Raw genomic sequence first — 57,671 nt, forward strand, 5'->3', positions numbered from 1 at the left:
GACGTGACCGCTCGCGACCAGCGAAGCGATCCGGTGAGTGATGGTGCGGGTCTTGCCGGTTCCGGCACCGGCCAGCACGCACACCGGTCCACGCGGAGCCAGTACGGCTTCGCGCTGCTGGTCGTCCAGCCCGGCAATCAATGGGTCGCTGGCTATCGACATGACGTCCATCTTGGCAGCGGTAGATGACAGACCGGGCGTGTCGCCACGCCGTGGGGCGTGCGACATGAACAACTGCCGAGCCGCCACACCGCCCGGGTCGTCGCCGCGCTAGGTTAGCGTGTCATGATCACCGCTGCGCTCACCATCTATACGACATCATGGTGTGGCTATTGCCTTCGACTCAAAACAGCGCTCACGGCCAACCGAATCGCTTACGACGAGGTCGACATCGAACACAACCGTGCGGCCGCGGAGTTCGTCGGCTCGGTCAATGGCGGCAACAGAACTGTTCCCACGGTGAAGTTCGCCGACGGGTCGACGCTGACTAACCCGAGCGCGGACGAGGTCAAAGCGAAGCTGGTAAAGATCGCGGGTTAACGACGTGGACTTTCATTCGCACGCTGCCCACGATTCGATGATCACGCGGGCGATCGAGATCGACCCGGGCAGTAGCAGTTTCGACTCCGACGCACTGGACCAATCGCCGGCGGCAAGCGCTGCGCGCACCTCATCGCGGGTGAACCACGCGGCTTCGGCGATTTCGCCGTCGCTGAACGAGAACTCCTCATCCGGGTCACCCAAGGCATGAAAGCCAACCATTAACGACCGCGGGAACGGCCACGGCTGGCTGCCCAGATAGCGCACATCGCGAACGGTCAGGCCGATTTCCTCGCGGATCTCCCGGGCGACGCAGACTTCGAACGACTCTCCGGCCTCGACAAAGCCAGCCAACAGCGAGAACATCCGTTCCGGCCACGCCGCCTGGCGAGCCAACACGGCACGATCAGCGCCGTCGTGAACCAGGCAGATCACCGCCGGGTCGATACGGGGGAACTCCTCATGACCGGTGATCGGGTTGACCCGTGACCAGCCGGCCCTGGCCGGTTTCGTCGGCGCGCCGTCTAGGGCGCTGAATCGTGCGTTGTCATGCCAGTTCAACAGCGCCGATGCCGACGACACCAGTTGGCTGCTGGTGTCGTCCATGATTCGGCCGAGCCCACGAAGGTCCACCGCCTCGGCTGGTATGTCGGGATCAGCGATCGGCTGCAGCGCTGCCCGCACCGCCCAGACGTGGCGGCCGCCCTCGACGCGACCCAGGAATACCGCCTCTGGCGGTGGCTTGTCGGCCAGCTCGATGGCCGCGCCAAGCAACACCCGGCCGTTGGCGACCAGCACGCGATTGCGGGAATCCACCCGCAGCAATGCCGCGCCTGGCCATCCCGCGGCGGCCGCCTCCATGTCGGTCCTCAGCCGGTCGGCCCGGTCGGCGCCGACGCGCGAAAGCAACGGAACGCTTCTCAGCTGAAAATCCACGCCGCTTACGTTCGTCACTGGCGCCCCACCTGGTGGCGACCCGCCGCGCCCGGCTCCGCCGCGCTTGCGATCGCCACCGGGCCCAACTGGTGGCGACCCGCCGCGCCCGGCTCCGCCACGCTTGCGATCGCCACTAGCGCCCCACCTGGCGAATATAGAGCAGCCGGTCGCTGGCCTCGATGGCGTCCACCTCGGGCGCCCCAATGCGCAGCAGCTGGCCGTCACGTACCACGCCGAGCACGATGTCGCGCAGGTGCCGCGGAGACCCGCCCACCTCGGCCTGCTCCACCTCACGTTCGGCAACGGCCAGGCCGGCTTCCGGGGTCAGCAGATCCTCGATCATCTCCACGACGCTGGGCGTCGTGGTAGCGATGCCGAGCAGCCGCCCGGCGGTCTCGGAGGAGACCACCACCGTGTCCGCACCCGACTGCCGCAACAAGTGCTGGTTTTCGGCCTCCCGGATGGACGCCACGATCTTGGCTTTGGGCGCAATCTCGCGCGCCGTCAACGTGACGAGCACAGCGGTGTCGTCGCGACTGGTGGCGACGATGATCGAGGACGCATGCTGAGTGCCGGCTAACCTCAGCACGTCGGACTTGGTGGCATCACCATGCACGGTGACCAGACCGGCTGCCGCGGCACGTTCGAGGACACCCGAATCGGTGTCGACGACCACAATTTCACCCGGAACTAACTCGTCACTGACCATCGCGGCCACCGCCGTTTTGCCCTTGGTGCCGTAGCCGATGACGACGGTATGGTTGCGCACTCTGCTCCTCCAACGCTGGATCTTGTACGCCTGACGGGATGTTTCCGTGAGGACTTCGAGAGTCGTGCCGACCAACAAGATCAAGAACGCAATCCGCAGCGGTGTGATGACGAAGATGTTGATCGCTCGCGCGAATTCGGAAATGGGCGTGATGTCGCCGTAGCCGGTCGTCGACAGCGTCACCGCAGCGTAGTAGAGGCAATCCAGAAACGTCAGCCGATCGCCCTGGGCGTCGAGGTAGCCGTCGCGGTCGACGTAGACGATCCCGGCGGTGACCAGCAACGCCACCACAGCGACGACCACCCGGCGTGAAATAACGCGAGCTGGACTGGCCCGCCTTTGGGGAATGCGCAGCACGCCGACAAGCGCGTAACCAGGCTGCGCGGTCAGCTTCTCGTCGAGCCCCCGCAACCGCCGCCAGCTACCGGCCACCGAAATCCGTCACCGGTTAGCCCCAATGCACGCCAAACGCACGACACAAATGGTAACCACGTCAGGTGTCCGACCGCCGACCGGCGCAGTCGGTCAGTAGCATGGCCAACTCGCCGGGAGCGGGTAACTCGTCGGGGACGACCGTGATGCCGCTGCGCACGTAATAGAAGGCGGTACGCACCGAGGATGTCGGACATCCCCGCAATGCGGCCCAGGCCAGTCGATAGACAGCGAGCTGGACAGCGGCCTGCCGCATGGCTGCCGGCCCGTGCGGCGGCTTGCCGGTCTTCCAGTCCACCACGGTGGCACCGCCGTCGGGGTCGACGAACACCGCGTCGATGCGGCCGCGCACCACGGTATCGCCGATCGGCATTTCGAACGGCACTTCGACCGCCGCCGGGGTGCGAGCCGCCCACGATGATGCGGCGAACGCCCTCTGCAACGCGGCCAACTCCTCAGGATCGCCCACCTCGCGGTCCGCTGCACCTGGCAGGTCACCCAGGTCAAACAGCAGTTCAGCACCGTAAAATTGCTGAACCCAGGCGTGAAATGCATCGCCCAACCACGCGTGCGGGTCCGGGCGTTTTGGCAGCCGACACATCAGCCGCTGCCGCGCACCGACCGGGTCGCCGACCAGCTCCACCAAACTGCTGACCGACAAATGGTTCGGCAGACCACGGGCAGGTGCTCCCCGCGCCGCGTGCGCACGTTCAGCCAACAGTGCATCGACGTCAGTGGACCAGGGGGCATCGCCCGGGCGCGGGGGATGATCGATGTCGGTGGTGCTTCCGGGCAAGTCGGCCGACATGGCCGCCGCCACCAGCGCCGCGCCCCGCTCCACATCGCCGCGACGTGCGGCCAACGGATCAGCGGGCCAAACCGCCTCGATAGCGTTGTCACACAATGGGTTTCGCTCATCGCCGGCGGGCGCCGACGCCCACTGCTCGACGACTCCGCAAGGATCACCGGCAGCGGCCGAACGGTCAATGATGTCCTTGAGTTCGCACAGGAATTCCGATGGCCCGCGCGGCTTTGTCCCGGTGGGCCCCCAATGGTGGCCGGACACCAGCAGAGTGTCCTCAGCCCGGGTAACGGCCACGTACAACAGTCGACGCTCCTCGTCGACGCGCCGCTGATCGAGCAGGCGACGATGTTCGGAGATCTTGTCCGACAACTGTTTTCGGTCAGCGACAGCTGACGTGTCCAGTACGGGGATGCCGTGCGCGCCGGCCGAGGCGCGATCCCCACGCAGCAGCGGCGGTAGTTCGGCGGGGTCGGTAAGCCAGCTGCTGCGCGACACCGTCGACGGAAACACTCCGCGCGACAGGTGTGCCACCGCCACCACCTGCCATTCCAAGCCCTTGGCGGCGTGCACGGTCAGCACCTGGACCCGGTCGCAGGCGACGGTCAACTCGGCAGGCGGCAAACCGTTCTCGACCACCTCGGCGACGTCCAAATAAGCCAGCAGGCCCGCAACCGACGCCTCGCTGGACCTAGCGCTGGCCCGTTCGGCGTACCCCGCGACCACGTCGGCGAACGCATCAAGGTGCTCGGGTCCGGCCCAGCCACCTGAGACCGGGGCCGAGGCCCGCACCTCGCAATCGACGCCAAGCACGCGGCGCACCTCGGCTACTAGGTCGGGCAGGGAATGACCGAGGCGACCGCGCAGCGCGCTCAGTTCACCGGCCAAGGCGCCGATGCGCCCATATCCCGCCACCGAATACCCCTCGGCGGAACCTGGATCGCTGATGGCGTCGGCCAGACACGGATTGTCGGCGTCCGCGCTGGCCGCCATCGCGATCGATTCGGGCGACGCCGTTGACGGTGATTCGCCACTCAGCGTCAGCGCACGCCGCCACAGCGCGGCGAGGTCCCGGGCGCCGAGCCGCCACCGTGGGCCAGTCAGCACCCGCATCGCGGCCGCCCCGGCCGTTGGGTCGGCAACCAGGCGCAGCATGGCCACCACCTCGGCGACCTCGGGGATGGACAGTAGGCCGGCCAGCCCGACAACTTCAGCCGGGATTCCGCGGGCCCGCAGGGTATCAGCGATAGCGGCGGCGTCGGCGTTGCGGCGTACCAGCACCGCCGCGGTGGGCGGCTTGACACCGTCCGCTTCTGCCCGCTGGTAACGCATCCGCAAGTGGTCGGCGATCCATTCGCGTTCGGCCTGCACGTCGGGAAGCAACGCGCAGCGGACGGCTCCAGGCGGGGCATCCGGACGCGGCCGCAACGCGCGCACCGCAACCGAGCGCCGCCGCGCCTCCGCCGATATGCCATTGGCCACGCGCAGCGCTTGCGGCGGGTTGCGCCAGCTGGTCAGCAGCTCCAGCACCGGCGCGGGGGTGCCGTCCGATAAGGGGAAGTCGGTGGTGAACCGGGGCAGGTTCGTCGCCGAAGCGCCGCGCCACCCGTAGATCGACTGAATCGGGTCACCGACAGCCGTCAGCGCCAACCCGTCATCAACGCCGCCGCCAAACAGCGACGACAACACAACGCGCTGCGCGTGCCCCGTGTCCTGGTATTCGTCCAGTAACACCACCCGGTAGCGCCTCCGCAGATCCTGGCCAACTTGGGGAGAGGTCGCCGCCAACCGTGCGGCCGAGGCCATCTGCATGGCGAAATCCATCACTTTGCCGGCGTGCATCCGCTCACCCAACGCGTCAAGCAACGGCACCAACTCCGCGCGCTGGGTCTGGGTGGCCAGCATCCGCAGCAGCCACTGGCTGGGGCCGCGGTCACGCTGATAGCGGCCCGCCGGCAGAGCGTGGACCAGCCGTTCCAGCTCGACGTGGGTGTCGCGAAGCGCGCGGGTGTCGACCAGATGCTCGCCAAGCTGGCCCCATAACCGCACCACGATCGAGGTGACCGCCGCCGGGCTCTTGTCGGTGCACAGCACGCCGTCGTACCCGCTGACCACATCGAATGCCAGCTGCCACAGCTCGGTCTCGCTCAGCAACCTGGTATCGGGTTCCAGCGGTAGCAGCAGGCCGTAGTCGCGTAGTAGCGAGCCGGCAAAGGCGTGGTAGGTGCTGACTACCGGAGCGCAGGCCGCCGGGTCGCCGCAGCCGAGGCCGATACCGGCCAACCTGGCCAGACGGGACCGAACGCGGCGCAACAGCTGGCCCGCGGCCTTGCGGGTGAACGTCAATCCCAGCACCTGGCCGGGTTCCGCGTAGCCGTTGGCAACCAGCCACACCACCCGGGCAGCCATCGTTTCGGTTTTTCCGGCGCCGGCTCCCGCGATGACGACCAGCGGGCCGGGAGGTGCGGCGATTACCGCGGCCTGCTCAGCGGTGGGCGGGAAAAGTCCTAGCGCGCAGGCTAGTTCAGCTGGACTGTAGCGTGCCGGTGCCGCGGTTTGGGTCATGGCGCCGACCCTCGGACGTGGGCCGGACAGCCCGGCCGCAGCGGGCAGTGGGTGCACCCGTCGTTGCGCCGAGCGATGAACTGGGGACCGGCTGTCGCCGCGGCCAGCTGCCGGACGAGGTTGCGCCATTCGTCGCGCGCGGCCGGTGTGAGTGGATCCTGTTTGCGTTCGGCGACGCCAGCGGCCCCGCTTTTGCCGACATAGACCAGCCGGGCACCGCCGGGCTCGTCCCCGGCGCGCACCAAGCCTTCGGCCACCGCCAGCTGATACATCGCCAGCTGGGCGTGCTGCTGGGCATCGTCCTTGCTGACCGGTGTCTTGCCGGTTTTGATGTCGACGATCACCAGGCGGCCGGCCGGGTCGCGTTCCAGCCGATCCGCCCGGCCACGCAACCGAATTTTTCTGGCTTGACCGCTACCGTCCTCGAGGGCCCCATCGATGTCGACCTCCACGCCAACTTCGGTCAGCTCGGATCGACTCTGAGCTCGCCACTGTACGAACGCCTGGATCATCGCGCGGTGCCGGGCAAGCTCGTTGGCCGAATACCACTGAGCGCCGAACGGCAGATGGCCCCACACCCGGTCCAGTTCAGCCAGCAGTTGGGATTCGCTCCTGCCCGGCTCGGCAAACAGTGCGTGCAACACCGATCCGACGGCAGACGGCAGCTCGCGGGTGTTTGTTCCGCCGTGCCGCTCGGCCAGCCAGCGCAGTGGGCAGTCGTTGAGTGCCTGCAAAGTCGACGGCGTCAACGTGACGAGATCGTCGCTATCGCACAACGGATCACTCGTGCTGACCGGGGCCAGGCCATGCCACTCGGACGGGTCGGCACCTGGCACACCGGCTTTGGCCAACCGGGCCAATTGCGTTGCCGCACAATCGCGATCGGCGTCATCTACCGCGCAGGCAGGCGCGCACACCACAGCGCGTAACCGGCCTACCACCGCCGCAGCCGACAACACGCGCGGCGCCGAGACCGGCTGCATCGCGACGGGTTCGCCATCGCCGTCGGCCCACTGGGCAATCTCGAAAAAGAACGCCGATGGCAGCACCGCCTCGTGCCCGCCCCCGCCCGCGTCGCTATCTACGGCGGTCACCAGCAACCGCCGCCGGGCCCGCCCCATCGCGGTCACCAGCAGCCGGCGCTCCTCGGCCAGCAACGGCGCGCGCATCGAGGCATCCTTCGTGACACCGTCGAGTTCGTCCAGCAGCCGCTGGGTGCCAAGCACACCGCCACGTGGAACCGTGTTGGGCCACAAGCCGTCCTGTAGGCCGGCGATAACTACCAGATCCCATTCGTGTCCCAGCGCGGCATGTGCGCTAAGGACCATGACCTGCTCTGTCGGGGCTGCCGGTTCGGGTCGCACAACCGGCAGCTGCAGCGCGGTGACGTGCTCGACGAGTCCGCGCAGGGACGCACCCGAGGTGCGGGACACGTAATGGTCGGTGATGTCGAACAAGGCGGTCACCGTTTCCAGGTCCCGGGTGGCCTGGACAGCCGCCGCACCACCATGCTCGCTGGCCGCCAGCCAGCGGCGTTGCAGACCCGACCGTTGCCAGGCAGCCCATAGCGTGTGGCGCGGATCCTGGCCACCCAGACTTCCTGAGCGGTGGCAGCGCGCGGCCGCGGTCAGCACGGCACGCACGCGCCGCAGTGCCCGCGACCCTGGCCCCGATGGCGGCGCGTCGCCGCCGAGCACTTCCACCAGCAGGTCGCCGAACTTCCTCGAAGTCTGGCCGGGACGTGCGCGTTGCAGAGTCCGGCGCAGCTGGCGAAGTGATACCGGGTCCACACCACCAATCGGCCCGGTGAGCAGGAGCAGCGCCTGGTCGCCGTCGAGCCCGTCAGCCGTCGCCTCGAGCACCGTGAGCAGCGCCCGTACCGCCGGCTCCGCGGACAACGGCCCGCCAACTGCAGGTGGGGCCACCGGCACCCCGGCGGCGGCCAGAGCGCGCGGCAACCGCACAGCGCGCGGCACCGACCTGACGATCACCGCCATCTGCGACCAAGGCACCCCATCGATCAGGTGCGCGCGTCGCAGCGCGTCGGCAATCATCGCTGCCTCAGCGTGCGCCGAACCGGCCAGGCGCACCGTCACCGATCCGACCTCGGTCCCGGTGCCCTCGATTCGCCGACCGACGCTTCGACCCGGTAGCCGTCGTGCGATGCCGGTGACGGCCCGCGCCACGGCGGGTGCACACCGATGAGAGACCGTCAACGTCACCGACGGAATGGGGGCACCACCTGCTGGCGGCGGATCGTCGGCCAGCAGGCCGGTGGGCTCGCCGCCGCGGAACCCGAACACCGCTTGGTTCGGATCACCGGCGATCAGGGCCAGCTCGGTGCCCGCCGCCAGCATCCGGACCAGGCGTGCCGCCTGCGGATCAAGTTGTTGGGCGTCGTCGACCAAAAGGGTCCGGACCCGGGCGCGTTCGGCGGCCAGTAACTCAGGATCGACCGCGAAGGCCTCCAAAGCTGCCCCCACCAGTTCGGCGGCACTCAGCGCCGGCGCCGTGGCCTGCGGCGCCGCCAGCCCCACCGCACCCCGCAACAACATCACCTGCTCGTACCGCTGGGCGAATTGACCGGCGGCGATCCATTCCGGACGGCCGCGGCGACGGCCCAGTTGCTGCAACTCCAGCGGGTCCAGGCCGCGTTCGGCGCAACGTGCCAACAGGTTTCGCAGCTCGGTGGCGAAGCCGGCGGTAGTCAGCGCGGGCCGCAGATGCGCAGGCCAGGTGGTGGTGGCGGCCGGTCCGTCTTCGGCGTCCCCGGCCAGCAGTTCCCGAATGATGGCGTCCTGCTCGGCGCTGGTAAGCAGCCGCGGCAAGGCGTCACCGGCGCGCTGTGCGGCCTTGCGCAAGACCGCATAGGCGTAGCTGTGCACGGTGCGTACCACCGGTTCGCGGATCGCCGCCCGGCAAGGGCCGTTGGTGCGCGACCGCAGCAGCGCCGTCGTCAGCGCACTGCGGGCCCGCATGCCCATTCGGCCGGAACCGGTCAGCAGCAGAACCGACTCCGGGTCGGTGCCGGCGCCGATGTGAGCGACCGCGGCCTCAACCAACAGTGTGCTCTTACCGGTGCCCGGGCCGCCCAGCACAAGCACCGGACCGCGCAAACCCGGCGCGAGGGCCGCACCCGCCTCGACACCCCAGATATGTGACATAGCCGCATGACATCACGAGGGTCTGACAAGCTCGGATACTGGACACTGCGTTACAGTCCGACAACGCCAATCTGAAGGGGTGGCTATCATGGCGGAGGTCGTAGGCGGCGGTCCACAGGACGAAGTGCCCGAGGCCGATGCGGTCGAGCAAGCGCGTGCCGTCGATTTCGACGACGAAGCTGGGTTGGACACCGCCTACCTGAGCGGCGGCGCCGGCGACCGAGACGCCAGCGAAGCCGACGTCGTCGACCAAGCCTTCGTCGTTCCGGTCGCCGACGACGAAGAAATCGACCGGTAGCAGGCGTCGCCGGGCTGGCATCATCGACGCGTGATCATCGACCTTCACGTACAGCGCTACGGCCCGTCAGGGCCCGCGCGGGTGCTGACCATCCACGGAGTGACCGAGCACGGGCGCATCTGGCACCGGTTAGCCCATCACTTGCCCGAAATCCCCATCGCCGCACCCGATCTGCTGGGCCACGGTAGGTCACCATGGGCCGCGCCGTGGACCATCGACGCCAACGTGTCCGCCCTGGCAGCACTCCTCGACAATCAGGGCGACGGTCCGGTAGTGGTGGTCGGACACTCCTTCGGCGGCGCTGTCGCTATGCACCTGGCCGCGGCTCGCCCAGACCAGGTCGCGGCGCTGGTGTTGCTCGACCCGGCGGTCTCTCTGGACGGGTCCCGGGTACGCGAGGTGGTCGACGCCATGCTGGCCTCTCCCGACTACCTGGACCCCGCCGAGGCCCGGGCCGAGAAGGCGACCGGTGCCTGGGCGGACGTGGACCCCCCAGTGCTCGACGCCGAACTCGACGAGCACCTCGTCGCATTGCCCAACGGTCGGTACGGTTGGCGTATCAGTCTGCCGGCGATGGTGTGCTACTGGAGCGAACTGGCCCGCGACATCGTGCTGCCGCCGGTGGGAACGGCAACCACGCTGGTTCGGGCGGTCCGTGCGTCACCGGCGTACGTCAGCGACCAGCTGCTCGCGGCCCTGGACAAACGGCTAGGAGCCGATTTTGAGCTACTAGACTTCGACTGCGGGCACATGGTGCCCCAAGCCAAGCCCACTGAGGTCGCGGCGGTGATCCGCAGTCGACTGGGACCGCGCTAGCCATGGCGCCGGTGACCGACGAACAGGTGGAGCTGGTGCGCTCACTGGTCGCGGCCATCCCACTCGGCCGGGTGTCCACCTACGGCGACATCGCAGCTCTCGCAGGGCTTTCCAGTCCGCGTATTGTCGGCTGGATTATGCGGACCGATTCCTCGGATCTGCCCTGGCACCGGGTGATCAGAGCCTCCGGGCGCCCAGCACAGCACCTGGCCACCCGGCAGTTGGAGTTGTTGCGCGCAGAGGGCGTTCTCAGTGTTGACGGCCGGGTGGCGCTGAGCGAGATCCGCTATGAGTTTCCGCCGGGCTGAGTAGGTTTAGAGCACTAGCCGCACTAGGGCCGCGGTGTGGGCCAGGCCGGGAAACGCTTCGGCGGTGGATCGTGGGTGCAGCGCGTACACTGCTAGGCGGAACATCAACGCGCGCAACAACATCTGGGGCCACTCCGGCAGCGCGTTCCACCGCTCGATGAGCCCGTCGTCGGCCGCACCCCAGGACAGCGCGTCGACGACGGCCACCCCGGCCGCCCAGGATGCGGGCCGCCAGTAGGGCGTGATGTCGGTGATCCCTGGAGGGGCGGTGCCCGCGAAAAGCACTGTACCGTAAAGATCTCCGTGCACCAGCTGGTTCGGGCTCTTGGTCGGCTTACGCAACCCGGCAAGCTGATTGATCAGATCGATCGATCGCTGGGGGTCCGCTGCCGGGGGGGCGGTCGGCACGCCCGGTGGGACCGACTGTAATGGCCGCTCCTCCCACCCAGCTCGGTCTGCGGCGACGAACACATCGATCTCGGCCCAGGGCGCCGCGGGTCCCTGGGTCAAGAATCGGGGGCGTTCCAGTTTTCCGGTGGCCTCATGCAGCCGCACCGCCGCCGAGACGACCTCATCATGCCTAGGCTCCGGCGCGCCGGCGACGAACGTGTCTGCCCGCCAACCAGACACCACGTACCGGCCGTCGGTCGATCGGACGGGCCGAGCCAGGCGTACGCCGTCGACGAACAACGTCTCGCGCACCCGGGCCGACCAGGCCGCGCGGGCGTTGTCGGCCACCATCGACAACACCACCTCGCCGCATCGCCAGCCACCTTCCCAACCGGCACCCAACAGGATGGGTTGCGCACCTGCCAAACCGAACGCCACCAACACGTGCTCGGGCGGCGGCTCGACATTCACACCGGTCAGCCTAGTAGAGCCCATCGGGGTGTATTGGGCCTGTATCGGTCCTAGTACATCACCATGTCGGGCTGCATCTGCTTGGCCCACGCGACGATCCCACCCTGCAGGTGTACCGCGTCGGAGAAACCGGCTTTCTTGACCGCAGCCAATGCCTCGGCCGAGCGCACGCCCGTCTTGCAGTACAGCACGGCGGTGCGGTCCTGGGGGAGCTTGGCCAGACCCTCACCCGAGTTGATCAACGATTTCGGAATCAGTTGGGCTCCGTCGATATGCACGATGTCCCACTCCACGGGATCGCGAACGTCGATCAGTGCCAGCTTACGGCCGGAGTCCAGCCAGTCGCGCAGCTCGCGCGGCGTGATGGTGGAACCTTTGGCCGCCTGGGCGGCATCGTCAGCAACCACGCCGCAGAACTGTTCGTAGTCGATGAGCTCGGTGATCTTCGGTGTCGATGGGTCCTTGCGGATGGTGATCGTGCGATAGCTCATCTCCAGCGCGTCGTACACCAGCAACCGGCCAAGCAGTGTTTCACCTATCCCGGTGATCAGCTTGATCGCCTCAGTGCCCATCACCGATGCGACCGAGGCACAGATAATGCCCAGCACCCCGCCTTCAGCACAGGACGGCACCATGCCCGGCGGCGGCGGCTCGGGATACAGGTCGCGGTAGTTGACACCCAACCCGTCGGGGGCGTCCTCCCAAAACACCGATGCCTGGCCCTCGAAGCGGTAAATCGACCCCCACACGTACGGCTTGCCAGCCAGCACCGCGGCGTCGTTGACCAGATACCGGGTGGCGAAGTTGTCGGTGCCATCCAAGATCAGGTCGTACTGCTTGAACAGGTCGACGGCGTTGCTCGGCGCAAGCCGCAGCTCGTGTAGTCGCACCCGGATCAGCGGGTTGATCGCGACAATCGAATCGCGCGCCGACTGAGCCTTGGAGCGCCCGACGTCAGCTACCCCATGGATGACCTGGCGCTGCAGGTTCGACTCGTCAACCACATCGAAGTCGACGATGCCGATGGTGCCGACGCCGGCGGCGGCCAGATACAATAACGTGGGCGCTCCGAGCCCGCCGGCGCCGATCACCAGTACTCGCGCGTTCTTGAGCCTCTTCTGCCCGTCAACACCCAGGTCAGGAATGATGAGATGGCGGCTGTAGCGAGCTACCTCTTCACGGCTGAGCGCGGATGCTGGCTCAACTAGTGGCGGCAAGGATGTCGACACCGAATATCTCCTCGGTTATATCCGAAACGTCTGCTGCGCGTCGTCCTGCAAATACCTCAACGCCCAGCTTGCCACCTTTGCTTCCCCGGGTTAGGGAATCGGGTAGGGCCAGGGATTGAATCGGCAGGTCTTTCCATCCGCCTTAACGAAGTCGGGGTCAAACTTGGCCGCGTCGTCATTGGAGGTGGAAAACGTCTGCTGCATCATTACCGGAGCCAGACCGCCTTGTTGGTCGCACGGCTCGTGGCGCAGGTAACCGATGGCATGACCGACCTCGTGGTTGATCACATATTGCCGATAGGAACCTACGTCACCTTCGAATGGAACGGCTCCGCGTACCCAGCGCGCCTCGTTGATGAACACCCGCGATTGGCGATCCATACCGCCGAACGACGGGTTGTAGCAGGACGTCTCGAGCCGGAATTCGTAGCCACACCCCCCGCGCACTGTCGTCGGCGACACCAGCGAAATCCGGAAGTCGGGTTTTCCGCTGTCGATCCGCACGAACGCGAATTGCGGATTGTGGGTCCAGCCCTTGGGATTGGTCAACGTCTGGTCGACCATCTGGGCGAATGCGTTGTCACCGCCGTACATTGTGGGATCAAGACCGTTCTCGATCTCGACGGTATACCTGAACACTTTGACGGTGCCTTGACCGACCTGGGGAGTAGTGCCCGGAACGACACGCCAGGTCTTGTCACCAGCCTCGGTGAACGGGCCGCCATCCGGCAGCGTCCCGGCCGGCAGATTGGCATCGAACACTGCAAGACCGCGAGGCGGTGCGTCGAGGATCGCGGTCCCCACCACACCAATGGCCGGCGAGTCCCGGACGGTCTGGGCCGCCGCGGGCCTTGGCGTGCTCGTCCCGGTCACCGTCTGGTACACCACCACCGTGGTCAGCACCATCAGAACCGGCAGGGCGTAGGCGCGCCAGCCGTACGTGGACACGAACCGCCCCAACCAGGTTTGTTTGCGCCATTGACGCTTCCGGTCGCGGCGGGCCCGGACCCGTCTGTCAGTCGCGGCGAGCGGGTCGCGCAGGGCCCGCAGCGGCTCACGCCACTCGTCACGCAGCACGGGTACTCGACTCGTGCTTCCGGCGGGCCACGGAGACGTCATTTCCTCAGGATGACACAGCTGGCCCGGGTCGCGACCCTGGCGCGCCCGAATGCAACACCCAACAAACTATCCCGCCGCTACCGATGCCGCAGGTAGTAATGTCATTCCGACAGACGCGCGGCGGTGGGGGTTGGCACAGTGGCCCTCGAATTAGTGTGATCAGATTGAGGACTGATGAGCGATCTCGCCAAGACAGCGCAGCGACGTGCCCTCAGATCGTCCGGCAGCGCTCGGCCAGACGAAGACGTTCCGGCCCCGAACCGGCGCGGCAACCGACTGCCTCGCGACGAGCGCCGCGGCCAATTGCTTGTCGTTGCCAGTGACGTCTTCGTCGATCGGGGTTACCACGCGGCCGGTATGGACGAGATCGCGGATCGGGCGGGAGTCAGTAAACCCGTTCTGTATCAACATTTTTCGAGCAAGTTAGAACTTTACCTGGCTGTGCTTCATCGGCACGTGGAAAACCTGGTGTCCGGCGTGCATCAGGCGCTGAGCACGACTACCGACAACCGGCAGCGGTTGCACGTGGCCGTCCAGGCGTTCTTCGACTTCATCGAGCACGACAGCCAGGGTTACCGGCTGATCTTCGAGAACGACTTCGTCACCGAGCCCGAGGTCGCCGCACAGGTGCGGGTGGCCACCGAATCGTGCATCGACGCAGTGTTCGCGCTGATCAGCGCCGATTCCGGACTGGACCCGCACCGCGCCCGGATGATCGCGGTGGGCTTGGTCGGAATGAGCGTCGACTGCGCCAGATACTGGCTGGACGCCGACAAGCCGATTTCCAAGTCCGACGCCGTCGAGGGCACCGTGCAGTTCGCCTGGGGCGGGTTGTCCCACGTCCCGCTTACCCGCTCGTAGCAACCTTTCCGGCGGACCCAGCTGCGGCGTCCACCCCGACGCCGAAGCCCACCCGGCGGGCGTCTGCGACACCGATCTCGACATAGGCGATCCTGGCGGTGTGAATTAGGAAGCGACGGCCCCGCTCGTCGGTCAGGGTCAGCAAACCAGAGTCGTCGCGCAGCGCGTTGCTGACGAGTTCTTCTACCTCACTGGGCGTCTGCGCACTGGAGAACACCAGCTCGCGCGGACTGTCCGTGATACCGATCTTGACCTCCACGGTGGCCCCTTCCATTGGCATTCCGTCACAGGCGTGTCACCAGCAGGCTAGTAGACGCCCCTGGCCCCCATAACGGTTAGGTCTAGGCCAGCCCGACACGCCGCCAGACACCCCATCCGCCGGCAGGGGCTCGATAACATCAGCACCATCGGTAACACAGTTAACGACCTCTACGAGTGCGTTCGGAACGTCCGGGAAGTCCAGGACTACCCGGACGACGAGAGCTCGAGCGGCTTCGGGGCTGGCCGGACCTGTTCGGAAGGCGAGTTTGCCTGGGCGGCTGACCGCCGATGGCGCCCGGTAGCTGCGATCCTCGGCAGTGTGGTGGCGCTTGGCGCGGTCGCGACCGCAGTCATTATCAACAGCGGAGATAGCACGTCGACCAAGGCCATTGTCGGGGCACCAGCCCCGCGCACGGTGATATCCACCTCGCCACGACCAACGGCCCCAACCAGCACGTCACCCCACCCTTCGCCCAGCACCTTGCGGCCGCAGCTCCCGCCGGAGACGGTCACCACGGTGGCACCGCCGGGCACCGGGCCTACTACCGTGCCGACGCGAACCCCCACCGCCGCGCCACCTCAGACTGCTGTGCCACCGCCGGCGCCGCTGAATCCGCGCACCGTCGTCTACCGCGTGACCGGCACCAAGCAGCTGTTCGACCTGGTGAACGTCGTCTACACCGATGCGCGGGGCTTCCCAGTGACCGACTTCAACGTGTCGCTGCCGTGGACGAAGATGGTCGTTCTGAACCCCGGCGTGCAAACCGAATCGGTCGTCGCGACCAGCCTTTACAGTCGTCTCAACTGCTCGATCGTCAATACCGGCGCTCAGACGGTGGTGGCGTCAACCAACAATGCGATCATCGCGACATGCACTCGCTAGATCTGGGATCTAGCTGAGACCCAGTTCCCGCATGCGTTGGTCGTGGGTCTGCTGCAACCGGTCGAAGAAGGCACCAAGCTGGCTCAGTCCACCACTACCGGACACCACCAGGTCGACCAGCTCGTCGTGGTCGGCCAACACCAGCTGGGCCTGCGTTATCGCCTCGCCGAGCAGACGACGCGACCACAGCGCCAGTCGGCTGCGCTGTTTGCCGCTGGCCGTCACCGCTGCGCGCACTTCGGCGACGACGAACTGAGAGTGCCCGGTCTCCGACAACGCCGCCCGCACCACGTCAGCAACCTCGTCAGGCAGCCCGTCGGCGATCTCCAGATACAAATCGGCGGCCAACGCATCGGCAACATAGGTCTTCACCAGGGCTTCCAGCCATGTGCTCGGCGTCGTCAGCCGGTGGTAGTTTTCTAACGCTGAGGTGTACTTCGACATCGCCGACACCACGTCGACGCCGCGACGTTCCAACGCATTGCGCAGCAGCTCGTAGTGCCCCATCTCGGCGGCGGCCATGGATGCCATCGAGATCCTTCCCCGCAGATCCGGGGCCATGCGCGCCTCATCGGTCAATCGGTAGAAGGCGGCAACTTCGCCGTAGGCCAGCAACGCGAACAATTCGTTGACGCCGGGATGATCCGCCGGCAGCCGTGGCCTGGGTGAATCGGCCACCTGATCGGCGGATGAGGGCGATGGCATGGCAACACTCTAGTAGGCAGGCTCAGCGGCAAATGGGAACCTGCTGGCCGACCAGCTATCATGCTCGTTAGGTGGCGGCATTGGTTCGACTGCCGCTACCGGCGAAATGTGCGTGCATGGAGTCTGCCCCGCCTGGACTGTGCTAGGGGCCGGCGACTCGGCGACGTAATCGGAGTCGGAACTCATGCGCGCGTGAACCGCGACAGAGAAACACCGACACACGACCGACACCGTCACCGAAAGGCCGCTTACCCTCGTATGACCGCAGTGAAACACACAACTGAATCAACATTTGCCAAACTTGGAGTCCGCGACGAAATAGTCCGCGCATTAGGGGAAGAGGGCATCAAACGGCCCTTTGCTATCCAGGAACTCACCCTGCCACTCGCGCTCGACGGCGAGGACGTGATCGGCCAGGCCCGCACCGGCATGGGCAAAACGTTCGCTTTTGGCGTGCCGCTGCTGCAGCGCATCACCTCCGGCGACGGCACGAGACCGCTCACTGGCGCTCCGCGGGCCCTGGTCGTAGTCCCCACCCGCGAGCTGTGTCTCCAGGTCACCGATGACCTGGCCACGGCGGGCAAGTACCTGACCGCCGGCCCCGACACAGACGACGCTGCCGCGGTACGGCGCCGGCTGTCGGTGGTGTCCATCTACGGGGGACGGCCCTACGAGCCGCAGATCGAGGCGCTACGCGCCGGCGCCGACGTCGTGGTCGGCACCCCGGGTCGGCTGCTCGACCTGTGCCAGCAGGGCCACCTGCAGCTGGGCGGGCTATCCGTGTTGGTGCTCGACGAGGCCGACGAGATGCTCGACCTGGGCTTCCTGCCCGATATCGAGCGAATCCTGCGGCAAATTCCCGCCGACCGACAGTCGATGTTGTTTTCGGCGACCATGCCGGACCCGATCATCACGCTGGCCCGAACGTTCATGGTCCGGCCCACGCATATCCGGGCTGAGGCACCACATTCCTCAGCGGTTCACGACGCGACCGAGCAGTTCGTCTACCGCGCCCATGCGTTGGACAAAGTGGAGTTAGTCAGCCGGGTGCTGCAGGCTCGTGACCGCGGCGCGACGATGATCTTCACCCGCACCAAGCGGACCGCCCAGAAGGTCGCCGACGAGTTGACCGAGCGCGGTTTCGCAGTCGGCGCCGTGCACGGTGATCTCGGACAGCTGGCACGCGAGAAGGCGCTCAAGGCGTTTCGCACTGGCGGCATCGACGTATTGGTGGCCACCGACGTGGCCGCCCGCGGCATCGACATCGACGACGTTACCCACGTGATCAACTATCAGTGCCCCGAAGACGAGAAGATGTACGTCCACCGCATCGGTCGCACCGGCCGTGCCGGCCGAACCGGGGTCGCGGTCACCCTGGTGGACTGGGACGAGCTGCCCCGTTGGAGCATGATCGACCAAGCACTGGGCCTGGGCTCCCCCGATCCGGCCGAGACATACTCCAACTCGCCGCATCTGTATGCCGAGCTGGCCATCCCGGCCACGGCCGGCGGTACCGTCGGCCCGGCGCGCAAATCGCAGGGCAGGCGACGTGACACCGACTGCGACGGCCAGAAAACGGCACAGCACGCCCGCAATACCCCCAGGCGTCGGCGCACCCGCGGCGGCAAACCCGTCACCGGACACCCCGGCACCAACCCAATCAGCAGCCCAATCGTGGGCGGCGACGCCACCTCGGAGCCGGGCTCCGGCACCGCATCAGATTCCGGGTCCGATGTTGTGTCCGGCTCCCGGTCCGGCAACGGCGAAGCTGCGCGACGCCGTCGTCGCCGCCGCCGACGCCCGACGCACGCCCAGGACGGCTTCGCCGCGCGGGCTAACTGACCCGCCCACCGCATGGTTAAACCGGAGCGCCGCACCAAGACCGATATCGCGGCCGCCGCGACGATCGCGGTCGTGGTGGCCGTGGCCGCGTCGTTGATCTGGTGGACCAGCGACGCCCGCGCCACCATCAGCCGGCCGGCGGCGGTTGCGGTGCCCACCCCGGCCCCGGCTCGCGAGGTCCCGACCTCGCTGAAGCAGCTGTGGACCGCCGCCAGCCCAGCCACCCGCGTTCCCGTGGTGGTGGGCGGAACAGTGGCTACTGGCGACGGACGCCAGGTGGACGGGCGCGACCCAGCCACCGGTGAGTCGCTCTGGAGTTACGCCCGAGACACCGATCTGTGTGGGGTGACCTGGGTCTACCACTACGCCGTCGCGGTCTATCGGTACGACCGGGGTTGCGGTCAGGTCAGCACCATCGATGGATCCACCGGTCGCCGGGGAGCCGCCCGCAGCGGCTACGCGGATCCGCGGGTGCGTCTTTTTTCCGACGGCACCACGGTGTTGTCGGCCGGGGACACGCGCCTGGAACTGTGGCGTTCAGACATGGTCCGGATGCTGGCCTACGGCGAGATCGATGCCCGGGTGAAACCGTCGAACCGCGGCCTGCAGTCCGGGTGCACGCTGGAGTCGGCGGCGGCCAGCTCGGCGGCCGTATCGGTGCTTGAAGCGTGTACGAACCAGGCTGACCTGCGGCTTGTGCTGTTACGCCCGGGCAAGGAGGACGACGAGCCCATCCAGCGCATTGTCCCGGAACCGGGGGTCCGGCCGGGTTCGGGCGCCCGGGTATTGGTGGTATCGCAGAACAACACCGCCGTGTACCTGCCTGCAAGATCAGGCGCGCAACCGAGAGTCGACGTGATCGACGAGACCGGCGCCACAGTTTCGAGCACGCTGCTGGCCAAGCCACCGTCAACTTCGGCCGTGGCGTCGCGGACCGGCAACCTGGTGACCTGGTGGACGGGCGACGCGTTGTTGGTCTTCGACGCGGGCAACCTGACCCAGCGCTACACCATTGCCGCTGGCGAGACGACTGCGCCGGTGGGGCCAGGGGTGATGATGGCAGGTCAACTCCTGGTGCCGGTCACCGGCGGGATCGGTGTCTATGACCCGGTCAGCGGTGCCAACAACCGTTATATCCCGGTGACCCGGCCGCCAAGCACGTCAGCAGTAATCCCGGCAGTTTCTGGATCCAGGGTCATTGAGCAACGTGGCGACACACTAGTCGCTCTGGGTTGATCGCCTATGTTGGCGCGAGCAGACGCAAAATCGCCCGAAACCGATGGCTTTCGGGCGATTTTGCGTCTGCTCGCGCTACAGGTCCACCGTGAAGGTGGGCAGCGGCCTACCTGTCTTCCAGTGTTTGAGCAGCGCCTGCGCCAGCTCGCGGTAGGCCACCGCGCCTTTGTTCTTGCGCCCAGCCATCACCGACGAGCCCGAGGCGCTGGCCTCAGCGAAGCGCACAGTACGGGGGATGGGCGGAGCCAGCACCTGTAGGTCGTAGCGGTCGGCGACATCGAGCAACACGTCACGGGTGTGGGTGGTTCGAGAGTCGTACAGCGTCGGCAGTGCACCCAACAACCGCAGATTCGGATTGGTGATCTGCTGGACATCGGCGACCGTCCGCAGAAACTGGCCGACACCCCGGTGCGCCAACATCTCGCACTGCAGCGGCACGATGGCCTCGTCGGCGGCCGTCAGCCCGTTGAGGGTGAGCACACCCAGCGACGGCGGACAGTCGATGATGACCACGTCGAACCGGTCGGAGAATTTGGCCAACGCGCGTTTGAGCGCGTACTCACGGCCTGCCCGCATCAGCAGCATTGCCTCGGCGCCCGCCAAGTCAATGTTGGCCGGCAGCAACGTCATTCCCTCCATGGTGGTGACCAGCACGGCGTTGGGCTCGACTTCACCGAGCAACACCTCGTGCACAGACACCGGTAGTTTGTCGGGATCTTGACCAAGGGAGAAGGTCAGACAACCTTGCGGATCCAGATCGACGAGCAGCACGCGCCGTCCCTTTTCCACCATCGCCGCACCGAGCGAGGCGACCGTAGTCGTCTTGGCCACCCCGCCCTTCTGGTTGGCCACCGCTAGCACCCGGGTATCAGTCATAGGCGCCGCTCTCCCCCGCAAGCGGCAGGGACCCCCACCTCATCGTGCTCTCCCTTCGTCGTCGCCCGCGCAGTCACAGTGTCATCCTGGCATGCTGCTCGCACAGTGGTTCGGGCGACAGGCCTAGGATGTCGTCGGGCACAATCTGTCGGTATGGGCGTGCGCAACCACCGATTGCTACTGCTTCGCCACGGCGAGACCGCTTGGTCGACGCTGGGCCGGCACACCGGCGGTACCGAGGTCGAGCTGACCGATACCGGGCGAACGCAGGCAGAGCTGGCTGGTCAGCTGCTGGGTGAACTCGAACTTGACGACCCGATTGTCATCTGTAGCCCGCGTCGACGGACGTTGGATACTGCCAAGTTGGCCGGCCTGACGGTGAATGAGGTAACTGGGCTGCTCGCCGAATGGGATTACGGTTCCTATGAGGGCCTTACGACGCCGCAGATCCGGGAATCCGAACCCGATTGGCTGGTGTGGACGCACGGCTGCCCAGCTGGAGAAAGCGTCGCACAGGTAAACGATCGCGCTGACAGCGCCGTCGCGCTGGCCCTGGAGCACATGTCCTCACGCGACGTGTTGTTTGTCAGCCATGGCCACTTCTCCCGCGCGGTGATCACGCGCTGGGTCCAGCTACCGCTCGCCGAAGGCAGCCGTTTCGCGATGCCCACCGCCTCGATCGGGATCTGCGGGTTCGAGCACGGCGTGCGTCAGCTCGCCGTGCTCGGGTTGACCGGTCATCCGCAGCCGATCGCAGCCGGGTGAGCGCACACGTGGCAACCTTGCACCCAGAACCACCGTTCGCACTGTGCGGACCAAGAGGCACCCTGATTGCCCGCGGGGTGCGGACACGATACTGCGACGTGCGGGCCGCGCAAGCGGCACTTCGCTCAGGTACAGCACCAATACTGTTGGGCGCGTTGCCTTTCGACGTGAGCAGACCCGCCGCATTGATGGTGCCGGATGGCGTGCTGCGGGCCCGGAAGCTGCCTGACTGGCCGACCGGCCCGCTGCCCAAGGTACGCGTCGCCGCCGCCCTTCCGCCACCTGCCGACTACCTGACCCGGATCGGCCGCGCACGGGATCTGCTGGCCTTCGACGGCCCGTTGCACAAAGTGGTGCTCGCGCGCGCCGTGCAACTGACCGCCGATGCTCCGCTGGACGCGCGGGTACTGTTGCGCAGGTTGGTCGTCGCCGACCCGACCGCTTACGGCTATCTCGTCGACCTCACCTCTGCGGGCAACGACGACACCGGGGCAGCCCTGGTCGGCGCCAGCCCAGAGCTTCTGGTCGCACGATCCGGCAATCGCGTCATGTGCAAGCCATTTGCCGGCTCAGCCCCACGCGCCGCCGACCCCAAACTCGACGCCGCCAACGCGGCCGCACTAGCCAGTTCGGCCAAGAACCGACACGAACACCAATTGGTCGTCGACACGATGCGGGTAGCCCTAGAGCCACTATGCGAGGACCTGACAATCCCAGCCCAGCCCCAGTTGAACCGCACCGCAGCCGTTTGGCATCTGTGCACCGCGATCACCGGCCGGCTGCGCAACATCTCGACGACGGCAATCGATCTGGCTTTGGCGCTACATCCCACCCCGGCGGTTGGTGGGGTCCCGACAAAAGCTGCCACCGAGCTCATCGCCGAACTCGAGGGCGACCGTGGCTTCTACGCCGGCGCGGTTGGTTGGTGCGACGGCCGGGGCGACGGCCATTGGGTGGTGTCTATCCGGTGCGCGCAACTTTCGGCTGATCGACGCGCAGCCCTTGCGCACGCTGGCGGTGGCATCGTCGCCGAATCAGACCCCGATGACGAACTTGAAGAAACCACAACGAAGTTCGCCACGATATTGACCGCACTGGGAGTTGAGCAGTGACCGATACCATCCGCCGCGCGACACCGGCGGATACCGCCGACATCGTGGCCATGATTCACGCGCTGGCGGAATTCGAGCATGCCGCCGATCAATGCACTGTCACCGAAACACAAATATATACAGCACTTTTCGGAGATTTCCCGACGATGCGAGGCCACGTCGCTGAGGTTAATGGCGGAGCTGCCGCGATGGCGCTGTGGTTTCTGAACTTTTCCACCTGGGACGGCGTCGCGGGCATCTATGTGGAGGACTTGTTCGTCTGGCCGAGGTTTCGCCGCCGCGGCTTGGCCCGTGGCCTGCTGTCGACGCTGGCCAGAGAATGCGTCGACAACCGCTACACGCGGTTGGCCTGGTCGGTGCTGAACTGGAATTCCGATGCAATCGCACTGTATGACCGCATCGGCGGGCAACCGCAGCACGAGTGGACTATCTATCGACTGTCAGGACCGCGGTTGGCTGCGCTGGCCGCACCACGCTGATCACGCCCGGCGGCCCAGCGGATCGAAGGCGGACTGAACAGCAATACCAGCACGCCAAGCGCGATGATTCCCACCGGGATCCCGATCGCCGGCTGATGCGAACCCACAATCAGATACCACGCCACCGGCAGCAGCAGCAGCTGGGCGAACACCGCCAGCCCGCGACCCCAAAGCTTGCCAACCGCCAGCCTGCATCCGGCGGCGAGCACTGCTCCGCCGACCAGTACGAACCAACCTGCGGTGCCCAGGCCATTGACGATGTGCTGGTCGGCGCCCGCGAGTCCGCGCACCAGCAACGCCGCGGCCACCACCAGGGCGGCCCCACCCTGCACGGCGACGATCAGTCCGGCGCCGCGCACGGCGGCCGGGGCTCGAACAGGCACAGCATCAGCGTAGTCACCCGGCCGTGACCGGCCCGCATCGTCACACGGCCCACCCAGATTGCCGTCCTCCTCAACGGGCCGACCCGGCCCGCATCGTCACACGGCCTAGGCCCATTGCCGTCCTCCTCAACGGGCCGACCCGGCCCGCATCGTCACACGGCCTAGGCCCATTGCCGTCCTCCTCAACGGGCCGACCCGGCCCGCATCGTCACACGGCCTAAGCTCGTGCGTCATGCGTGCCGTGCTGATCGTCAACCCCACTGCGACCGCCACCACACCAGCCGGCCGCGACCTGCTGGCGCACGCCCTCGAAAGCCGCCTTCAGCTCACGGTTGAGCACACCAACCACCGCGGTCACGGGACCGAACTCGGACAGGCGACGGTAGCCGACGGGGTGGACCTGGTCGTGGTGCATGGCGGCGATGGCACGGTAAGCGCCGTAGTCAACGGCATGCTGGGGCGCCCCGGCACGACGCCGGTCCGACCGGTGCCAGCCGTTGCGGTTGTGCCCGGCGGCTCGGCCAACGTACTAGCTCGCGCGCTAGGGATTTCCGCGGACCCGATCGCTGCCACCAACCAACTCATCCAGCTGCTCGACGACTACGGCCGCCACCAGCAGTGGCGCCGCATCGGGCTGATCGACTGCGGTGAGCGGTGGGCGGTGTTCAACGCCGGCATGGGCGTCGACGCCGAGGTCGTGGCCGCGGTAGAGGCCGAACGCGACAAAGGCGGCAAGGTTACGGCGTGGCGCTATATTCGCGCTGCGGTGCGCGCGGTGCTCGCCTGCACTCGTCGCGAACCGGCTCTTACGCTGCAACTTCCCAACCGCGATCCAATTACCGGAGTGCACTTTGTGTTCGTGTCCAACTCCAGTCCGTGGACTTACGCAAACAACCGGCCGGTATGGACCAATCCCGACTGCAGGTTCGAGTCGGGGCTGGGAATGTTCGCCACCACCAGCATGAAGGTGGTCCCGACCCTGAGGGTGGTTCGGCAGATGTTCGCAAAACAGCCCAAGTTCGAGTTCAACCACGTCATCAACAACGACGACGTCGCGTGTCTACGCGTCACCTCCATGGGGCCCCCGATCGCCAGCCAATTCGACGGGGACTACCTCGGCGTGCGCGAGACGATGACGTTCCGAGCTGTTCCCGACGCCCTCGCCGTAGTTGCCCCGCCCGCAAGAAAGCGGATCTGAACTGCAGAAACAAAGATGTGATGGGTGTGCGACACAAACGTTGGGCGAAACTGGCAGCGTAGTGTAGTACAACTGGGTAAGGGCTGTGGAACGAGATCGCCAGAGTGAGATAGCCCACGCGCTTACGTAACACTATTGACATCTGTTGAGCCTGTGAAACGATCAAAAGGTTGCATGTAGAGAAATGTAGGGGTACAGAAGCCTTTCTTGTGCACCCGTTACCAGCCAAGAAGAAACGCCTGTGCGTACCGCTGCGCACATAGTGAGGAGTAACGACTAATGGATTGGCGCCACAAGGCGGTCTGTCGTGACGAGGATCCGGAACTGTTCTTCCCGGTAGGAAACAGTGGTCCGGCACTTGCGCAGATCGCTGACGCGAAACTGGTCTGTAATCGGTGCCCGGTCACCACAGAGTGCCTCAGCTGGGCACTGAATACCGGCCAGGACTCGGGCGTCTGGGGAGGCATGAGCGAAGACGAGCGGCGCGCGCTGAAGCGTCGCAACGCCCGCACGAAAGCCCGTACCGGGGTCTGACGACTCAGTTCTGCACAGTGCGGCCCCGACATACGTCGGGGCCGCACTGTTGCGTAGCGCGCTACAGCATCAACCGTCCCCGGCGTCCGACCGGTACCCGTAGCACCACATCGGTGCCACGTTCGCGGGCGTCCCGCATACCTAACGAGCCGTCCAATTCCGCAGAGACCAAGGTCCGCACGATCTGCAGGCCCAGGCTGTCCGACTTCTCCAGGCTGAAACCTTGCGGCAGACCAAGCCCGTCGTCGTGCACGACGACATCGAGCCAACGCGCAGAGCGTTCCGCTCGAATCGTCACGGACCCTTCCGCCGCCGCCGGGTCGAACGCATGCTCGATCGCGTTCTGCACCAGCTCGGTGATCACCATGATCAGCGCCGTGGCGCGGTCGGAGTCGAGCACACCGAGGTCGCCAACCCGATTTATCCGGATCGGCCTGTCCACCGATGCCACATCGTTCATGATCGGCAGAATCCGGTCGATGACCTCGTCAAGGTTCACCTGCTCGTCCACCGACATCGACAACGCATCGTGGACCAAGGCAATCGACGACACTCGGCGCACCGACTCGATCAGCGCTTCCCGCCCCTCGGCGTTGGACGTCCGGCGAGCCTGCAGCCGCAACAGCGCGGCCACCGTCTGCAGGTTGTTCTTAACCCGATGATGGATTTCCCGGATCGTGGCGTCCTTGGATATCAGGGCTCGGTCGCGCCGCTTCACCTCGGTCACGTCGCGGATCAATATCGCGGCGCCGACATTGCGACCAGCTACCACCAGCGGCAGAGTCCGCAGCAGCACCGTGGCGCCGCCGGCGTCGACCTCCATCCGCATACCCTTTCCATCCCCGGCCAGCAAGTCCTGCACATGCTCGTCTACCTCGTGCGCCTCGAACGGGTCCGAGATCAGCGGGCGCGTCGCGTCAATGAGATTGACGCCCTCCAACTCGGTGGTCAAACCCATTCGGTGGTAAGCCGATAGGGCATTGGGGCTGGCGTAAGAGACCACACCGTCGACATCGAGACGGATGAAGCCGTCACCCGCGCGCGGGCTAGATCGCGACATCGCCACGTCCCCTGCGTCGGGAAAGGTGCCCTCCGCCAGCATCCGGAGAAGATCTGTGGCGCACAACCGATAGGCGGTCTCCAGGTGGCCGGATCTACGTCGCGCCGCCAGTTCGGGTTGATGCCGTGTCAGCACCGCCACCACCTGATCGCCAAAGCGCACCGGGGAGACTTCGACACTGTGGCCGTCGTGTTGACATGAATTCTGTTGGCCGACAGCGCCTTCCCGTCCCGGGACACCACCGGAGAAGGTCGCGGCGACCAGCGGCATGCTATTGGCGGCGACGACGGTGCCTACCGCGTCGGTATGCACCACCGTCGGCCCGGTGTTCGGCCGGCATTGCGCAACGCACACCAGGACACCGTCGTCGCGGCGAACCCACATCAGGTAATCGGCAAACGACAAGTCGGCAAGGAGCTGCCACTCCCCGACCACCGCATGCAGGTGGTCCACCGCGCTGCCCGGCAGCACCGTGTGTTCGGCGAGCAGATCACCGAGTGTGGACATGAGTGACTATCAACGACTAGCTGATCACCGCGATAAGGTCGCCGGCCTGAATGACATCGCCCACCGATACCGCCACCTTGCTGACCGTTCCGGCAGCTTCGGCCAGGACGGGGATCTCCATCTTCATCGACTCCAGCAGCACCACGACGTCGCCCTTGTCGATCTGATCGCCTTCGTTGACAACGACTTCGAGAACGCTGGCCACGATCTCGGCGCGAACATCCTCGGCCATCATCACCCCACTCTTTTCGGCCATGCCGTATGCTGACTGCTGGTCATCGGACTTCCATCAAACTCAGGTATATCGAACCATAAGAACCCTGGGGAGCGCGGCACGCGGGCTATTGGGGTCGCGCGCGACGCCGCATGAGAAACTGGGCAATGACCGGGCGGCCGCTGCCTGCCCGCACCTGAGCAATGACGGAGGTTCCGATGGCCAAGCGTGGCCGTAAGAAGCGTGACCGCAAGTACAGCAAGGCCAACCACGGCAAGCGGCCCAATTCCTAACGCACTGCGCTAGGGCCCTCCACGGATGATGGTGGTCCGGCGGATCTCTAGCCGAAGACGCTCCCGCAAGCCCTCGGGGGCCCTGTCGCCTCGGCACTTGGTCCCGATCAACGCCTTGATCCGTTCCTCGAGCCCGTAATGCCTCAGGCACCCCGGGCAGGCCTCGAGGTGTCGCCGCAGCCTCTCGCGGGTTTCCGGGGTGCATTCACCGTCAAGCAGGGTCCACACCTCGGCGATCACTTCCGCGCAACCCATGCCGCCGTGGGAATCGTCGTGGTCCGCGTGCGCATCGGTCGGACCGCAATTTTCGCTCACTGGTGCACCATCCTTGTGTCGGTGATCTCGGATGGATTGCCGATGTAGAGGCGCCGCTGGGTTAGCGCCCCGCGCGCTTGACAGCCGTGATGTCCATCATGAGTTTTGCGGAGTCCGGCGGTTGCCCCGGACGCGCCGACCGTCGACAGGGCCAAGCGCCGACGAGCGCCGAACAGTGAGCGATGCGGCAGCCGCGTCCGGGCCTCGCACGAGGGTGCCTCCCCACTGGGTTTAGCAGCGCCTAGGCTCACTGGTGCACCATCCTTGTGTCGGTGATCTTGGATGGATTGCCCGATGCACCCGAGGCGCCGCTGGGTTATCGCCCTGCTCGCTTGACAGCCGTGATGTCCATCATGAGTTTTGCGGAGTCCGGCGGTTGCCCCGGACGCGCCGACCGTCGACAGGACTGAGCGCCGACGAGCGCCGAACAGTGAGCGATGCGGCAGCCGCGTTCGGGCCTCGCACGAGGGTGCCTCCCCACTGGGTCTAGCAGCGAGGAGGCTGTTATGGAGTCTACTGCCGAAACCACATTGCGCGACGAGCCGCAGAACGGCGTCACGGGTGGAATTGATTGGGCGCGAGACGATCACGCGGTATCGATCGTCGATGCGCGTGGCCGCGAGGTTCGCCGCGCCACGATCGAGCACAACGCCGCCGGACTGCGCGAGCTGCTCGAGCTGCTGAACCGGGCCGGTGTGCGCGAGGTCGCCATCGAACGCCCGGACGGCCCGGTGGTGGACACCCTGCTCGAGGCCGGGCTCACGGTGGTGGTGATCAGCCCGAACCAGCTGAAGAATCTGCGCGGCCGTTACGGCTCGGCCGGCAACAAGGACGACCGCTTCGACGCGTTCGTGCTCGCCGACACGCTGCGCACCGACCGGTCCCGGCTGCGTCCACTGCTGCCCGACACCGCGGCCACGGCCACCCTGCGCCGGACCTGTCGCGCTCGCAAAGACCTGGTCGGGCACCGGGTGGCGTTGGCCAACCAGCTGCGCGCGCACCTGCGCATCGTCTTTCCGGGCGTGGTCGGGCTGTTCGCCGACATCGACTCGCCGATCAGCCTGGCGTTCCTGACCCGATTCGACTGCCAGGACCGCGCAGACTGGTTGTCGGTCAAGCGCCTGGCCGCCTGGCTGGCCGCCGCCGGCTACTGCGGGCGCGTCGACCCCGCGGTGCTTCACGGCCGGCTCACCGGCGCCCCGCGCGGTGTCACAGGTGAGGACGGCGCCGCCAACGCACACATCACCCGCGCCCTGCTCGCTGCGCTTACCAGCATCGCCACGCAGATCAAGGCCCTCGACGCGCAGATCGCCGAGCAGCTCGCCCTGCACGCCGACGCGCACATCTTCACCTCCCTGCCCCGCTCCGGCACCGTGCGCGCGGCCCGGCTGCTCGCCGAGATCGGTGACTGCCGAGCCCGTTTTCCCACGCCCGAATCGCTGGCCTGCTTGGCCGGCGTCGCCCCCTCCACCCGCCAGTCCGGCAAAGTCACCCACGTCGGGTTCCGTTGGGCCGCAGACAAACAACTCCGCGACGCCGTCTGCGACTTCGCCGGCGACAGCCGCCGAGCCAACCCCTGGGCCGCCGACCTTTACAACCGCGCCCGAGCCCGCGGCCACGACCACCCTCACGCCGTACGCATCCTCGCCCGCGCCTGGCTTTACGTCATCTGGCACTGCTGGCAAGACGGCGTCGCTTACGATCCCACCCAACACCGAGCCCTGCAGGCTCTCCGTAACCAAGTTCGCCAAACGGCGGCTTGACACAGGGCTACTCATGACGACACCCCCTCGTGCGCCTGCTCGCCTCGGGTAAACCCCCGCTCCCTGGCCACATCGGCCAAAAGACCGCGCAACTGACGTCGGCCGCGATGAAGCCGCGACATCACGGTGCCGATCGGAGTATCCATGATCTCGGCGATCTCCTTGTAGGGGAAACCTTCGACATCGGCGTAGTAGACCGCCATTCGGAACTCTTCCGGCAATGCCTGCAGCGCCTCTTTGATCTCGGTGTCCGGCAACGCTTCTAGCGCTTCGACTTCAGCCGAGCGCAGCCCGGTCGAGGAATGCTCGGCGTTGGACGCCAGTTGCCAATCGGTAATCTGCTCGGTCGGATACTCCGCCGGTTGCCGCTGTTTCTTGCGATAGCTGTTGATGTAGGTGTTGGTCAGTATCCGGTACAGCCAGGCCTTGAGGTTGGTGCCGTGCCGGAACGAACGAAATCCCGCATAGGCCTTCACCATCGTCTCCTGGAGCAAGTCCTCGGCGTCGGCCGGATTGCGCGTCATCCGCAGCGCACCGCCATACAGCTGGTCCAACAGGGGAATCGCGTCGCGCTCGAAACGCGCCGTCAACTCCTCGTCTGTCTCCTCAGACGGCCCAGGCTGCACACCCGCCGAACCGGTTACACCATCGATGTCGGCCATCTTGATTAACTCGGTCCCTTCGTTTGCGGTGTCACCGGAGCGCACCGGCGCAGACACCGGACGTGCGAGCATGCGAGCCAACCGCTTCTCACCCAACAGGCTTGTCGCCGTTGACACCAGACTCCCCTCGTCCCAATGTAAAGGCCGCGACCGACACTGTCTGCACCGGTCTGGCCAGCCACGCGGCTGCAGGAACCGAACCAATCAACCGTGTTTGCCAGCGGGTTATTTCCAGCCCCGCATCGCAGGCGGCCGGTCCCGCAGTCAGGTGGAATCGAGCAGGGCGTTAGGGTGACGCCATGTCCCTCAACGGCAAGACCATGTTCATCTCGGGCGCCAGTCGCGGTATCGGCCTTGCGATCGCCAAGCGCGCCGCGCGCGACGGCGCCAACATTGCCCTGATCGCCAAGACCGCCGAGCCGCATCCAAAGCTGCCAGGCACGGTGTTCACGGCCGCCAAGGAACTCGAGGAAGCCGGCGGCCAGGCACTGCCGATCGTCGGGGATATCCGCGACCCGGATGCGGTCGCGTCCGCGGTGGCCACCACCGTGGAGCAGTTCGGGGGCATCGATATCTGCGTCAACAATGCGTCGGCGATCAACCTAGGGTCCATCACCGAGGTGCCGATGAAGCGTTTCGACCTGATGAACGGCATCCAGGTGCGTGGCACCTACGCAGTATCCCAAGCGTGTATTCCCCATATGAAAGGCCGCGAGAACCCGCACATCCTGACGTTGTCCCCGCCGATCCTGCTGGAGAAGAAGTGGCTGCGGCCGACGGCCTACATGATGGCCAAGTACGGCATGACGCTGTGCGCGCTGGGAATCGCCGAGGAGATGCGCGCCGACGGCATCGCGTCGAACACGTTGTGGCCACGCACGATGGTGGCCACCGCGGCGGTACAGAACCTGCTGGGCGGCGACGAGGCGATGGCGCGGTCCCGCAAGCCCGAGGTATACGCCGACGCGGCCTACGCCATCGTCAACAAGCCCGCCACCGAATACACCGGCAAGACGCTGCTGTGCGAGGACGTGCTCGTCGAATCCGGCGTCACCGACTTGTCGGTCTACGACTGCGTGCCAGGTGCAACGCTCGGCGTCGACCTGTGGGTGGAAGACGCCAACCCGCCTGGGTACATCCCGGCCTAGTGTTCGGTCAGCCCAAGCGGCTGCGAACCGTGGTCGATGGGTCGGCCTTGAGCTGGGACCGGGTGTTGTGCGGTGCCGGCAAACGGCATTGGGCAGTCGCGGTGGCCCCGCCGGACCTGATCACCTTGACCAGCGCGATCATCGCTAACATCCGGGCCTAGCGCCGTACCGGAAATCGGCGAGGACTTCACCGATGGCGTAGCGCGCGCTGGCCGCCAGCGGCGGGTTGGTGTCTTGGTAGTACGGGAGCGCGATCAAGGCGATGGCCAGAGCTCTGCCGCGCCCGCGCATCCAGTCGTCGTCGGCGGCGCCGACCGCGGCGCGGAACTGAGCACGGGCGGGCGCCGACAGGAGGTTCCACGCGATGATCAAGTCGACGCTGGGGTCACCAACGCCCATCAGACCGAAGTCAATGACGCCCGTCAAGCGTCCTTGCGTAGTCAGGATGTTGAACCGCGACAGGTCACCGTGGAACCACATCGGCGGCCCCGCGTACGGAGGAACACGCAGGGCGGATTCCCACGCGGCAGTTGCCTCGTGGACGTCGATGATCCCGTCGAGGGCCGCCAGCGCTGCGCGTACCTCGGCATCCTGCTCCCCCAGCGGCGCACCCCGCTTTGCCGGCGGCCCGCCCATGGGGTCGATGGCCCGTAGGGCGGTGATGAAGTCAGCCAGGTCCTCGACGACCCGATTGGGCTCGACGAACTCGGCTGCCGACGGGTTCTCACCCGCAACCCAGAGGCACACTGACCACGGCCAACCGAACCCCTCAGCCGGGCTCCCCAGCCCCACCGGAACTGGGCTGGCAACGCCTAGATGCGCAGCGATCCGCGGCAGCCACTGTTGCTCGGTCTGAAGGCTCTCGATGGCCCAGCCAATGCGCGGGATGCGCACGGCCAGGTCCTCGCCTAGCCGGTACATTGCGTTATCCGTGCCCGCCGAGCGCACCGGTGCAATGGGCAGATCCGCCCACTGTGGGAATTGTGCGCGCAGCAGACGCCGCACCAGATCCTCGTCGATATCCACCTCATCGGCGTGCATCTTTGCCCTTAAGACACGTTCGTACCGGTCGAAGACGGTTCCGTCCTGCTCACAGATCCGCCGCACGAAGGCAAAGCCCGCCCGCAACGCCACCCTCGCCGATGCGGAGTTCTCCGGCTCCACCTTGATCACCGCTTCGGTCGCGCCGTGTTCGGCCGCATACTGGCACACCAGATCGACTGCGCGAGTGGCGAGTCCACGCCCTCGCCAGCTGGGGTAGAGCCCATAAGCAACGTTGACCTGCCCGCTAGCCAGCCCCTCGCCGTCGAAACGCAGATCGACCGTACCCACTATTGCTTCGGCAACCGTCCTGATGCCGAAAGAGCGCAGCGGCCCGCCGGTCACCCATTGCTCGCGGCAGTGCCGGATGTAGGCTTCGACGCATTCTCGGGTCGAAGGCCGACCGCTTAGCCAACGCACCAGCTGTTCGTCCTCCCCATCCAGATGAGCCTCGACATCGTCCAGGCACAGTGGCGATAGGGTGACGATCCCGTCTGATAGCCCGTCGGACAGCTTCGCCAAGCGCACCCCGCGATTGTCGGACTCACACTGGCTTCAGGCAAACCTGCCAAGAGCGCTCGGCGAGCGTAATGGCGCGGCAAGAAATCGGGCTTGGATTCGCCGCAGCGTCACACTCGTGGGCACAGACCCTCACAGCAGCTGGATCTGCTCGGGCTGCGACCTGGCCGGCTCCAACAGCTCGGGCCCGTTGTTGCGCACGTTGTTGACCAACGTGGACACTTGGCGCAGCGCGATGTCGCGCACATCCGGCGGGCGGGCCAGCAGCTCAGGATCCGGCGGGGCGTCTGGATTCAGCCAGTCGTCCCAGTCCTCTTCGGCCAGCAGCAGCGGCATCCGGTCATGGATCTCGGCCAGCTCGCCCACGGCATCGGTGGTGATCACCGTGCAGCTCAGCAGCGGTGGGGCGGACCTGTAAGACTTCCAAACCGACCACAGCCCGGCCGTGAACAACAGGGCGCCGTCGTGGCGGTGCAGGAAGAACGGCGTCTTGGCGTTCGGCCTCCCCGGGGTGGCGTCGGGGTCGACTCGCCATTCGTACCAGCCGTCCATCGGCACCAGGCAACGCTTACTTCTGACCGCACTCCGGAACGCCGGCGACGTGGCGACCTTATCGGCGCGGGCGTTGATCAGCGGTGGGCCTTTGGCATCGGGTGCGCCGCCGGGCCCGGCCTTGATCCACGACGGAATCAGTCCCCAGCGCATGAGCCGCACCCGGCGGGTGGGCTCGTCGTCGGGCTCGCTGTGGCGGGACACCACTGTCGCGATCGTGTCGGTGGGTGCCACGTTGTAGCTCGTCTTCCCGCCACCGCACCCGGTGGCCTCGTCTATGGCCGTGATTTTCTCGGCCAGCTGGGCCGGATCAGTGGTGACCGCAAACCGTCCGCACATGCTTCCCATGGTGCCTGGTACCCACGACACCCGCCGACACGGCAGGATGAAGCGGTGAAGACATGGCCAGCCCCAACGGCGCCGACGCCGGTGCGCGCTACCGTGACCGTTCCAGGCTCGAAGTCGCAGACCAACCGGGCGCTGGTGCTAGCGGCGCTGGCGGCCGCACAAGGCCGGGGCGCATCGACCATCTCCGGCGCGCTGCGCAGCCGCGACACCGAACTGATGCTGGACGCGCTGCAGACCCTGGGCCTGCGCGTCGACGGTGTGGGTTCGGAACTGACGGTCAGCGGCCGAATCGAACCGGGGCCCGGCGCTCGGGTGGACTGTGGCTTGGCGGGCACGGTGTTGCGGTTTGTTCCGCCGCTGGCGGCGCTGGGCTCCGTCCCGGTCACCTTCGACGGCGATCAGCAAGCCCGGGGACGGCCCATCGCACCGCTGCTGGATGCGCTGCGCGAGCTCGGCGTCGCCGTCGACGGCACCGGTCTGCCGTTTCGGGTTCGCGGCAACGGGTCGCTCGCCGGCGGCACCGTGGCCATCGACGCGTCGGCGTCCTCACAGTTCGTGTCCGGGCTGCTGCTGTCCGCGGCATCGTTCACCGATGGCCTGACCGTGCAACACACCGGTTCGTCGCTGCCGTCTGCGCCGCACATCGCGATGACGGCGGCGATGCTGCGGCAAGCGGGAGTCGACATCGACGACTCGACGCCGAACCGTTGGCAGGTGCGCCCCGGTCCGGTGGCGGCGCGGCACTGGGACATCGAACCGGACCTGACCAACGCGGTCGCTTTCCTGTCAGCGGCCGTGGTCAGCGGCGGCACCGTGCGCATCACCGGCTGGCCTAGGGTCAGCGTGCAACCCGCCGACCACATCTTGGCAATTTTGCGGCAGCTCAATGCCGTTGTCATTCATGCTGATTCATCCCTCGAGGTGCGCGGTCCGACGGGATACAACGGGTTTGACGTCGACTTGCGCGCCGTCGGCGAGCTGACGCCATCGGTCGCGGCGCTGGCGGCGCTGGCATCCCCGGGATCGGTGTCAAAACTAAGCGGCATCGCCCATCTGCGGGGCCACGAAACCGACCGGCTCGCCGCGCTGAGCACTGAGATCAACCGGTTGGGGGGCAACTGCCGGGAAACGCCCGACGGTCTGGTGATCACCGCGACGCCGTTGCGGCCCGGCATCTGGCGGGCATACGCGGACCATCGAATGGCGATGGCCGGCGCGATCGTCGGACTGCGGGTGGCCGGAGTCGCCGTCGACGACATCGCCGCCACCACCAAGACGCTGCCGGAGTTTCCCCGGCTGTGGGCCGAGATGGTCGGGCTCGGCGGCGATGCGGGCCGCCGTAGCGGCCAGCGGGCGAGGCGGGCAACCGGGCAGGGGTTCGGCGGTTGAGGCCCGGCGACTACGACGAGTCCGACGTCAAGGTGCGCTCCGGCAGGGGTTCGCGGCCGCGGACCAAGACCCGTCCCGAGCACGCCGACGCCGAGGCCGCCATGGTGGTCAGCGTCGACCGCGGCCGCTGGGGGTGTGTGCTGGGCGGCCGCCCCGATCGCCGAATCACGGCGATGCGCGCCCGCGAGCTCGGCCGCACCCCGATCGTGGTCGGCGACGACGTCGACGTGGTCGGTGACCTGTCCGGGCGGCCCGACACCCTGGCCCGCATCGTGCGGCGAGCACCGCGACGAACCGTGTTGCGACGCACCGCCGATGACACCGACCCCACCGAGCGGGTGGTGGTCGCCAACGCCGACCAACTGCTGATCGTGGTCGCGCTGGCAGACCCGCCGCCACGCACCGGCCTGGTCGACCGGGCGCTGATCGCCGCCTACGCCGGCGGGCTGACCCCGATTCTGTGCCTGACCAAGACCGACCTCGCCCCGGCGGAACCGTTCGGCAAGCAGTTCGCCGACCTGGAATTGACCGTAACCGCCGCAGGCGTCGACGATCCTCTGCTCGCGGTGGCGGACCTGCTGGCCGGCAAGATCACCGTCCTGCTCGGGCATTCCGGGGTCGGCAAGTCGACATTGGTGAATCGTCTTGTACCCGAAGCTGATCGGGCGGTTGGTGAGGTCACCGAGATCGGCCGGGGACGGCACACGTCGACTCGGTCGGTGGCGCTGCCGTTGGGAGATACGCTGTCCGGTTCCGGCTGGGTGATTGACACCCCAGGAATCCGCTCATTCGGGTTGGCTCATATCCAGCCCGACAACGTGCTATTGGCTTTCTCTGACCTCGCCGAGGCAACCCGCGAGTGTCCGCGCGGGTGCGGGCACATGGGACCGCCGGCCGATCCCGAATGCGCGTTGGATACCTTGTCCGGGCCCGCTGCCCGCCGCGCCGCGGCCGCCCGGCGACTACTGGCAGTGCTCAGCCAGACTTGACTAGCCGCATGCTCGTCGCGCGCCGAGCAATCTTAGGCTGCCAGATCGTCGGGTTCGGTGACCGACTTAGCCATACGCTTGCTGCGCCGCCGACCCCGCACGGCGGCAATCGCGGTCTTTAACCCCCGACGACGTCCGGTCACCGGATCGGCGCCCGCGAAACCCGGCCCCAGACCAGCGAACATCCGCTCACTGCGGGTCTCGGGTGCATCGTCAGCGTTGTCACGTAAGTACTTATCCGGCAACGACAGCTTGGCAAGGGTGCGCCAGGTCTTGCCGTACTGCACCAAGAACGAGCCCGTGGTGTATGGCAAGTCGTATTTGTCGCAGACCTCACGCACCCGCACCGAAATCTCGTGAAGCCGGTTGCTCGGCAGGTCCGGATAGAGGTGATGCTCGATTTGGTGGCACAGATTGCCGCTCATGAACCGCAGCGCCGGCCCAGCGTTGAAGTTTGCGCTGCCCAGCATCTGCCGTAGGTACCACTGGCCCTTCGGCTCACCGATCATGTCCGTCTTGGTGAATTTCTCTGCGCCATCCGGGAAATGGCCGCAGAAGATCACCGCGTTGGACCACACGTTGCGGATCACGTTGGCCACCACGTTGGCGGTCAAAGTGGACCGATACGTCGCCCCCGGGGACAACGAGGTCAGCGCCGGGAACGCGACATAGTCCTTGAACACCTGGCGGCCCGCTTTGGCGGAGAATTCACGCAACCGGGTTTTAGCGGCCTCGCGGTCGGCCCGACCCTTGAAGATCTTGCCGATCTCCAAGTGCTGCAGCGCAACTCCCCACTCGAAGCCGATCGCAAGGATGGTGTTCCACACCACGTTGAAGATGTTGTAGCGCTTCCAGCGCTGGTCACGGGTGACGCGCAGCATGCCGTAGCCGACGTCGTCATCCATACCGAGGATGTTGGTGTATTTGTGGTGCACGAAGTTGTGGGTGTAGCGCCAGTGCTTGGATGATCCGCTCATGTCCCACTCCCACGTCGAGGAGTGAATCTCCGGGTCGTTCATCCAGTCCCACTGGCCGTGCATGACGTTGTGGCCGATCTCCATGTTCTCGATGATCTTGGCCACGCCAAGGGTCAGCGCACCTATCCACCAGGCGAGGCGTCGTGAGCTGCCAGCCAGCAGTAGCCGACCGGACACCTCGAGCGCCCGCTGTGCGGCGATGGTGCGGCGGATATAGCGGGCATCGCGTTCGCCGCGCGATTCTTCAACGTCTCGGCGGATGGCATCTAGCTCGGCGGCCAGGTTTTCGATGTCGGCGTCCGTCAGATGCGCGAATACGTCGACGTCAGTGATCGCCATCGTCTTCTCCCTGCGTCATACGGCCGATGACCTACGCTATCGTAACTTACGGCTCCGTAGGTTACCTATGAGTAACACTAGATGTCCAGCACGCAATCACCCGAGGCGGCCGACACGCAGGTCTGGACCCGGGTTCCGGGTTCATGCTGCTGGCCCGTGCGCAGATCCCGGACATGGCCTGCCACCAGGTCGACCACACACGACTGGCAGATGCCCATCCGGCAGCCGAAGGGTAGCTGCACGCCGGCGCCCTCACCGGCGTCCATCAACGACGTGGCAGCATCGGCGGCTACGCTCTTGCCACTTCGGGCGAACGTGACGGTCCCGCCCGCTCCAGCGGGCGCCGTTTTGGACACTGCGAACCGCTCCAGGTGCAGTCGGTCGCTGACACCCGCCGATGACCAGACCTTGTCGGCCTGGTTGAGCACGCCCTCCGGCCCGCACGCCCAGGTCTGGCGTTCACGCCAGTCCGGCACCTGCTGACCGATCCGGGTCAGGTCCAGCCGGCCCTGGGCGCGCGTCTCGCGCACCGACAACCGATAACCGGGATGGTCGGCCGCCAGTGCAGCCAGCTCGGCACCGAACATCACGTCAGCTGCAGTGGGCGCCGAATGCAGGTGCGCTACGTCGGTGATTTGGTTGCGGCGCACCAGCGTTCGAAGCATCGACATTACCGGCGTAATCCCCGACCCGGCAGTCAAAAACAGAATCGACGGGGGCGCCGGATCCGGTAATACGAAATTGCCCTGGGGCGCGGCCAGCCGCACGATGGTCCCTGGCTTTACCCCGGCCACCAAGTGGGTGGACAGGAAGCCCTCGGGCATCGCCTTCACCGTGACGGTCACCATGCGCGCGGACCCGGATGCCGCCGGACTCGACGTCAGCGAATACGACCGCCAGCGCCAGCGACCGTCGACCAGCAGCCCGATCCCGATGTATTGGCCCGGCTGGTAGTCGAAACTGAAGCCCCAGCCCGGTTTGATGAACAGGGTCGCGGAGTCTTCCGTCTCCCGGCGGACCCCTAGGATGCGACCCCGCAATTCCCGCGCGGACCACAGCGGATTTGCCAGGTGAAGGTAGTCGTCGGGCAACAATGGCGTCGTGATGCGCGCGGCAAGCTTGCGCAGCGCATGCCAGCCCGGATGCCGGTCGGCTCCGGCGACGGTGGGGCGCCTGGTGTCGATGATGCTGGCGTTAAGCGCCGTGTGTTTCTTACTCATAGGAAGCTCCTGCTCGGCCTTAAGCTTCCGCCCAACAAAGCTACGGTACCGTAACCTACGGTTCCGTATCTAGGCCCGGACGCGCAGACTGCGTCACACCCACGGCATCGTCAGAGCAGGTCCAGCAGAAATGGCAGCTCTTGGTTGGCGTACCAGGCGAGATCGTGGTCCTGGGCGTCACCGACCACCAGCTCAGCGTCCTCGTCGCCCAGGTCAGCGGCATCGATGACCGCAATCGCCGCCATCACGGCCGGCTCAGCGCCGGCATTGTCGACATATGCGGCCACAACCTGATCGATCGTGATTGGCCCCGCCAGCTTGACGACCGCGTCATCAAGATCGGGACGGTACGTGGCATCGTCGACCTCGGCGGCCAGCACCGCGCGTCTGGGCGGCAGGGCGTCTGCGGTGGCGCCGATGTCCGCCGCTAGCAGACGCAACGACGCCAACGCCGCTTCGCGCAGCGCCACCTCGGCGAGCTCCTCGTCGTCACCCTCGGCGTACGACTCACGCAGCGTCGGCGTCACAGCAAAAGCAGTGCCGTTGACCGGCCACAACGCGCCATCGGCAACGAGTCGCTGCAACATGGCCAGGGTGGCCGGGATGTAGACCTGCGTCACCGGGCGATCAACGTGGCCACATAGTCGTCGACGCATGTCGACAACTCGCGGGGCGGACGCCTGTAGTTGCCGCTCACAAGCGGCCGTGTCGGCAGCTTGACCTTTGGCTTTTCCACATCGGTGTAGTCAATCGTGGACAGCAAGTGGGCCATCATGTTCAGCCGCGCGTGCTTTTTGATATCAGACTCCACCACGTACCAGGGGCTGACGGGGGTGTCGGTATGCACCATCATCTCGTCCTTTGCGCGCGAATAGTCCTCCCACCGATACACCGATTCCAGGTCCATTGGGCTGAGCTTCCATTGCCGGACCGGGTCATTCCGTCGAGCCTTGAATCGGCGCAACTGTTCGGCGTCGGAGACTGAAAACCAGTATTTGCGAAGCAGAATCCCGTCATCGATCAGCATCTGCTCGAAAATCGGGGTCTGCCGCAAAAACAACACATACTCCTGCGGCGTACAGAAACCCATGACCTTCTCCACGCCTGCGCGGTTGTACCAGGACCGATCGAAGAGCACTATCTCCCCTTTGGCGGGAAGATGGGCAATATAACGCTGGTAGTACCACTGACCCCGCTCGCGATCCGTCGGCGCGGGCAATGCCGCGATACGAGCCACTCGCGGGTTGAGGTACTCGGTGATCCGTTTGATGGCGCCACCCTTACCAGCTCCGTCACGGCCTTCGAAGATGACCACCAGACGCGCACCCGAATGCCGGGCCCACTCTTGCAGCTTCACGAATTCTGTTTGCAGCCGAAACAATTCGGCTTGGTAGACGGCATCGGAGATCTTGCGCCGGCCCGGCGCAGCTGATCTGTGTCCCTTCGCTCTCGACGACGCGCCGTCGTTGGTCGCGGTGCTCACATCAACGGATGGTATATCCACACATCACCATCGACCCCTAACAACTACCGCGAAGCCTCCAGAAGCTCGTCCAGTGCTTGGCTCAACAGCCCCGGCAGCAGATCGACATCGCTCATCGCGTCGCGGTCGGCATTGATGCCGAAATACAACATCCCGTTATACGACGTCACGCTGATGGCCAGCGCCTGGTTGTGCAGTAGCGGCGGCACGGAGTAGGTCTCCAGCAGCTTGGTACCCGCAATGTACATCTGCGACTGGGTTCCGGGGGCATTGGTGATCAACAGATTGAACAACCGTGCCGAAAAGCTAGTGGCGACCCGCACCCCCATGGCGTGCAAAGTGGCCGGTGCTAACCCCGACAACGTGACGATGGTCCTGGCATCGACCAGGCTGGCGGCGGTCGGGTTGGATTCGGTGGCGTGCGCGATCTGCGACAACCGCACTACGGCATTGCCCTCCCCCACCGGGAGGTCAACCAAGAACGGTGTCACCTGGCTGATCGCCTGACCAGGGCCGGTTGAGTCGAGTTGGTCGTCGGCATAGACCGACAGCGGCGCCATCGCCCGAACGGTCGCGGTCGGTGCCACAGCTTCACCGCGTGACATCAGCCAGTTGCCCAAGGCACCGGCAATCACCGTCAGCACCACGTCGTGGACGTCACAGTCGTAGCGAGCCCGCACCGTGCGATAGTCATCAAGACTTGCACGGGCAACCGTAAATCGCCGATTACGCGACACGGTGGCATTGAGCGGGCTACTGGGCGCGGTGCCCCGTGCCACCGTGCGGGCGATATCGAGAACCTTGCGGCCCGTCTCGACGAGTTGGCCGGAATTCGTTACCAACCCGGCGACCGCGGATCCGACGGCCTGTAGCTGTGCGCCCGGCCGCACCAGCCAGTCCCCGACCGCGCGCAGCAGCAAGCGCGTGGTGCCGGGGTCCCGTTCCGGGACCCAGATGTCTTCCGGAAACGCCGGTGGACGACGCGTCCGGTCGGCGATCACGTGGCCTATCGCCAGCGCGGTCACCCCGTTGATCAGGGCTTGGTGCGACTTGGTGTAGAGGGCAATGCGATTCTTTTCCAGACCCTCGACAAGATACATCTCCCACAATGGCCGCGACTTGTCCAGCGGCCGAGCGGCCAGCCGTGCGATCAGCTCGTGCAGTTGCTCGTCACTACCCGGCGACGGCAGGGCCGACCGCCGGACGTGGTAGGTGATGTCGAAGTCGCGATCGTCGATCCACACCGGCCTGGCCAGGCCCAATTTCACTTCCTGGACTTTCTGACGATAGCGCGGTATCTGCGGCAGCCGCTGTTCGACGGTTTCCAGCAGTGTCTCGTAGCTCAATCCGGCACGCGGACGGCGCAGGATCAACAGCAACCCGACATACATTGGGGTGGCTGTGTTCTCCAGCTGATAGAAGGAGGCGTCCGATGCAGACAACCGGGTGACCACTACGGCCCTGTCCTCCTTGTCAATTCGTCGCGACGAGTCACGTCGTCGCCCACGCTAACGGTTAGCCCGACCACTTCACGGCGCGGGTACACGCAAGCCCGCATTGTGCGATGATGGCCAGCAACCAAACCGCTGCGCAACACTCGTCTGCCACTCTCCAGCAGGCTCCTCGTTCGATCGATGATGCTGGAGGGTGCCCCTTGACCATCAGTCCTATCGCGAACTCACCCGGCGACACCTTCGCCGTCACACCCGTGGTCGAGTACGAGCCACCGCCGCGAAACATCCCGCCGTGCGGGCAATCATCGCACGCAGCCCGGCGGCCGCACACCCCGCAGCTAGCTCGCCGACAACCAATCAGGCCGAGCGGCCGGGCACCGGCAGCGGTCACCTCCACGGCCAAGTCACCGCGGCTGCGTCAAGCGGGGACCTTCGCCGATGCCGCGCTACGCCGAGTGCTGGAGGTCATCGACCGCCGCCGCCCGGTGGGCCAGCTGCGCCCCCTGCTGGCACCCGGCCTCGTCGACTCCGTGCTCGCGGTGAGCCGCACGGCGGCCGGATACCAACAAGGCGCGGCCATGCTGCGCCGCATCCGGCTGACACCGGCCGGACCCGACACCGCGGACACCGCCGCCGAGGTCTTCGGCACCTACAGTCGCGGGGACCGGATCCATGCGATCGCCTGCCGGGTGGAACAACGGCCCGCCGGTAACGAAACCCGATGGCTGATGGTCGCCCTGCACATCGGGTGAGATCGCCGGCCCACGCCCTAGTTCGACGCTACTGCGGCGGCCGGCAGCCCACCGCCGGTGTAGCGGGCCAGTATCGGACCGACGATCGCCATGACGAACACATACGCCGTGGCCAAGGCGGCAACCCCCGGGATCGAGGCACCGGCCAGCCCGATGATGATCAAAGAAAACTCCCCCCGGGCAACGAGCGCGGTGCCAGCACGCAGCTGCCCACGCCGTGCCACTCCCTCCCGCCGGGCAGCGAACATCCCGGTGGCCACCTTGGTCGCCGCGGTGACAGCGGCCAGGGCCAGCGCTACCGGAAGCATCGAAACGAGCTTTCCCGGGTCAACCGACAGGCCGATTCCCAGGAAGAAGATGGTGGCGAACAAGTCACGCAGCGGAGTCAGCACCATGCGTGCCCGGTCTGCGGTCTCCCCGGTAAGCGTGAGGCCTACCAGAAACGCACCCACAGCCGCCGACGCGTGCAGCGACTCGGCCACCGCCGCCACGATCAAGGTGATGCCCAGCACCCGCAACAACAATTGTTCGGAATCAGGATGAGTCACCAACCGGCCGACATGATGACCCCAACGATACGACGCCGCGAACGCCCCAAGTAAAGCGGCGATCGCCACCGCCATGCCCACGACCGCTTCCAGCCAGCTGCCGTCTGTCGCGAGAACCGCGAACAGCGGCAAGTAGGCCGCCATCGCGAAGTCTTCGAGCACCAGCACCGACAGCACAGCCGGCGTTTCCCGGTTGCCGAGCCGACGCAGGTCCTCCAAGAGCCGCGCGATCACACCCGAGGAGGAAATGTAGGTGACCCCGGCCAGACCGAGGATGGCAACACCGTCCAACCCCAAAAGCCAGCCCGCCACCGCACCGGGCGTGGCGTTGAGGACGATATCGACACCCGCCGACGGCAGGTGGTGGCGCAGACTGCTGGCGAACTCGGTCGCAGAAAACTCCAGACCCAGGGCCAAAAGCAACAACACGACACCGATGGGCGCACCGGTAGCGATGAACTCACCGGCGGCGGCCACCCCCAAGATGCCGCCATTGCCTAACGACAAACCCGCCAACAAATACACCGGAATCGGCGACAACGCGAATCGTCGTGCCACTGCACCCAACACCGCAAGCACCGCCAACAGGACGCCGAGCTCAAACAACAGCGCCCTCGAAACCTCCACCGGTTCAGCCCTTTTCGACGATCTGTTCGACCCCGGCGATCCCGTCCTCGGTGCCGATCACGATGAGGACATCTCCGGCTCGCAGCACATCAGTCGGGCCCGGCGAGGCCAACACATCCTCGTCACGCACGATCGCCACAATCGACGCGCCGGTACGGGTGCGCGCACGGGTATCACCCAGCGGCCGGTCCACAAACAAGCTACCCGCCCGGATGTGAATCTGACCGGCCTTAAGCCCGGGCACCTCACGCGTCAGCTCGGTAAATCGCTCGGCGATCCTCGGCGCACCCAGAATCTGAGCCACCGCCTCGGCCTCTTCATCGGTGAGCCGCAAAACCGGTCGGGCTTCGTCCGGATCATCGCGGCCATACAGGACGACGTCGAAACCGCCACTGCGCCTGGCAACGATGCCGATCCGGTCACCGCGATAGCTGGTGAACTCGTATCGCAGGCCCACCCCCGGCAGCAGCACCTCCTTGACGTCCATAGGAGTCAATCCTTGACGAAATGCGGCCAAGATAGAAGCGGTACGGGCAATCTCGTTGACTCAGGTATGCCGGTGCGGCCACGGCAACAACATCGACACCTCGCGGCGGTAATCGCGGTATTGGTCGCCCAGCGCCGCGAGTAGGTCGCGCTCTTCGAACTGCAACGCGACCAAGATGTAGCCCGTCGCGCCGATCGCGAAAAGCAAGTGCCCCGCCGTCATCATGGGCGTCGCCCAGAACGCGACGACGAATCCGAGCATGATCGGGTGGCGCACCCACCGGTAGAGCAGATGAGCCTGAAAACCGATCTCGGTGTACGGCTTTCCGCGCCAAGCCAAATACACCTGCCGTAGGCCGAACAACTCGAAATGATTGATCATGAAAGTCGACATCAACACCGTGGCCCACCCGAGCCAGAACAACGCCCACAACGCCACCCGGCCAGCCGGCTGCCGCACGTCCCAGACGACCGCCGGCATCGTTCGCCATTGCCAGTACAGCAACAACAGCGCAACGCTGGCCAGCAATACATAGGTGCTGCGCTCGATCGAGGGCGGCACGAATCGAGTCCACCAGCGTTTGAAACCCTGTCGTGCCATCACGCTGTGTTGGACGGCGAACACGCCCAGCAGCACCACGTTGACCACGACCGCCTGGCCGATGGGCGCCGCGATCGCGTGATCCACGGTTCGTGGCACCACTACGTCGCCGACGAAACCGATCGCATACCCGAAGGCAACCAGGAATACCAGATAGCTCGCGGCCCCGTAGGTAATCGTCAAATAACGCTTCATATCCTGATTCTGCTCCGCAGGAGTGTGCAGCTGGGGCCGTTCGCCCCGATTGGCGCCAATCAGCGATTCAACAGTGCCATGATGTGCGGCATGGCCTCGCGGGCCGCAACGCGTCCCGCCTCGCGGGCGGCGTCGATCTGGTGAAACTCCAGCAGCCCAACAGCACCGGTGTCGGGTCTGATAACGACCTGCGCAAGACTGAGAGCGGCATCCGCCCCACGCTGGCTGCCGATTGTCATCGTGCGCATCAAGGTGTCGCCGATTCCTGGCACGTTTGGCGAGCCGTCCTGTCGAGCCGAGCCCGGCCCGCCACCACCTAAGCCGATGCTCACCGCGATCAATGGGCCATCAGGACTTGCCAGGGTCGAGACCGGAAGGTTGTCTAACACACCGCCATCCACATGCAGTCGACCGTTGTAGACCTGGGGCGGATAAATGCCCGGCAGCCGAAGGGAACACCCAATGACATCGACGAGTCGGCCTCGGCGGTGTACGACCGGTCGGCGGGCAAGCAAATCGACGCTAACGCAACGGAACTCCTTTGGCAGCTCCTCGACCAGTCGGTCCCCGAACGCTGCTTCTAACAGGGTCAGCGTCCGTCGACCACGGACTAGCCCCCTGGTCCGAAAATGAAGGGTGAGTCGCGGCTCCCGGGGTGATTTGGTCGTGGTCGCGGTATGCCCGGTCGGGTGGGTGCTTAGGCGGCCTGGATCGGGTCGAAGCGAACGGTGAACCCGAGCGCGTTAGCTTGACGGACGATGCGGCGCATGGCCAGTTCAGGATCCAGTCGTGCGAAGTAGTCACCGCCGAGATCGGCGTAGTCGACGTCGTCGGTGAGCATGTGCCACACCGCGATCAGGATCGAGTGCTCTATTGCGACAAGGGCTTTCTTCTTACCCAGTCGGTGCGCCAGGCGCTGGTAGCGCGCCCCGAGGTAGGTGGTGTCTTTGGTGCGGACCGCAGCCATCGCGGCGGTGCCCAACGCGCCAACGAGCCACCGGTTGCCGTGGCGAGTCTTACCGGAGCGGCGCTTGCCGGCCGATTCGTGCTGCCCTGGGCACACCCCGGCCCAAGACGCCAGATGCGCGGCGGTGCGAAAGCGAGTCATGTCGGCGCCGGTTTCGGCGACGATGACCTCGGCCACCGACTGACCCACGCCGGGGATCGTCGCCAGGCGCTCAAGCTGGCGGGCGAAAGGGCGCATCTGCTCTTCGATCCGCGCCGAGAGTTCCCCGATGGCCGCAGTGAGCTGGTCGATGCGCTGCAGATGTAGCCGGCATAGGAAGGCGTGGTGCTCACCGAAGTTGCCGGTCAACGCCTGCACCAGTTGGGGAATCTTGGGGCGCATCCGGGCCTTGGCCATCTCGGCGAGCACCGCCGGGTCGCGTTCGCCGTCGATCAGCGCGGCCAGCATCGCCCGCCCAGACACCCCGAGAATGTCGGTGGCCACACTGGACAGCTTGATCCCGGCGTCTTCGAGTTCCTTCTCCAACCGTTGCGCCTCCCGGGTGCGTTCGGCGAGGAGTGTTGTCCGGTAGCGGGTCAGGTCTCGGAGCTGGCGGATCGGCTCGGGCGGCACGAACGAGGCGCGTAGCAGCCCGCACTCACCCAGTTGACATAACCACGCGGCATCGCAAACATCGCTTTTGCGCCCGGGCAGGCCCTTGGCATGCGCGGCGTTGACCAGCACCACGTTCAAGTCGCCTTCGAGCAGGTAGAACGCGGCGCGCCAGTAATCGCCAGTGGCCTCCATCACCACCAGGCTGACCCGTTCGGCGATCAGCCAGTCCCGTAGCTCCAGCAACGCGTTGGTGGTGGTGACGTAGGTGCGGATCTCCTGGCTCCGCGACCGTCTGCCCTTGGGGCTTGGCGTGCGCACGCATGCCTTCAGGTCCTTCTTGCCGATATCGAGCCCGGCGCACCGCTCGTGCAGCAGTTCCATCAAATACCTCCAGACGCAACAACTTCCAACACTGCGCGTCCGTCCGGAGGAACCACAGGGCCTAAAGAATCTGGTCCGCGTGCTCAACGCAACAATCGACAGTTCCTGTCGGTGGCTCCCAACGCCATACTGACACCACGAGCTCGGACGACATCACAGACATGTCGGCGTGCCGGACGAACGCCACGCCATTTTCCCGCCACAACGGTGGCCAGCGCAGCGGGCCGGGTTTACTGACCGGAAACGCGTAGTCACTGAGCGGATTGTGCCGAATGAAGTACTCGTATGCGTAGGCGTCCGCAGTTGCCGCGTCCATACCGCACGCTCCGAACACCGCAATAACCGCCCCCATGCTGGTGCCGGCGAACCGGTCGACGGTGACCCCGACCCGCTCTAGCTCGTCAAGCACCCCGAGGTGTGCAAAGCCGCGCGCGCCACCGCCGCCGAGGACTAGGCCGATCGAGCGGCCGGCGATGCGTGCGGCGAGCGGGCGTACGTCTTCCAAGATGCGTCGGTAATGAACCACATGAACCGATCGCGGCGTGATCAATTCCTCCCACTGACGCCGGTGCTCCCGGCTGGCGGCCGGACCGGCCAGCACGAGGTCGGCGCCCTGCGCACGCGCCGGCAGCCGCGCGGCTTGTGGGTTGGGATCTCCCGCGACCAGCACGATCCGGTCGGCGACGCGCAGGCAGAAGTCCCGCCAGCCGGCATCCTCGACCGCGGCATGTAGCACTACCTTGTCGGCGACTCGCTCCGCGCGATCAAGGCCGTCGCGGTCGACCCGGCCGGGGTCAACCGCACGCAACCGCGCCGACAGCACGGTAAGCAGGCCAGCGGCCACTGCCGGCACGGGCGCGTCGCCGCTCACTCCGATCACCGAAACGACCACCTCAGGCGACGTCGAGTCAGTCGCCGGTGGCGGTGCCTCGCGCAGCCGCGTTGCCAGCACCTTTACCAACGCCGCCAGCGCACCATGGTCGGCGATCTCGTCGAACTGTGCCTTGGTGAGCCGCACTAGCTTGGTGTCGCGCAACGCCCGGACCGTCGCGGACCGGGGCGCGTCAATAAGTAGCCCAAGCTCCCCGAGAACCTCCCCGCGACCCAGTTCTTTGAGAACGATGCTGTCCTGCAGCACCTGCACGCGGCCCGTGCGGATCACGTAAAGCGAATCGGATGGGTCACCTTCGTGGAAGAGATAGCAACCCGCCTCCAACTCGACGTCCTCAACGTGCTCCCCGAGCTGTGCCAAGGTGGCCGCGTCCAGGCCGGCAAATAGCGGCAGATTCCCCAGCGGATCGGCGTCACCGGCCGCCCAATGCTCAATCGGCGCGGCCGCCGGCTGGGGAATCGGTGGCTCAAACCGCGGCGCGATCGCGGGCTCCGGCGCCGGCATCTGGACGGGGTTGCGGTTGGTTCTACCCAGCACCGCGGCCGCGACAGCCACCGCGATGAAACAGATGGCAGCCATAGCCCATCCGCGCCGCAACGCCTCCTCGGCAGCACCGTGCTCCGGCTTACCGATCAAGATCACCAGCACCGCGACACCGAGCACCGCACCGAGCTGGCGAGTGGTGCTAACGACCGCCGACGAGGTGGCATAGCTGCCGCCCTTGGCGACCTCGGCCAGCGCTGCACTGCTCAACACCGGCAACGTCGCGCCGACACCGATGCCCTGCAGCAGTTGGCCCGGCAGCCACACGCGGAGGAAATCCGGCTCGGACCCGACACGCTGCAAATACCACACCAGGCTGCCGGCCCAGACCAGCGCACCAACGAGGACGATGACGCGATGCCCATGCCGATCGGCAACCCGACCGAGCGCCGCCGCCACCACGGCAGCCACCACCGCAGCGGGCGCGATCGCGAAACCCGCCTTCAGCAGCGAGTAGTGCCACACATAGTTGAGGTAAAGCACATGGGTAAGGCCATAGCAGTAAAAACCCGCTGCGGCGACCAGCGTGAGCAGGTTGCCCGCCACAAACGACCGGCTACGCAACAGCGCCGGCTCGACCAGCGGCGCGGGGTGCGACCGCGAGCTGTGCACGAACCCAACCGAGGTCAGGACGCTGGCCAGGAACGAACCGACGGTGGCCACGCTCAACCAACCCCAGTCCGGCCCCTTGACCAAACCGAGGGTAACCAACCCGAGCGTTACCGCAAGCAGCAGCGCACCGCGCAAGTCAGGCATGCGGCGCCGGCCCGAGGCGCGGCTCTCGACGAGCATGCGCTTGGTGGCGATCGCCGCGACGATGCCCAGCGGAACATTGACCAGTAACACCCACCGCCAGCCGGCCCACTCCACGAGGAGCCCGCCGATCGGCGGGCCCAGGCCAGCCGCGATCGCTGCCGCCGCACCCCACAGGCCGATAGCGTGCGCGCGGCGCGCCGCGTCGAAGCCCTCAACGACCAGTGCGAGCGAAGCAGGCACGAGTATCGCAGCCCCGATGCCCTGCAGCACCCGGAACGCCACCAACTGCTCGACACTGCCGGCGACGGCGCACAGCCCGGACGCAATGGTGAACACCAGCACACCGGACAGGAATGTCCATCTGCGGCCCAGCAAATCGGCCAACCTGCCGGCCGCAACCATGAAGGCGGCGAAGACGATGTTATAGCCGTTCAGAATCCAGGACAGGCTCCCGATGTCGTAGGACGGGAAGGAACGCTGGATATCCGGGAACGCGATGTTGACGATTGTCGAGTCGAGAAACGCCAGGAAAGCGAGATTAGCGAACCCCTTGCCGCCGTGCAACGAAATGTGCATGCGCGCCGGGGCGCGGGGTGTGCCGGGAAGTGACTTCTGGGAACTGAGAAACCGATACACCCATCTGCAACCTACGCGCTAACGCTTCTTGACCGATTTCGGCGGCTTGGCGCCGCGGCCTTGTCGGCGGGCGGCTTCGCGCCGCTCGCGCCGGCTAGCACCGGCCGGCACTCCGGCCGGCGTCTTGTGGGCTCCACCGCCGTTGCGCTGCACCTGAGCCGAGCCATCCTCCGCGGGACCGGAATAGGTCAAAGCGGGCGACTCGCTGGCAACACCCTTGGCGCGTAATGCACTTGGAGCTCTTTCGCGCGCGCCACCATCGACCGCGCTGCGTTGCTGCGCGGCGGCTGCGGCCGCGGCGGCGAATTCGGCAAGCTCTGCGGGTTCGGCAGCCGGGGCAACCGGCGGGGCGGGGACCGCCTCCACGGTGACGTTGAACAGGAAGCCGACCGATTCCTCTTTCATGCCGTCGAGCATGGCCATGAACATGTCGTAGCCCTCACGCTGGTACTCGACCAACGGATCGCGCTGCGCCATCGCGCGCAGCCCGATACCCTCCTTGAGGTAGTCCATCTCGTAGAGGTGTTCACGCCACTTACGGTCTATGACGTTGAGCAGCACGTTGCGTTCCAGCTGGCGCATCGCACCCTCGCCGGCGATTTCCTCGAGTTCGGCTTCCCGTGCGGCATAGGCACGTTCGGCGTCCTTGAGTAGTGCCTCCAGCAACTCCTCGCGGGTGAGATCGTCGCGCTCGAATTCGTGGTCCTTGCGGGTCAGCGAGTCGGCGGTGATCCCCACCGGATAGAGGGTTTTGAGTGCCGTCCACAACGCGTCCAGATCCCAATCTTCGGCATAGCCTTCGCCGGTCGCGCCGTCGACGTAGGCGGTGATGACATCGCGGACCATGTCCAGCGCCTGGTCCTTGAGGTTTTCGCCTTCGAGGATGCGCCGGCGCTCGGCGTAGATGACCTTGCGCTGCTGGTTCATCACCTCGTCGTATTTGAGGACGTTCTTGCGGACCTCAAAGTTCTGCTGCTCGACCTGGGTCTGGGCGCTCTTGATGGCCCGGGTGACCATCTTGGCTTCGATCGGCACGTCGTCGGGCAGGTTCAGCCTGGTCAACAAGGTCTCCAAGGCCGCGCCATTGAAGCGGCGCATCAGCTCGTCACCCAGCGACAAATAGAAGCGCGACTCCCCGGGGTCCCCCTGGCGGCCGGACCGGCCACGCAACTGGTTGTCGATCCGCCGCGACTCGTGGCGCTCGGTGCCCAGCACGTACAGGCCGCCGGCCTCGATTACTTCCTTGGCCTCCTTGCTGGCTTCCTCTTTGACGATGGGCAGTTCGGAGTGCCAGGCCGCCTCGTACTCCTCGGGCGTCTCCACCGGATCCAGGCCGCGTTCGCGCAGCCGCTGATCGGTGAGAAAGTCGACGTTGCCGCCCAGCACAATGTCGGTGCCGCGACCGGCCATGTTGGTGGCGACGGTGACGCCGCCGCGGCGGCCCGCCACCGCGATGATGGTCGCCTCTTGCTCGTGGTACTTGGCGTTGAGCACATTGTGCGGGATGCGCCGCTTGGTGAACTGCCGCGACAGATACTCCGAGCGCTCCACGCTGGTGGTGCCGATCAGCACCGGCTGTCCCTTCGCGTAGCGCTCGGCGACGTCGTCGACCACCGCGATGTACTTGGCCTCCTCGGTCTTGTAGATCAGGTCGGACTGGTCTTCACGGATCATCGGCATGTTGGTCGGGATGCTGACCACGCCCAGCTTGTAGATCTCGTGCAGCTCGGCCGCCTCCGTCTGGGCGGTGCCGGTCATGCCGGCGAGCTTGTCGTAGAGCCGGAAGTAGTTCTGCAGCGTGATGGTGGCCAGCGTCTGGTTCTCGGCCTTGATCTCGACGTGCTCCTTGGCCTCGATGGCCTGGTGCATGCCCTCGTTGTAGCGGCGGCCGATCAGCACCCGGCCGGTGAACTCGTCGACGATGAGCACCTCACCATCGCGGACGATGTAGTCCTTGTCGCGGCTGAACAGCTCTTTGGCCTTCAGCGCGTTGTTGAGATAGCTGACCAACGGCGAGTTGGCGGCCTCGTACAGGTTGTCGATGCCGAGCTGGTCTTCGACGAATTCCACACCCTTCTCGTGCACGCCGACGGTGCGTTTGCGTAGATCGACCTCGTAGTGGACGTCCTTTTCCATCAGCGGCGCCAACCGGGCGAACTCGGTGTACCAGTTGGAGGCGCCGTCGGCGGGACCGGAGATGATCAGCGGGGTGCGGGCCTCGTCGATCAGGATGGAATCGACCTCGTCGACAATGGCGTAATGGTGCCCGCGCTGCACCAGATCATCCAGTGAGTGCGCCATGTTGTCGCGCAGGTAGTCGAACCCAAACTCGTTATTGGTGCCGTAGGTGATGTCGGCGTTATAGGCCACCCGGCGTTCATCGGGTGTCATGGTGGCCAAAATCACCCCGACCTGAAGCCCGAGGAAGCGGTGCACGCGGCCCATCCACTCACTGTCGCGTTTAGCCAGGTAGTCGTTGACGGTGACGATGTGCACGCCGTTGCCGGCCAGCGCATTGAGGTAAGCGGGCAACACACAGGTCAGGGTCTTGCCTTCACCGGTCTTCATCTCGGCAACGTTGCCCAGGTGCAGGGCGGCCGCACCCATCACCTGCACGTCGAACGGCCGCTGGTCCAGCACCCGCCAGGCGGCCTCGCGGGCCACGGCGAAGGCCTCGGGCAACAGGTCGTCGAGGGTTTCTGGGTTTTTCTGGTCGGCCAGCCGCCGCTTGAACTCGTCGGTTTTCGCCCTCAGCTCGGCGTCGGTGAGTTTCTCGACATCGTCGGACAAAGTGCCGACATAGTCGGCCACCTTCTTGAGGCGCTTGACCATGCGACCTTCGCCAAGGCGCAGCAACTTCGACAGCACAGCTATGTCCCCGCATGTGTAGGAGTCTTTAGATAAGGCGACTCCCATGGTAGGTGACGACGCGGCGCGCGCCGCCGATCACGCCAGACGGATCAAGCCGTAGTCGTAGGCGTGCCGGCGGTAGACCACCGACGGCCGTTCGGTGTCCTTGTCGTAGAACAAGAAGAAGTCGTGTCCAACCAGCTCCATCTGGTAGAGCGCGTCATCGACCGACATCGGCTTGGCCGGGTGTTCTTTGGTGCGAACGATCCGCCCAGGCTCCCGCTCGACGACGGCACCGTCGTGATCGTGTGCCTCGGCTGGTCTGGTGTTGAAGCCGTTCTCCGGCGCTGGCACCACCGCGGTCGCCTCGGCCAGCGAAACCGGGGTTTTGTCGCCGTAGTGCACCTTGCGGCGATCCTTACCGCGGCGCAGCCGGCTCTCCAGTTTGACGACCGCTGATTCAAGCGCGGCATAGAAGCTGTCGGCGCAGGCCTCACCTCGCACCACCGGACCTCGCCCACGCGCGGTGATCTCCACGCGCTGACAGGACTTGCGCTGGCGGCGATTACGTTCGTGGTCGAGTTCGACGTCGAACAGGTAGATGGTCCGGTCGAACCGCTCCAAGCGGGCGAGTTTCTGCGAAACGTAGATGCGGAAGTGGTCGGGGATCTCGACATTACGGCCCTTGAACACGATCTCAGCGTTTGATTTCGGTTCGGCCAGAACCTGACCTGAATCCACGGCTAGCCTTGACATACGTGACAACTCGTTTCTCTTTCCACGTCACACGCGCCCTGCGTGCCTGGCCTTCGGGGAGACGCGCCGACGGGGTGGGAGCGGTTGGAGAAGTTACCGCCGCAGGCTGCCCGCCGGAGCAAGATGTCGATTGCTCACCTCCTATCGCGGGATGCTGATTCAACCTGGGAAGCGCGAGCGTGAGTCGTTAAAGGTTGATCTCGACGTTAGCCCGTGTTCGGCTCACCGTGCCACCAAATTGACCGACCTGTTTCGAGTTCTTCACGTTGTCTTGGCAACTGCACCGGCTCAGGCAGATCCTCACGCGGCCGCGACCGCCAACACGGCACCCACCCGCACACCGGCGGCCTGCAAGACCCGGACCGACTCGCGCGCCGTCGCCCCGGTGGTGATGATGTCGTCGACGAGCACGACTTCGTTGCGCGGCCGCTGGCCCCGCAACAGCACCCGACCCGTGATGTTGCGCTCGCGCGCGGACGCCCCAAGACCTACCGAGTCCCGGGCCAGCGCTCGCATCCGCAGCGCCGGGACGACGGTGACGTCATGGTGGCGCCCAAGGGTGGCACCCGCAATCCGCGCCATCCGGCTGACGGGGTCACCCCCACGCCGTCGCGCCGCCCACCGTCTCGTCGGCGCAGGCACCATCGTCAGCGGGTTTTCGAGCATGCCCCAGGACAACAGGTGGTCGACACCGACAATCAGCGCGCACGCCAGTGGCGCGACGAGGTCGCGACGGCCGTGCTCTTTCATAGCGAGGATCGCCTGACGACGCACGCCCGCGTAGCGGCCGAGCGCGAACACCGGCACCTGTGGGTCAACACGAGGACTCACCACGTGCGGTTCACCGGCAGCCACCGACAGCTCGGCGGCACAGGCGGCACACCAGCGGGTCGCCGGCGCACCGCAGCCACCGCATTCCAGCGGCAGGACGAGGTCAAGCACACACCAAGTGTCGCGGTCACCGGTGACAGCAGTGCTGTCAATCGGCGCCGCTGCGCAGCGGCGGCCAGACAAAGCTGAGCGCACCCTGACTCAATTGGGTAATCACGCTTTCCAGATAACGCAGCGGCAGCTCCGTTCGCCACTCCGGAAGCAACGCAGAGAGCTGCAAACAATCGGCTGCGAGGCTGACGTCGGTGATGCGCAGCCCATGCGGCAGCTCAGGCAGTGGCACTCGGTAGGCCGGTGTCCGTGCCGGCAGTGTCCACCGCCGTTGTCCGGTGATCACGGTGCGCGGTCGCAGCCACAGTGTCGTCTGGGAGGTTGTGCCCGCCACGTCGACGTCGACCTCAAGACCTCCCCAGTCGGGCCGGCGCGCCCAGCGCAGCCGGGCCGCTCCGCTCTCGGACAACTCACCGCGCAGCTGCGGCGTCGCTTGACGGAGCACATCATCGAAAATCTCGGTCGCAGGGCGGACGACAACTCGACGGGAGCGGCGATCACCAGCGGCGGCACACCCGGGCGGATGTGCACGTTGCGCAGGACGGCAACGGCGCTGTGCAAATGATGCTGATCCCAGCTGATGCCGCGAGCGGCCACCCGAACCTCGCCCAGCTGGCCGACGGCCAGCCCCTGCGGTTCCAGTGCCGAGTCCAGCTCGGTGACGGTCAGCACCACGTCATGGTCCCCAATCCGAACCGTGACTTCCTTGCCGATGAGCAGCTGCTGCAAGGTGGTGAACAACGTCCGGTAGGGCGCCGCAACTGCCTGGGCGGCTCCCGCGCTGACCAGCGACATCCCGGTCGACGACCACAGCGAGGCCAGCATGTCCAAGGCACGGAAGGGATCATCCCAACGCAGCCGGGGAACTCTTGGCGACATCAACAAGCGCCTCCTCACTGCGAGGGTAGCCGGTGTGCTCAGGTCGCGAAAAACGCAGGCACAGCACTCATCCGGGCAATACCGGCGCCGCCCCCGGCACCATCAGCCCCGGTACGTCCGCCCAGCCTGGTCGGCTTTCGACAGACGCCGAGTACATCAACACCCCTTGCGGGCCGGCGACATACACAGTCGACGGGTTGGCCGCGATCGCCGTCAGTGGAGTTTGCAACCCGCGGGACGGCGCGTCGGAGTTCACCCCGTCGAGGTTTACATAAGACACCGGATGGGCGGCGTCGGTGCGTGTCACCACGATGTCGTCACCGGTTCGCCAGGACAACGACACCACCGAGGAACCCAGCCCGAAACCCAGCCGCCGAGGGTAGGTCAGGGCGAACTGGCCAGCCTGGGTCTGCTCGACGCCGGCGAGGATCACCTGCCCACCGATCACCATCGCGGCGCGCGTCCCGTCACGGGACAGTTGAAGATCGTTGATCGCCCCCGGGAAGCGGCTGGCCACCGCGGTCGAATCCACCGGAATCCGCGCGGGTTGCCCCGATGCCGGGTCCTGTATCGCTCGCAGCACGACGTTGGTATCGACCACCACCCAGACCGCGTCGTCCAGCGACCAGCTGGGCCGCGACAGGCTGTGCCCGTCGGCGGACTGCACCGCCTCGCCGCCGAGGTCGCCGACCCACAAAGACGCCGCCTCATCCGGAGCCCCGCGCCCCAGCGTCACCACCGAGGCCACCTGACGCCCGCTGCGTGATACGGCGGCCGCCGTCTGCTCCGGCATCCGTCCGAAGGCCCCGGGCACGGGGGTGACTCGCTGTGCGTCCATCGCCACCAGTGATCCGTTCACCAAGGCGTGCAACCCCGCGGCGGCACCGTCGGCCACCCCCGGGTCGGTGGCCGCGACATCGGAAGTGGTCCACCCCTCGGCAAACCTGTCTTCCAGCGGGGCGCCGTCGGCGTTGATCACGTACGGCCCCCTGATGTCGGCCCTGGCCAAGGTCCAGATGATCTGTGCGGCAAGTAATTGCCTGCTGTGCGGATCGGTGGTGGACAGCTTCTCCATGTCGACTCGCGCGCCGCCGTACCCGCGGCCGATTCCGCTCTTTCCGCCGTCGGCCCGAGTCACCGGCCCGCGCAGTCGTAGCGGCGGAGCGAGCAGATTACGCACCGTGCGCGCCATCTCCGGGCGTGGACCCGCCAGCAGTTTGGAGACGAGCTCCGTGGCCAGCTGGTCGCGGTCGGACACCGCGACGTAGCGCGGATCGGGAACCACGGTCTTGCCGGTGGGGTCGGCGAAGTACAGGGTGTTGCGCTTGTACGTTTCTTGGAACTGCTGCCAGTCCAGGAAAACCCCGTTGGGTAGGCGATCGATGCGCCAACCACCGGACGTCTTGACCAACTCGATCGGGCCCGGATCCGGCAGTTGACCCTCGGCGGTCTCAAACACCCCCACATCCGAGAGCGAGCCGAGAATGTCTGCCCGCATGGTCACCGAAACCTTCTCGGCGCTTCGGGTTTCGACGAACACCACGTGGTCGATCAACAACGCGCTGCCGGCGTCGTCCCAGGCGTTGGAAGCCGATTCGGTGAGGAACTGACGCGCCGCCAGGTGCCGGTTGGCCGGGTCGGCTGTGGCCTTGAGGAACTCGCGTAACAGCACGTCGGGATCCATACCCGGGCTCGGTTTGGGCAGATTCGACGGCACCGGACGTTCGACGGTTCCGATGGCTTGCGGGGCCGACGTGCTGGGCACACTGGCACAGCCGGCCAGCACTGCACCAAGGAACAACAAAATTGTCAGCCGCATCAACCGCTCCACTCCGCGTGCTCACGTGGGCGCTGACGTTCCTTGTATTCCGGTGGCATCGGTTGCGGATTCGGTTGCGCGACCGGTTGCAGAACGGGCTGCGGGATCGGTTTCATGGGCAGCGGGCTGGTGGTGACCTTGTGGCCGCGCACCAGCGGAAGCGTCAGCCGGAAGCAGGCGCCCTCGCCGGGTTCGCCCCACGCCTCAAGCCGACCCTGGTGCAATCGGGCATCCTCGACGCTGATCGCCAAACCCAGCCCGGTGCCGCCGGACCGACGTACCCGTGAGGGATCCGAGCGCCAGAACCGGCTAAACACCAGCTTCTCCTCACCAGGCCGCAGCCCAACCCCGTAGTCACGCACGGTGACGGCGACCGTGTCTTCGTCGGCGGCCATCCGGATCCGCACCGGTTTGTGTTCGGCGTGGTCGATGGCATTGGCAATCAGATTGCGCAGGATCCGTTCTACCCGACGCGCATCGACCTCCGCGATCACCTGCTCGGCGGGCAGATCCACCAGCAACTCGATACCGGCCTCCTCGGCCAGGTGGCCCACATTGCCGAGCGCGTTGTTGACCGTTGTGCGCAAGTCGACCGCCTCAACCGACAACTCGGCCACCCCGGCGTCATGCCGCGAGATCTCCAGCAGGTCGTTGAGCAACGTCTCGAATCGGTCCAGCTCGCTAACCATCAACTCGGTGGACCGCCGCAGCGTGGGGTCGAGGTCGGCGCTGTGGTCATAGATCAAGTCGGCCGCCATCCGCACCGTGGTCAGCGGCGTACGCAGTTCGTGGCTGACGTCGGAGGTGAACCGGCGCTGTAGGTTGCCGAACTCCTCCAGCTGGGCGATCTGTCGGGACAGGCTCTCGGCCATGTCGTTGAACGACACCGCCAGCCTGGCCATGTCGTCCTCGCCGCGCACCGGCATGCGTTCGGACAGATGTCCCTCGGCGAAACGTTCGGCGATCCGCGACGCCGACCGCACCGGCACCACCACCTGACGCGACACCAGCAGCGCAATGCCGGCGAGCAGGACTAGCAGTACCAGGCCGCCGGTGGCCATCGTGCCACGCACCAGCGTGATCGTGGCTTGCTCGCTCGCCAGCGGAAAGATCAGGTATAGCTCCAGGTTGGCCACCCGCGACAACGTCGGAGTCCCGATGATCAGGGCCGGCCCGGAGAAACCTTCGGTCTGCACCGTG

The 57,671-nt window shown here is 66.1% G+C and carries 51 protein-coding genes and 6 pseudogenes (2 of these 57 cut by a window edge); 20 read left to right on the forward strand and 37 right to left on the reverse strand.

Annotated features, from left to right (window positions below):
- Window positions 1-162: the 5' end (the start) of an ATP-dependent DNA helicase UvrD2 gene (gene uvrD2, locus MCAN_RS16915; protein WP_003416822.1), read on the reverse strand. 1,941 nt of this gene lie to the left of the window's left edge; 162 of the gene's 2,103 nt are visible here — the first part of the coding sequence; the start codon lies at window positions 160-162; its stop codon lies beyond the left edge, outside the window.
- A gap of 123 nt (window positions 163-285) precedes the next feature.
- Here uvrD2 and mrx1 point away from each other — a divergent pair, with 123 nt between their 5' ends.
- The gene (gene mrx1 / locus MCAN_RS16920) at window positions 286-540 is read left to right on the forward strand and encodes a mycoredoxin Mrx1 (RefSeq protein ID WP_003416827.1); all 255 of its coding nucleotides are present in this window, start codon (window positions 286-288) and stop codon (window positions 538-540) included.
- A 12-nt stretch (window positions 541-552) separates the two neighbouring features.
- Here mrx1 and nudC read toward each other — a convergent pair whose 3' ends face one another.
- The 4 genes from nudC to adnA form a co-directional block, all read right to left on the reverse strand.
- Window positions 553-1,494, reverse strand: a complete 942-nt coding sequence (gene nudC, locus MCAN_RS16925) for an NAD(+) diphosphatase (RefSeq protein ID WP_003416829.1) — start codon at window positions 1,492-1,494, stop codon at window positions 553-555.
- Between the two features lie 115 nt (window positions 1,495-1,609).
- Entirely contained in the window at window positions 1,610-2,677 is a 1,068-nt protein-coding gene (locus tag MCAN_RS16930) for a potassium channel family protein (RefSeq protein ID WP_014001618.1), read from the reverse strand.
- A gap of 61 nt (window positions 2,678-2,738) precedes the next feature.
- On the reverse strand, window positions 2,739-6,044 hold the full coding sequence (adnB, locus tag MCAN_RS16935) for an ATP-dependent DNA helicase AdnB (protein ID WP_014001619.1): 3,306 nt from the start codon (window positions 6,042-6,044) through the stop codon (window positions 2,739-2,741).
- On the reverse strand, window positions 6,041-9,208 hold the full coding sequence (adnA, locus tag MCAN_RS16940; protein WP_003905015.1) for an ATP-dependent DNA helicase AdnA: 3,168 nt from the start codon (window positions 9,206-9,208) through the stop codon (window positions 6,041-6,043). The genes adnB and adnA overlap by 4 nt, the downstream gene beginning before the upstream one ends.
- Before the next feature lie 88 nt (window positions 9,209-9,296).
- On the opposite strand from adnA, the gene MCAN_RS16945 reads away from it, so the two are divergent.
- Genes MCAN_RS16945 through MCAN_RS16955 form a run of 3 tightly spaced genes read left to right on the forward strand, consistent with a single transcriptional unit; the run spans window position 9,297 to window position 10,630 of the window.
- The gene (locus MCAN_RS16945) at window positions 9,297-9,506 is read left to right on the forward strand and encodes a hypothetical protein (RefSeq protein ID WP_041179961.1); all 210 of its coding nucleotides are present in this window, start codon (window positions 9,297-9,299) and stop codon (window positions 9,504-9,506) included.
- A gap of 30 nt (window positions 9,507-9,536) precedes the next feature.
- Window positions 9,537-10,322: a lipase LipV gene (lipV, locus tag MCAN_RS16950; RefSeq protein ID WP_041180143.1), complete on the forward strand. Its 786-nt coding sequence runs from the start codon at window positions 9,537-9,539 to the stop codon at window positions 10,320-10,322.
- Window positions 10,323-10,324: 2 nt separating this feature from the next.
- Window positions 10,325-10,630 (forward strand): MGMT family protein, encoded by a 306-nt coding sequence (locus MCAN_RS16955; RefSeq protein ID WP_003416847.1) that lies wholly within the window; start codon window positions 10,325-10,327, stop codon window positions 10,628-10,630.
- Between the two features lie 6 nt (window positions 10,631-10,636).
- Here MCAN_RS16955 and MCAN_RS16960 read toward each other — a convergent pair whose 3' ends face one another.
- The 3 genes from MCAN_RS16960 to MCAN_RS16970 all read right to left on the reverse strand — a co-directional run bounded on the left by MCAN_RS16960 (window position 10,637) and on the right by MCAN_RS16970 (window position 13,839).
- Window positions 10,637-11,491, reverse strand: a complete 855-nt coding sequence (locus MCAN_RS16960; protein ID WP_003416850.1) for a TIGR02569 family protein — start codon at window positions 11,489-11,491, stop codon at window positions 10,637-10,639.
- 50 nt (window positions 11,492-11,541) lie between these two features.
- Window positions 11,542-12,720: an adenylyltransferase/sulfurtransferase MoeZ gene (gene moeZ / locus MCAN_RS16965; protein WP_014001621.1), complete on the reverse strand. Its 1,179-nt coding sequence runs from the start codon at window positions 12,718-12,720 to the stop codon at window positions 11,542-11,544.
- 90 nt (window positions 12,721-12,810) lie between these two features.
- Window positions 12,811-13,839, reverse strand: a complete 1,029-nt coding sequence (locus tag MCAN_RS16970) for a DUF3152 domain-containing protein (protein ID WP_003899970.1) — start codon at window positions 13,837-13,839, stop codon at window positions 12,811-12,813.
- 174 nt (window positions 13,840-14,013) lie between these two features.
- On the opposite strand from MCAN_RS16970, the gene MCAN_RS16975 reads away from it, so the two are divergent.
- Window positions 14,014-14,700 (forward strand): TetR/AcrR family transcriptional regulator, encoded by a 687-nt coding sequence (locus MCAN_RS16975; protein ID WP_003416861.1) that lies wholly within the window; start codon window positions 14,014-14,016, stop codon window positions 14,698-14,700.
- Here MCAN_RS16975 and MCAN_RS16980 read toward each other — a convergent pair.
- A complete protein-coding gene (locus tag MCAN_RS16980) occupies window positions 14,687-14,959 on the reverse strand; it encodes a DUF3107 domain-containing protein (RefSeq protein ID WP_003416863.1) in 273 nt (90 codons plus the stop codon). The genes MCAN_RS16975 and MCAN_RS16980 overlap by 14 nt on opposite strands.
- Before the next feature lie 324 nt (window positions 14,960-15,283).
- On the opposite strand from MCAN_RS16980, the gene MCAN_RS16985 reads away from it, so the two are divergent.
- On the forward strand, window positions 15,284-15,844 hold the full coding sequence (locus tag MCAN_RS16985) for an MmpS family transport accessory protein (protein ID WP_003416868.1): 561 nt from the start codon (window positions 15,284-15,286) through the stop codon (window positions 15,842-15,844).
- A 9-nt stretch (window positions 15,845-15,853) separates the two neighbouring features.
- Here the strand turns inward: MCAN_RS16985 and MCAN_RS16990 are convergent, their stop codons facing one another.
- Window positions 15,854-16,549 carry a ferritin-like fold-containing protein gene (locus MCAN_RS16990; RefSeq protein ID WP_003416873.1) on the reverse strand — a complete coding sequence of 232 codons (696 nt, stop codon included), beginning with the start codon at window positions 16,547-16,549 and terminating at the stop codon, window positions 15,854-15,856.
- 258 nt (window positions 16,550-16,807) lie between these two features.
- On the opposite strand from MCAN_RS16990, the gene MCAN_RS16995 reads away from it, so the two are divergent.
- The gene (locus MCAN_RS16995; RefSeq protein WP_003416875.1) at window positions 16,808-18,391 is read left to right on the forward strand and encodes a DEAD/DEAH box helicase; all 1,584 of its coding nucleotides are present in this window, start codon (window positions 16,808-16,810) and stop codon (window positions 18,389-18,391) included.
- Window positions 18,392-18,403: 12 nt separating this feature from the next.
- Window positions 18,404-19,627, forward strand: a complete 1,224-nt coding sequence (locus MCAN_RS17000) for an Rv3212 family protein (RefSeq protein WP_003416876.1) — start codon at window positions 18,404-18,406, stop codon at window positions 19,625-19,627.
- A gap of 75 nt (window positions 19,628-19,702) precedes the next feature.
- Here the strand turns inward: MCAN_RS17000 and MCAN_RS17005 are convergent, their stop codons facing one another.
- A complete protein-coding gene (locus MCAN_RS17005) occupies window positions 19,703-20,503 on the reverse strand; it encodes a ParA family protein (protein WP_003901572.1) in 801 nt (266 codons plus the stop codon).
- A gap of 153 nt (window positions 20,504-20,656) precedes the next feature.
- On the opposite strand from MCAN_RS17005, the gene MCAN_RS17010 reads away from it, so the two are divergent.
- The 3 genes from MCAN_RS17010 to MCAN_RS17020 are packed head-to-tail and all read left to right on the forward strand — an operon-like array spanning window position 20,657 to window position 22,859.
- Entirely contained in the window at window positions 20,657-21,268 is a 612-nt protein-coding gene (locus MCAN_RS17010) for an acid phosphatase (protein WP_003416878.1), read from the forward strand.
- The gene (locus tag MCAN_RS17015) at window positions 21,265-22,380 is read left to right on the forward strand and encodes an isochorismate synthase (protein WP_014001622.1); all 1,116 of its coding nucleotides are present in this window, start codon (window positions 21,265-21,267) and stop codon (window positions 22,378-22,380) included. Before MCAN_RS17010 ends, MCAN_RS17015 begins: the two co-directional genes overlap by 4 nt.
- Window positions 22,377-22,859: a GNAT family N-acetyltransferase gene (locus tag MCAN_RS17020; protein ID WP_015288476.1), complete on the forward strand. Its 483-nt coding sequence runs from the start codon at window positions 22,377-22,379 to the stop codon at window positions 22,857-22,859. Before MCAN_RS17015 ends, MCAN_RS17020 begins: the two co-directional genes overlap by 4 nt.
- On the opposite strand, the gene MCAN_RS17025 is transcribed toward MCAN_RS17020, so the two are convergent.
- Window positions 22,811-23,242 (reverse strand): hypothetical protein, encoded by a 432-nt coding sequence (locus MCAN_RS17025; protein WP_003416881.1) that lies wholly within the window; start codon window positions 23,240-23,242, stop codon window positions 22,811-22,813. The genes MCAN_RS17020 and MCAN_RS17025 overlap by 49 nt on opposite strands.
- A 232-nt stretch (window positions 23,243-23,474) precedes the next feature.
- Here MCAN_RS17025 and MCAN_RS17030 point away from each other — a divergent pair, with 232 nt between their 5' ends.
- Window positions 23,475-24,440: a diacylglycerol/lipid kinase family protein gene (locus tag MCAN_RS17030; protein ID WP_014001624.1), complete on the forward strand. Its 966-nt coding sequence runs from the start codon at window positions 23,475-23,477 to the stop codon at window positions 24,438-24,440.
- A 279-nt stretch (window positions 24,441-24,719) separates the two neighbouring features.
- Entirely contained in the window at window positions 24,720-24,974 is a 255-nt protein-coding gene (gene whiB1 / locus MCAN_RS17035) for a transcriptional regulator WhiB1 (RefSeq protein WP_003416884.1), read from the forward strand.
- 61 nt (window positions 24,975-25,035) lie between these two features.
- On the opposite strand, the gene MCAN_RS17040 is transcribed toward whiB1, so the two are convergent.
- Window positions 25,036-26,541, reverse strand: a complete 1,506-nt coding sequence (locus tag MCAN_RS17040; protein WP_003416886.1) for a sensor histidine kinase — start codon at window positions 26,539-26,541, stop codon at window positions 25,036-25,038.
- 16 nt (window positions 26,542-26,557) lie between these two features.
- Entirely contained in the window at window positions 26,558-26,773 is a 216-nt protein-coding gene (locus tag MCAN_RS17045) for a biotin/lipoyl-binding carrier protein (protein ID WP_003416887.1), read from the reverse strand.
- A gap of 200 nt (window positions 26,774-26,973) precedes the next feature.
- On the opposite strand from MCAN_RS17045, the gene MCAN_RS24220 reads away from it, so the two are divergent.
- Window positions 26,974-27,048: a 50S ribosomal protein bL37 gene (locus MCAN_RS24220; protein ID WP_003416889.1), complete on the forward strand. Its 75-nt coding sequence runs from the start codon at window positions 26,974-26,976 to the stop codon at window positions 27,046-27,048.
- Window positions 27,049-27,057: 9 nt separating this feature from the next.
- Here the strand turns inward: MCAN_RS24220 and rsrA are convergent, their stop codons facing one another.
- The 3 genes and pseudogenes from rsrA to MCAN_RS23195 form a co-directional block, all read right to left on the reverse strand.
- On the reverse strand, window positions 27,058-27,363 hold the full coding sequence (gene rsrA, locus MCAN_RS17050; RefSeq protein WP_003416891.1) for a mycothiol system anti-sigma-R factor: 306 nt from the start codon (window positions 27,361-27,363) through the stop codon (window positions 27,058-27,060).
- Window positions 27,360-27,536, reverse strand: a pseudogene (locus tag MCAN_RS23720) (hypothetical protein); the annotation flags it as partial. The gene rsrA and the pseudogene MCAN_RS23720, both read right to left, overlap by 4 nt.
- A 74-nt stretch (window positions 27,537-27,610) precedes the next feature.
- Window positions 27,611-27,791, reverse strand: a pseudogene (locus tag MCAN_RS23195) (hypothetical protein); the annotation flags it as partial.
- Window positions 27,792-27,869: 78 nt separating this feature from the next.
- On the opposite strand from MCAN_RS23195, the gene MCAN_RS17055 reads away from it, so the two are divergent.
- Window positions 27,870-29,126, forward strand: a complete 1,257-nt coding sequence (locus tag MCAN_RS17055) for an IS110 family RNA-guided transposase (RefSeq protein ID WP_014001439.1) — start codon at window positions 27,870-27,872, stop codon at window positions 29,124-29,126.
- An 11-nt stretch (window positions 29,127-29,137) separates the two neighbouring features.
- Here MCAN_RS17055 and sigH read toward each other — a convergent pair whose 3' ends face one another.
- Entirely contained in the window at window positions 29,138-29,788 is a 651-nt protein-coding gene (gene sigH / locus MCAN_RS17060; RefSeq protein WP_014001626.1) for a sigma-70 family RNA polymerase sigma factor SigH, read from the reverse strand.
- A 299-nt stretch (window positions 29,789-30,087) separates the two neighbouring features.
- On the opposite strand from sigH, the gene MCAN_RS17065 reads away from it, so the two are divergent.
- Entirely contained in the window at window positions 30,088-30,936 is an 849-nt protein-coding gene (locus MCAN_RS17065) for an SDR family oxidoreductase (RefSeq protein ID WP_014001627.1), read from the forward strand.
- A pseudogene (locus MCAN_RS23015) lies at window positions 30,936-31,097 on the forward strand (Cys-tRNA(Pro) deacylase); the annotation flags it as partial. The gene MCAN_RS17065 and the pseudogene MCAN_RS23015, both read left to right, overlap by 1 nt.
- Here the strand turns inward: MCAN_RS23015 and MCAN_RS17070 are convergent.
- Window positions 31,081-32,505, reverse strand: a complete 1,425-nt coding sequence (locus MCAN_RS17070; protein ID WP_014001629.1) for a GNAT family N-acetyltransferase — start codon at window positions 32,503-32,505, stop codon at window positions 31,081-31,083. The pseudogene MCAN_RS23015 and the gene MCAN_RS17070 sit on opposite strands and share 17 nt — an antisense overlap.
- 123 nt (window positions 32,506-32,628) lie before the next feature.
- A complete protein-coding gene (locus tag MCAN_RS17075) occupies window positions 32,629-33,387 on the reverse strand; it encodes an SOS response-associated peptidase (protein WP_003416907.1) in 759 nt (252 codons plus the stop codon).
- A gap of 54 nt (window positions 33,388-33,441) precedes the next feature.
- Here MCAN_RS17075 and aroA point away from each other — a divergent pair, with 54 nt between their 5' ends.
- Together aroA and rsgA are read left to right on the forward strand one after the other, a co-directional pair.
- On the forward strand, window positions 33,442-34,785 hold the full coding sequence (gene aroA / locus MCAN_RS17080; RefSeq protein WP_014001630.1) for a 3-phosphoshikimate 1-carboxyvinyltransferase: 1,344 nt from the start codon (window positions 33,442-33,444) through the stop codon (window positions 34,783-34,785).
- Window positions 34,782-35,774, forward strand: a complete 993-nt coding sequence (gene rsgA / locus MCAN_RS17085; RefSeq protein ID WP_014001631.1) for a ribosome small subunit-dependent GTPase A — start codon at window positions 34,782-34,784, stop codon at window positions 35,772-35,774. The genes aroA and rsgA overlap by 4 nt, the downstream gene beginning before the upstream one ends.
- 32 nt (window positions 35,775-35,806) lie before the next feature.
- On the opposite strand, the gene desA3 is transcribed toward rsgA, so the two are convergent.
- The 5 genes from desA3 to MCAN_RS23200 all read right to left on the reverse strand — a co-directional run bounded on the left by desA3 (window position 35,807) and on the right by MCAN_RS23200 (window position 41,247).
- Window positions 35,807-37,090, reverse strand: a complete 1,284-nt coding sequence (gene desA3 / locus MCAN_RS17090) for an NADPH-dependent stearoyl-CoA 9-desaturase (RefSeq protein WP_014001632.1) — start codon at window positions 37,088-37,090, stop codon at window positions 35,807-35,809.
- Window positions 37,091-37,167: 77 nt separating this feature from the next.
- Window positions 37,168-38,310: an NADPH oxidoreductase gene (locus MCAN_RS17095; protein WP_014001633.1), complete on the reverse strand. Its 1,143-nt coding sequence runs from the start codon at window positions 38,308-38,310 to the stop codon at window positions 37,168-37,170.
- Between the two features lie 110 nt (window positions 38,311-38,420).
- Window positions 38,421-38,930: a DUF6912 family protein gene (locus MCAN_RS17100; RefSeq protein ID WP_014001634.1), complete on the reverse strand. Its 510-nt coding sequence runs from the start codon at window positions 38,928-38,930 to the stop codon at window positions 38,421-38,423.
- Window positions 38,927-39,793: a polyphosphate kinase 2 gene (gene ppk2, locus MCAN_RS17105; protein ID WP_041180145.1), complete on the reverse strand. Its 867-nt coding sequence runs from the start codon at window positions 39,791-39,793 to the stop codon at window positions 38,927-38,929. Before ppk2 ends, MCAN_RS17100 begins: the two co-directional genes overlap by 4 nt.
- A 44-nt stretch (window positions 39,794-39,837) precedes the next feature.
- On the reverse strand, window positions 39,838-41,247 hold the full coding sequence (locus MCAN_RS23200; protein WP_014001636.1) for a WS/DGAT/MGAT family O-acyltransferase: 1,410 nt from the start codon (window positions 41,245-41,247) through the stop codon (window positions 39,838-39,840).
- 200 nt (window positions 41,248-41,447) lie between these two features.
- Here MCAN_RS23200 and MCAN_RS17115 point away from each other — a divergent pair, with 200 nt between their 5' ends.
- On the forward strand, window positions 41,448-41,999 hold the full coding sequence (locus MCAN_RS17115; RefSeq protein WP_015288482.1) for an Rv3235 family protein: 552 nt from the start codon (window positions 41,448-41,450) through the stop codon (window positions 41,997-41,999).
- A 17-nt stretch (window positions 42,000-42,016) separates the two neighbouring features.
- Here MCAN_RS17115 and MCAN_RS17120 read toward each other — a convergent pair whose 3' ends face one another.
- From MCAN_RS17120 to mtrB, 12 genes and pseudogenes are all read right to left on the reverse strand, one after another.
- Window positions 42,017-43,174, reverse strand: coding sequence for a cation:proton antiporter (locus MCAN_RS17120; RefSeq protein ID WP_014001638.1), 1,158 nt, complete (start codon window positions 43,172-43,174; stop codon window positions 42,017-42,019).
- Window positions 43,175-43,178: 4 nt separating this feature from the next.
- On the reverse strand, window positions 43,179-43,661 hold the full coding sequence (locus MCAN_RS17125; RefSeq protein WP_003899982.1) for a cation:proton antiporter regulatory subunit: 483 nt from the start codon (window positions 43,659-43,661) through the stop codon (window positions 43,179-43,181).
- A gap of 60 nt (window positions 43,662-43,721) precedes the next feature.
- Window positions 43,722-44,456 carry a methanethiol S-methyltransferase gene (mddA, locus tag MCAN_RS17130; RefSeq protein ID WP_014001639.1) on the reverse strand — a complete coding sequence of 245 codons (735 nt, stop codon included), beginning with the start codon at window positions 44,454-44,456 and terminating at the stop codon, window positions 43,722-43,724.
- Between the two features lie 59 nt (window positions 44,457-44,515).
- A pseudogene (locus MCAN_RS17135) lies at window positions 44,516-45,085 on the reverse strand (patatin-like phospholipase family protein); the annotation flags it as partial.
- Between the two features lie 68 nt (window positions 45,086-45,153).
- On the reverse strand, window positions 45,154-46,398 hold the full coding sequence (locus MCAN_RS17140) for an IS110 family RNA-guided transposase (RefSeq protein WP_014000200.1): 1,245 nt from the start codon (window positions 46,396-46,398) through the stop codon (window positions 45,154-45,156).
- Between the two features lie 235 nt (window positions 46,399-46,633).
- A pseudogene (locus MCAN_RS17145) lies at window positions 46,634-49,165 on the reverse strand (MFS transporter); the annotation flags it as partial.
- A 78-nt stretch (window positions 49,166-49,243) separates the two neighbouring features.
- Window positions 49,244-52,093 (reverse strand): preprotein translocase subunit SecA, encoded by a 2,850-nt coding sequence (secA, locus tag MCAN_RS17150; RefSeq protein ID WP_003901576.1) that lies wholly within the window; start codon window positions 52,091-52,093, stop codon window positions 49,244-49,246.
- A 78-nt stretch (window positions 52,094-52,171) separates the two neighbouring features.
- The gene (gene hpf, locus MCAN_RS17155) at window positions 52,172-52,816 is read right to left on the reverse strand and encodes a ribosome hibernation-promoting factor, HPF/YfiA family (protein ID WP_003416957.1); all 645 of its coding nucleotides are present in this window, start codon (window positions 52,814-52,816) and stop codon (window positions 52,172-52,174) included.
- Between the two features lie 315 nt (window positions 52,817-53,131).
- Complete coding sequence (locus MCAN_RS17160) at window positions 53,132-53,773, reverse strand: ComF family protein (RefSeq protein WP_003416963.1); 642 nt, start codon at window positions 53,771-53,773, stop codon at window positions 53,132-53,134.
- A 37-nt stretch (window positions 53,774-53,810) separates the two neighbouring features.
- A pseudogene (locus MCAN_RS17165) lies at window positions 53,811-54,652 on the reverse strand (hypothetical protein).
- Window positions 54,653-54,719: 67 nt separating this feature from the next.
- Complete coding sequence (gene lpqB / locus MCAN_RS17170; protein WP_003416969.1) at window positions 54,720-56,471, reverse strand: MtrAB system accessory lipoprotein LpqB; 1,752 nt, start codon at window positions 56,469-56,471, stop codon at window positions 54,720-54,722.
- On the reverse strand, window positions 56,471-57,671 hold the 3' portion of the coding sequence (gene mtrB, locus MCAN_RS17175; RefSeq protein ID WP_003416988.1) for a two-component system sensor histidine kinase MtrB. Its footprint extends 503 nt past the window's final position; only the last 1,201 of its 1,704 coding nucleotides appear in the window; the start codon falls outside the window, past its right edge; the stop codon is at window positions 56,471-56,473. The genes lpqB and mtrB overlap by 1 nt, the downstream gene beginning before the upstream one ends.

Origin of the sequence: Mycobacterium canetti CIPT 140010059 (assembly GCF_000253375.1) — a bacterium.
GTDB classification, from domain to species: domain Bacteria; phylum Actinomycetota; class Actinomycetes; order Mycobacteriales; family Mycobacteriaceae; genus Mycobacterium; species Mycobacterium tuberculosis.

Excerpts from the sequence above, each read along its gene's own strand:
- mrx1 (WP_003416827.1), top strand. The coding sequence starts at position 286 with ATGATCACCGCTGCGCTCACCATCTATACGACATCATGGTGTGGCTAT.
- adnB (WP_014001619.1), bottom strand. The coding sequence starts at position 6,044 with ATGACCCAAACCGCGGCACCGGCACGCTACAGTCCAGCTGAACTAGCC.
- adnA (WP_003905015.1), bottom strand. The coding sequence starts at position 9,208 with ATGTCACATATCTGGGGTGTCGAGGCGGGTGCGGCCCTCGCGCCGGGT.
- MCAN_RS16945 (WP_041179961.1), top strand. The coding sequence starts at position 9,297 with ATGGCGGAGGTCGTAGGCGGCGGTCCACAGGACGAAGTGCCCGAGGCC.
- MCAN_RS16955 (WP_003416847.1), top strand. The coding sequence starts at position 10,325 with ATGGCGCCGGTGACCGACGAACAGGTGGAGCTGGTGCGCTCACTGGTC.
- MCAN_RS16970 (WP_003899970.1), bottom strand. The coding sequence starts at position 13,839 with ATGACGTCTCCGTGGCCCGCCGGAAGCACGAGTCGAGTACCCGTGCTG.
- MCAN_RS16975 (WP_003416861.1), top strand. The coding sequence starts at position 14,014 with ATGAGCGATCTCGCCAAGACAGCGCAGCGACGTGCCCTCAGATCGTCC.
- MCAN_RS16990 (WP_003416873.1), bottom strand. The coding sequence starts at position 16,549 with ATGCCATCGCCCTCATCCGCCGATCAGGTGGCCGATTCACCCAGGCCA.
- MCAN_RS16995 (WP_003416875.1), top strand. The coding sequence starts at position 16,808 with ATGACCGCAGTGAAACACACAACTGAATCAACATTTGCCAAACTTGGA.
- MCAN_RS17000 (WP_003416876.1), top strand. The coding sequence starts at position 18,404 with ATGGTTAAACCGGAGCGCCGCACCAAGACCGATATCGCGGCCGCCGCG.
- MCAN_RS17005 (WP_003901572.1), bottom strand. The coding sequence starts at position 20,503 with ATGACTGATACCCGGGTGCTAGCGGTGGCCAACCAGAAGGGCGGGGTG.
- MCAN_RS17010 (WP_003416878.1), top strand. The coding sequence starts at position 20,657 with ATGGGCGTGCGCAACCACCGATTGCTACTGCTTCGCCACGGCGAGACC.
- MCAN_RS17030 (WP_014001624.1), top strand. The coding sequence starts at position 23,475 with ATGCGTGCCGTGCTGATCGTCAACCCCACTGCGACCGCCACCACACCA.
- whiB1 (WP_003416884.1), top strand. The coding sequence starts at position 24,720 with ATGGATTGGCGCCACAAGGCGGTCTGTCGTGACGAGGATCCGGAACTG.
- MCAN_RS17040 (WP_003416886.1), bottom strand. The coding sequence starts at position 26,541 with ATGTCCACACTCGGTGATCTGCTCGCCGAACACACGGTGCTGCCGGGC.
- MCAN_RS17045 (WP_003416887.1), bottom strand. The coding sequence starts at position 26,773 with ATGGCCGAGGATGTTCGCGCCGAGATCGTGGCCAGCGTTCTCGAAGTC.
- MCAN_RS17055 (WP_014001439.1), top strand. The coding sequence starts at position 27,870 with ATGGAGTCTACTGCCGAAACCACATTGCGCGACGAGCCGCAGAACGGC.
- sigH (WP_014001626.1), bottom strand. The coding sequence starts at position 29,788 with ATGGCCGACATCGATGGTGTAACCGGTTCGGCGGGTGTGCAGCCTGGG.
- MCAN_RS17065 (WP_014001627.1), top strand. The coding sequence starts at position 30,088 with ATGTCCCTCAACGGCAAGACCATGTTCATCTCGGGCGCCAGTCGCGGT.
- MCAN_RS17075 (WP_003416907.1), bottom strand. The coding sequence starts at position 33,387 with ATGTGCGGACGGTTTGCGGTCACCACTGATCCGGCCCAGCTGGCCGAG.
- desA3 (WP_014001632.1), bottom strand. The coding sequence starts at position 37,090 with ATGGCGATCACTGACGTCGACGTATTCGCGCATCTGACGGACGCCGAC.
- MCAN_RS17095 (WP_014001633.1), bottom strand. The coding sequence starts at position 38,310 with ATGAGTAAGAAACACACGGCGCTTAACGCCAGCATCATCGACACCAGG.
- MCAN_RS17125 (WP_003899982.1), bottom strand. The coding sequence starts at position 43,661 with ATGGACGTCAAGGAGGTGCTGCTGCCGGGGGTGGGCCTGCGATACGAG.
- mddA (WP_014001639.1), bottom strand. The coding sequence starts at position 44,456 with ATGAAGCGTTATTTGACGATTACCTACGGGGCCGCGAGCTATCTGGTA.
- MCAN_RS17140 (WP_014000200.1), bottom strand. The coding sequence starts at position 46,398 with ATGGAACTGCTGCACGAGCGGTGCGCCGGGCTCGATATCGGCAAGAAG.
- lpqB (WP_003416969.1), bottom strand. The coding sequence starts at position 56,471 with ATGCGGCTGACAATTTTGTTGTTCCTTGGTGCAGTGCTGGCCGGCTGT.